Genomic DNA, 44636 nt, shown 5'->3' with positions numbered 1-44636 from the left:
CCTCGGAGTCGGTTTCGTCCTCGGGGTCGGTCTCGTCCTCGGAGTCAGTTTCGTCGTCGTCCGAAGGCGCTTCAGGGTCGTCCGAACAGCCGGCGATACCGATTATCCCGGCCGCACCCACGACGCTAACGAACTTCCGGCGGTTGAACTCTTTTTGTACCATAGATCGAACCCGTCGTCCCCTCAATGCTCCGTACCCATTGTTAGAAGTCAGATAGGCGAATATCGAGGAATTACCGCGTATCTGCGCCGCAGAAGCCGACGAAACTGCGCGAGACGACGGTCGAAACGGTCTCTCCTCCGCGAACGACCGGTACGCGTTCGGGGAACAGCGAGTATCTCCAGCGTATCGAGGGCCGACCATCGGTATGGTGAACGAATCCGGCGAAACCGGATCCGAACCGCTCAGACCCGACGCGCGCTTCGCGTCTTGCGGATCGAGCGGCGGTGAGCCGTCCTTACCTCGAAGAGGCAGCCGACGCGATCGTCGCCGTTGACGGTGCGGCTCCTCGCAGCGATCCCGCAGCGACCACACCTCGATTTCTGCGTACACCCACTCCGCTCTCACCCGTTCAGTCGTCGTCGGCCGCGGCGGCCCGGTTCCGGATATCGATGCGCCCCTCGATCTCGGGGTCGATCCCGTGTTCGCGGGCATAGGCGGCGAGCACCTCGTACTGGATGTCGGCCTCGTCGATCCGGTGCCGCTGTGCGAGCGTCGGGAACTCGTGTTCGGAGTGGAGCAGATACTCCGAGACCGCGACGGTGTACCGCGCCTCGGGGTCGATGGGGTCGCCGCCGACGGCCGCCTCCAAAATCAGTTCCGCGTCGGCGTCCCAGACGACCTCGGCGTTCGAGACGTGCCCGTGCCACCAGTCGTCCTCGCCGAAGTCGACGTCGGGCGCGGCCATCTCGCGGAGCACGTCGTGGAGCTCCGCGCCGGTGACCGAGGCGAGCGCCACCGGCTCCTCGAACGGGATCAGGCTGATAAGGTCGGCCTTCGTCACCGCGTCCGCCCACGGATCGCCCTGCCGGAGCCCGCCGGCGTTCGAGAGCCCCACGTCGGCGTCGAGCGCCCACCGGAACGCGTCCGCGACGAAGTTGCCGACGCGGCACTCCCCGCCGTGGACGACGTCGCCCGTGCGCTCGATGGGCTCGTCGACGACGTCGACGGTCTCGCCGAGGTCGGCCGCGGCCATGCGCTCCGCGAGCGCGTCCGCCAGCCCCGGCGCGGGGTCGGCCCCGTCGGGCTCGTGGAGCGTCGCCGCGGGGACCGGCGAGTCCAGGTCCACTTCGACGACCGTCTCGCCGTTGACGCCGGGACGGACGACTCGCGTGTCGGCGACGACCGCGTTGCGTCGGCTGTGGACGTGTCCGCCGAGGATCGCGTCGACGTCGAGCGCCCGGGCGAGGTCGTCGTCGCCCGCGCCGAGATGGGAGAGGACGACGGCGTGGTCCAGCGCGGTGGGGCCGTCGGCGTCCGCGTCGTCTCCCCTCCCGCGCTCCGCGACCGCGGCCCGCATCTCCGCGAGCGCGTCGCGAGCCGCTTCGAGGGGGTCCTCGAAGTCGAGGTCCGCGGCCATCGGGTTCAGCGAGTCGGTGGCTGGGTCGGTGACGCCGACGAACCCGACCGTGGCCCCGTCGACCTCGCGGGTCGCCCACGGGACGACCCCCTCGTCGCGGCCGAAGGGCTCGCCCGCCTCGTCGCGGACGTTCGCGGAGACGAACGTCGCGGGCGCGTCGGCGACGAGGTCGCGGAGCGCGTCCGGCCCGTAGTCGAACTCGTGGTTGCCGAACGTGTCGAGGGCGGTGTCGGTCGCGGCGTAGAAGTCGATGACCTGCCGGCCGCCCGCGACCAGCGAGAGGACGCCCGGCGCGGTCGTGTCGCCGGTGGCGACGACCGCGGCGTCGGGGCCCGAGAGCGCCCGGATCCGGCCGGCGAGTCGGGCCGCCCGCTCGGGCGCGTCGAAGACGTTCTCGATGTCGGAGTAGTGGACGAGACGGACCATTCGATACGCGGAGGGACGGGGGAGCGACGCTTAAAAATCGCGGAGTGTCCCGGCGCACGAGGCGCGAGGCCCCCCGAGTTCGCGGGGGCGGTTCCCGCCACTCTCGGCCCGTGACCCCCGCTCGCACACGCGGAGGACATTGAAAGCGCTTTTATGGACGTCCGGACTACGTCGGGTCACAGCCTCTGTGGGGTTGATGATGTGCCGTTCCGTTAGGGACCGACCACGGGACGGGCACGCGAGCCCGCACGGGGGATAGGTGAACAACACATGCCCGTTTACGTAGACTACGAAACCCCAGCCGACCTCGCCGAGCGATCGCTCGAAGCGCTCGAGGTCGCCCGAGACACCGGTACCGTGAAGAAAGGAACCAACGAGACCACCAAGGCCGTCGAGCGCGGCAACGCCGACCTCGTCATCGTCGCCGAGGACGTCTCCCCCGAGGAGATCGTGATGCACCTCCCCGAACTCGCCGAGGAGAAGGGGATCCCGGTCGTCTTCGTCGACACCCAGGACGAGGTCGGTCAGGCCGCCGGCCTCGAGGTCGGCTCGGCCGCCGCCGCCGTCGTGGACGCTGGCGACGCCGAGGACGACGTCGAGGACATCGGCGAGAAGGTCGCGGAGCTCCGATAACCACCCATGAGCGCAGAAGAGGGCACCGGCGACTCGACCACCGCAGAGGTGATCGAGGTCGTCGGCAAGACCGGGATGCACGGCGAGGCCATGCAGGTCAAGTGCCGCATCCAGGAGGGATCGAACCAGGGCCGGATCATCACCCGGAACGTCCTGGGTCCGGTCCGCATGGGCGACGTGCTCCAGCTCCGGGAGACGCAGCGCGACGCCGACTCCATCGGAGGGCGATAACCGATGGTCGAGACACGCACCTGCGACTACACCGGCGAGGAGATCGAGCCCGGCACGGGCACGATGTACGTGAAGAAGGACGGAACCGTCCTCCACTTCGTCGACTCGAAGGCGGAGAAGAACTACTTCCTCGGCCGCGAGGCACGCGACCTCGAGTGGACCGAGGAAGGGCGCAACGCGGGTGGCGAGTAGATGAGCCACCACGACGAGCGCACCTTCGTGATGGTGAAGCCCGACGGCGTCCAGCGCGGTCTCATCGGCGAGATCGTCTCCCGCTTCGAGGAGCGCGGCCTGAAGCTCGTCGGCGGGAAGTTCATGCAGATCGACGAGGCGCTGGCCCACGAACACTACGGCGAGCACGAGGACAAGCCGTTCTTCGACGGCCTCGTCGAGTTCATCACCTCCGGTCCCGTCTTCGCGATGGTGTGGGAGGGCGCGGACGCGACCCGACAGGTCCGCGCGATGGTCGGCGAAACTGACCCCGCCGAGTCCGCCCCGGGAACGATCCGCGGCGACTTCGGCCTCGACCTCGGCCAGAACGTGATCCACGCGTCGGACCACGAGGACGAGGGCGCGAACGCCCGCGAGATCGACCTGTTCTTCGACGAGGACGAGCTCGTCGACTACGACCTCGACACCGCCGCCTGGGTGTACGAGGACGAACAGCACTGACCGTCGCGGCTTTTCCGTTTAACCGCCCTCGAGCGCTCACGACGAGCGCCGAGCGGTCGCGCCGTCGACACACCGCGTTTCCGGTGAATATTCGTCACCGATCCGACGTTGTCGTGCGGTTCTCGTGTCAGCGAAGTATATAAACGACCGCGTCCGCACCGCCGCCGCTCTCACAGGGTGTCCCATCTACAACGCGACTGAGCGGTCCGACGCTCCGCCGCCACTCAGCCGTCCAGCGCCACGACGCGGCCGTCGTCGGTGACGACGAGCACCTCGTCGGTCTCATCGCCGGTCGCGTCCGCGAACAGCGGCCCCGCGTACACCACGGCCTCGCCCGCGTCGCCGCGGGCGATCGCCTCGCCGTTAGCGTTCAACGCGAGCACGCCGCCCTCGCGGTTCACCGCGACCGGCCCGGGACCGGCGTCTCCGCTCACGTTGCCGATTCCCGGTGCGTTCACGCGGGTCTCGCCTCCGTACTGCTGTTTCCAGACGACCTCACCGTCGAGGAGGTCGACCGCCCAGACGCTGCCGACGCCGCCGACGTACACCCGGCCGGCGTCGGCGTCACCGACGTCGACGGGGCGGTCCTGAAGGCCGACGTCGTACCGACCGGAGCCGTCCGCGAGTTCGATCGTCTCCAGCGTGCCACTCGATCCGCCGAGCGCGAGGATCGGCCCGTCGCGAGTGTCGACCGCGTTCCAGCTCAGCGGCGTGACGGAGGGGGTCGTCGTCCAGCGCGTCTCCCCCTCGCCGTCGATCAGGCGGACGGTTCCCTCCTCGCCGGCGGTGACGACCGCGAGCCCTCGGGGCGTGCCGTTCGCCTCTTCCGCGTCGTCCGTCCCTCCGTCGTCCGAGTCGTCCTCGAAGTCGGCGATCAACGGGCGGCGGTCGACGGGCTCGCCGAGTGCCGTCTCGAACGCGGCGTCTCCGTCGGCGTCGACGGCGCGGACGTTCCCGTCGGTGGTGACCGCTGCGACCTCGGCGCGTCCGTCGTCGGTGAGGTCGCCGATCGCGGGTCGGATCCCGCCCGGGCCGTCGAGGTCAGCGGTGAACCGCGTCGAGCCGTCCGCCGCGTCGAGCACGACGAGCGTCCCCGACTCGGTCGTGAACGCGACCACCTCGTCCCCGTCGAGCGTCCCCGAGACGAGGCCGCTCACGTCGGTGGCCTCGTCGTCGCTCGCGTTTCCGGACCCGTCGTCGCTCCCGTCATCGCCGCCGCTCGCGTCGCCCGTGGCGACAGACGAGAGCGGCGCGCGCCACTCGACATCGTCGCCGACGGCGGTCGCGCGGATGACGCGTTCGCCGTCCTCGACCGTCGACTGCACGACGAGCGGGTCGCCGTCCGCGGTGGCGACGACCGCGCCGCTCCCGTCGTCGCCGTCGACGGGGTCCGTCTCCCACACGATCTCGGAGTCGGCCGCGCCGTCGTCGATGCCGACGAACGCGAAGAGGGCGACCCCGACGCCGGTCGCGCCGCCGGCGAGGAGGATCAGGGTCGCGAACAGTACGCGGCGGTCCATTGCCCGCCCGTTCGGGCGTCCCGGTGATACGGCTGTCGGATGCGGCGCGCGGGCACGGCGCGAGGGGCCTACAACAGCGTCGCGACACGGTCGGCGCGGTCCGCACCGACGAGCTCCCGGAGCGCGTCCGGGTCGCGCTCGCCGTTCGCGTTCACGAGGTAGACGGCGCCGTCGCGGTCGCCGTACGCGCCGTGGAAGTCGTAGACGAACCCGTACACGTCGGCGTCGGCGCCGCTCCCGGTCTCGCTGGCGATCGCGACCTGCGCATGGACGTTGCGCTCCACGAGTCGGTTTCGGAGGCTCGCGTCGTCGTCGGCCGCGGCGTCCGCGAGCTCCGCGAGGCCCGCCTCGACGACCGGGACGAGCTCCTCCACGTCGGCCCTGACGCCCGGTTCGTCGGGATACGTCCCCGTGCGGGCCGCGTCCAGAGCGGCGCCGACCGCGCCGCAGCCGGTGTGGCCGACGACCGCGAGCACCTCCGTGTCGGTGTGGCCGAGCGGGTAGGCGACGCTCCCCGAGAGCACACGCTCGTCGGCGACGACGTCGCTCACGCGGTTCCCGATGTTGCCCGCGGTGAAGAGGAACCCCGGCCGGTCGACGGCCCACATGCCCTCCTGCGAGACGCGCGAGTCCGAACAGCAGACGGAGACTACGGGCGGGCGCTGCCCGTCGCGCTGGTCGGCCAGCGCGGCGGCGGCAGGAGACGCGACGTGATCGTCGTTGCGGTCGAGCAGTTCGGTGAGGAGGCGGCGGCTCATGCGTCGACTTCTGCGCGCACGAGACAAAGAGGGACCGGGCGAGTGTCGTCTAGAGGGACCGGGCGAGTGTCGTCTCGACCGAAGCGCGACCGGGAGCCCCGACCGCCGAGGATCAGATCACGAGTCTGACGGCCAGAAACAGGAACCCGATCACGAAGGCGGCGAGCAGCGCGATCGTCGCTACCACGACGGCCGGGGCGAGCGCCTCCTCGTTCTCGTCGAGGACGACGCTTTCCATGTCTCTCATACGGGATCGGTCGTCGGCGCGCGGCTTGAACGCTTCGCTCGCGTCCGGAGACGGGACGCGTCCGCCAACACGTCACCCGCCGGCGGAGAGAGGGTTCCGTACCGCTTCAACGGGAGATCCGAGTGGCGGAGCGGCGGTGGGTTCATCGATCGCAGGTGCGTGGGGTGTCGCGCCAACGACTCGCACGGGAAACGCGCACACGCGTCTCCCATCACTTATACCGACGAACGCACTACGGCCTGTATGAGCGAAGAATCCGGGCGTCGGAACCTCCGAATGCCCTCGGACGACGAAGTGTTCGCCGTGGTGACCGAGCACCTGGGCGGGAACCACGTCCGCCTGCGCTGTGTCGACGGTAAGACGCGACTGGGCCGGATCCCCGGCCGCATGAAGTACCGAACGTGGATCAGCGAGGGCGACGTCGTGCTCGCGGAGCCGTGGGACTGGCAGGACGAGAAGGCGAACGTCGAGTGGCGTTACACCGACGAGGACGCGGACCAGCTGCGGCGGGAAGGCCACATCCAGTAGTCGTTTCGACGCGGTGCGCGGCGCCGATCTCCGAACCCTCCACACCCCCAGCAGCGCGCTCGGTTCGGTGACGACGAAGCGGCTCGACGCCACCGACTCGTCCCGGAAACCGTTTGAACGTCGGGAACCATCGCACAGGTATGCGCGAAGTGACCCTCCGGATCCGACACCACGGGGGGCCGGAGTCGGACGTGAGCGTCCGCCATCCCGACGTGACGTTTCGGTCGGTCTCGTCGATGACCGGGAACGGGAGCGAGTGGAAGCGGATCATGGAGCTCCGCGGGCCGACCGAGGAGATCGAGTCGTTCGTCGAGGAGTTCCGCGCGGCCGACGCCGTCGTGGAGGCGGAGCCGCTGTCGCCGATCAGCGGCAACCACGTGTACGTCGCGGTCGTGGTCGACGGCGACGGCTGGGAGGGGATCAGAGGGCGGCTCTCGGAGTTGGGGATCCACTACCGGATGGGCACGACCATCTCCGGCGGGATCGAGCGCTGGACGGTGTACCTCGAAGCCGCCGACGACCTCGCGGCCGTGATCCGAGAGCTGGAGCGGGGCGGCAACGAGGTGGAGCTCGCGCGAAACGTGGAGCTCTCGTCGATCGAGCGTCCGCCGGGACTACCGGCGTCTGGCATCCTCGACGGGCTCACCCCGCGACAGCGGGAGGTGCTGGCGACGGCCATCGCGGTCGGGTACTACGACCACGGGAGCGGGGTCGGCGTCGAGGACGTCGCCGACGAACTGGGGCTCGGGACCACGACCGTGTGGGAGCATCTCTCGCGGTCAGAGTCGGCCGTGATGAACGCCATCTTCGACCGCTTCTGGGGACGGACCGGGCGGGGGCCTGGCGAGGGGGACCGGCCGGCGGCAGAAGGCTGAGCGTTCGGTTCTCTCTCCTCCGAGGACGCGAACAACGCTTTTGTAGCTACGGCGTCCAGCGACGGGTATGACCCAGGGAACGGTGTCCGTTCCGGACGAGCAGTACGAGCGGCTGGCGGCGCTCGCGGCCGCGCGGGGAGTGACGCCCGAGGCCCAGCTGGCCAGCCTCATCGACGACGCCTACGAGGGACTCGACAGCGACCCGCCCGAGACGCTCCCGCTCGGAGTCAGCGATCCGGACGTCGAGGACTGAGCGGACGGCAGCTCCCCGGGCCGAGTCGGGGCCGGGTTCACCCGTCACCATCGCTCCTCGTCGGCGCGCGTTCGTCGGCGCGCGTTCGTCGGCGCTCCTCGTCACCTGCGCGCGTTCGTCGACGTCTCAGGCCGCGTCCGCCTTCGTCGCCTCGACCTCGACGTCGTCGGGGGCGACGCCGATCCGGGCGAACTGCGTGCGGACGTGCTCCTCGGCCGCGTCGAGCGCGGCCGACTTGGTGTCGAACCCGCGCGGCATCGGCTCCTCGAAGGCGACCCGGATCTCCTCGCCGTCGACGGTGAGCGCCGAACCGCCGCTCTCGACCTGATAGAAGGAGTCGCACACCCAGACGTAGGGGGCGTCCTCGTCCGGCGCGCCCTTGTACGTCGGCGGCTCCTCGCCGCGCTCGAACACCGTCCCGGTGAGGTCGGTGCCCCCGCCGCTGCCGCGGACCAGTATCATACCGTCGATAGGGGCCCGAGGCTGAAAAGGGACCCGCGGCGCGGACGGCGGTCGACCGCAGGCGGCCCGTCGACGAGGGGAAACGCTTTCGGGGTGGCGGTCGGTGGTGCGTCCATGACGCTGGAGGACTTCACCGATTTCACCGACGACGAGGGCGACGGCGAGGGAGACGCCGCCGACGCGCCCGCCGACGTCGATGCCGCCGACTCGCCGGCAGCCGGCGACGCAGAGGGCCGCGACGGCGGGCCGTCCGCGGACGACGCGAACGGTGCTGGCGCCGACGGCCACGGGGCGGCCGCCGACGGATTCTCCGAGTTCGCCGTGGAGCCGACCGGCGAGGACGTCGGCCTCGGCGTCGTCTCCGTCTCGCAGGGGCTCCGGGTCGCCGAGGAGGCCGACGAAACGACGCTGAAGGCGTTCGTCACGACCGGGAACCGCGAGTCGGTCCGGCTCGGGAAGTACCTCCTGATCCCGTACCCGGACGGCGAGCGGCTGTTCTGCCGGATCGTCGGGCTGGAGTACGCCCAGGAGTTCCGGTCCGACGACGCCACCGAGATCCACGCGCGCCGGCAGATGCGCCGCGACGACTTCGCCGAGCGCGACTACAAGTTTATGGCCGAACTGGAGCCGATGTCGGTCGTGTACGGCGCCGGCAACGACATGAGACGGCGGATGACCGACCGGGTGCCGAAGCCCGGCGCGGTCGTCGAGGAGGCCTCCGACGACGCCGAGATCAAGACGGGCCTGAAGATCCCCGAGGACGGCGTCTTCCTCGGTCACCTCTCGGTCGGCGGCGAGAAGGTGCGGACGGCCGCGCGGCCGCCGACCGTCGACTACCGGGTGAAAGACGACTACGCCGACGGCGACCCGCTCGCGTTCCGACACACGCTCGTCGCCGGCGGGACCGGGTCGGGGAAGACCCACGCCTCGAAGAACGTCCTCCGGCAGTACCTCGATTCGGACCGCACCTACCCCACCGGCGACGGCCGGGAGTCGCGGATGGCGGTCGTCCAGTTCGACCCCCAGGACGAGTACGCGCAGATGCACGACGACAACCCCGACCTCGACGCCGACTTCGCCCGCCGACTGGACCGGGAGGGGATCGCCCACGGCGGCCACGACGACACCGTCGCGCTGGTGCCGCGGGTCGCGAACGCGACGTACCCGGGCGAGGGCCACCGCGCCGAGCGCGTGGAGTTCACCATCCCCTTCTCGCTCGCGCGGGACATGCCGTGGCTCGTGGCCGGCTCCGGGCTCAACGACAACCAGTACCCCGCGCTGCTTACGCTCATCAACCGGTTCTTCCGCGACTACGGAGACTCGGGGACGTACGACCAGTTCCTCTCGTTCCTCGACGACCCGGCGCTCAAAGAGGAGTACGACGAGAACGGACGGATCCACGAGGCGACGTTCGACGCCGTCAAACGGCGGGTCCGCGGGGTTCCCGGCGGCGTGTTCGACCAGGACGCGAAGCCCATCACGGAGCTCGACCACACCCTCGTCCGGCCCGGGGGGCTCTCCGTGATCCCGACGTACCACCTGCCGACCTCCCGGCAGAAGGAGATCGTCGTGCTCGCGGTCGCGGGACTGCTCGTCGACGACAAGCTCTCGAACGACCCCGACAGCGACCGGATCGAGGAGACGCCCCTCCTCATCGGGATGGACGAGGCGCACAACTTCCTCGCCGACGCCGACAACGTGCAGGCGCGGAAGGTCGTCCAGAAGTTCACGGAGGCCGCGAAGCAGGGCCGCAAGGAGCGGCTCGGTCTCTTCCTGATCACGCAGGACCCCCAGGACGTCGCGGAGTCGGTGTTCAAGCAAGTGAACACGAAGGTCGTCTTGAACCTCGGCGACGAGGACGCGATCTCCAGCGTGAACATCCCCTCGAACCTCGCCGGCAAGGTCCCGTACATGGAGAAGGGACAGATGGTGGTCTACTCGCCGGACAACTCGGAGCCGGTCGAGCTGATCGGGCTCCCGAAGTGCGTGACGCGCCACGGCGACTGAGCGACGGCTCGCAGCGTGAAGGCGGCTCGCGGCGCAAAGACGGCTCACAGCGCGAAGGCGGCTCGCAACGCGAACCGCCTTTCCACGCGGTCGGAGTCGCCGACTGGGTTTTTCAGGACGGGACGAGAAGCGCGGATATGACCAAACGGATACTGGTTGCGATCGACGGCTCTGAGGAGGCGACGGAGGCGCTGTGGTTCGCGGCCACGGAGTGGCCGGACGCCGAGCTGACGGCGCTCCACGTGATCAACCCGGCCGACTCGACGACCGGCGCGGAGGGGGGATTCCCCGGCGCGGTCGACCAGTGGTACGACAGCGCGAAGGAGCGCGGTGAGCGTATCCTCCGCGACGCGATCGAGGCGGTGGACCGCGACGTCGACACCAGACTGGAGGTGGGCCGGCCGACCGCGGCGATCCTCGCGGTCGCGGGCGGCGAGGCCGCCGTGGGTGACGAGGAGGGGGCGGAGGGGACCGGAGAGCCGTTCGACCACGTCGTGCTCGCGAGCCGCGGCCGGACCGGGCTCTCTCGGATCCTGCTCGGCAGCGTCGCCGAGGGGGTCGTCCGTCGCGCCGACGTGCCGGTGACGGTCGTGCGCTAACGGGAATCGAGAGCGCGGACGGACCGGCCGGCCCCGCCGCCCTCACTCCTCGGCGCGCTCGGCCTCGACGACCTCGCCGACGACGGTCCAGCCACCGTCCTCCGGTCCCGACCGACCCAGCAGCACCGACTCGTGGTCCTCGGAGGTGATAAGCCGGAACTCGGCGTCGCGGTCGCCGTCGGTGCGGACTCCCTCGCCGCGGAACTCCCGCTGGAAGAACTCGGTCGAGGAGAACGCGAAGACGCCGGTCTCGCCGGTGTCGAGCGTGAGCCGGACCGGCCGCGGCTGGACGTTGTGGATCCGCTTCGCGATCGGGTGGAGATCGGGCATATCGGAACGTCCGTGAGAGTCGGAAATAAAGGCGCCGTCCGCACGGTGTGCCTCGTTGGCGTCGGTCGCGCAGTCTGTACCGGGTGAGCGGCATCGTCGACCGTGCCTCCCCGGTGAACCCACCGTACGAGGTTAAGCCGTCTCGGCGCGTTGATACGTGGGATAAGCCATGATATCAGCGTCGCTCACCTACCTGCGCGACGGCGACGACGCCGTCGTAACCGTCCTGATCGGCGGACTGCTCCTGCTCGCGAGTCCGCTCGTCGTCCCGTCGATCCTCGTGCTCGGCTACGTCTCTCGCGTCCTCCGGCGGACGGCCGACGGCGACGACGCGCCCCCAGCGTTCGACGGGTGGAGTGGTCTCCTGACCGAGGGGCTGAAGGGATTCGTCGTCACGCTCGTCTACTCGCTGGTTCCGCTCGCGGTGTTCGCGGTCGCGGCGGTCTTCGGCGTGGGCGCGGCCGTGGTCGGATCGGGCGGGGGCAGCGGGAGCCTTCTCGGCGGCCTCCTCGGCGGGGCGTTCGCGTTGGTGCTCGCGCTCGCCGCGCTCGCGGTCTCGCTGGCCGGCCTCTACGTGACGCCCGCGGCGCTGGCCGCCGTCGCCGACTCCGGTCGGATCGGCGACGGGTTCGCGATCGGGACGCTCTGGACCGTGGTCGCGAAGCGGGCGTACGCGACCGGCTGGCTCACCGCCGCCGCGGTCGTCCTCGCCGGCGCGCTGGCCGTCGGCGTGCTCTCCGTGGTGCCGGTTCTGGGGACGATCGCGGGTGTGTTCGTGCAGTTCTACGCGCTCGTGGCCGCGGCCGCCGTCGTCGGCTGGACGTGGACCGACGTGCGACCCGTCGCGCCCGATCCGCCGGACTCCGAGATCGCGGAGCGGCCCGCCGTCTAGGCGGGTTAAACGTACCGAACAGACCGCACGCGGCAAAAAGACCGGAAAAGAAAACCGCGTTACGCGTCGAGGACGTCGTCGTAGTCGCCCGCGTCGACGCGGTCGTCGAACGTCCGGGCGTCCTCGCCCTCGATGGTGACGCCGAGGGAGGCGCAGGTGCCGCCGACCTCCTTGGCGGCGTTCTTCACGTCGTACGAGAGCAGGTCGCTCGACTTCTGCTCTGCGACCTTCTTCACCTGCTCGACCGACATGTCCGCGACGAAGTCCTTCTGGGGCTCGCCGGAGCCCGTCTCGAACCCGGCCTCGTCTTTGATCAGTTCGGCCGTCGGCGGCACGCCGACCTCGATCGTGAACGAGCCGTCGTCCTCGTACTCGACGGTGACGGGAACCTCCATCCCGTCGAACGCGGCGGTCTCGTCGTTGATCTGCGCGACGACGTCCTGTACGTCCACCGGCGTCGGCCCGAGCTCGGGGCCGAGCGGCGGGCCCGGGTTGGCCTGCCCGCCGGGGACGAGCGCTTCGATAGTTCCAGCCATGTCCGTACGAACCCGGTGGCGACTTTTAACGGTTGTTCTTTCGGGCAGCGGAAGCCAGCGGTTCGCACACGGACGGTGACGGCCCCACCGCGAGTCCGTGCCGACCTACGACTCCGCTCCGGTCGCGTCGCCCGCGGCGGCCCCCGAGTCGCCGTCGGTTCGCCCCGGGAGGAACGTCCCGGTCTCCCGGCGGACGCCGACGAGCAGCGCGACGCCGGCGGCGAGGGGGACGACCGCGCAGGCGGCGTAGATGGGAGCGAACCCGACCGCGTCTATCAGCGGCAGCGACACCATGGGCCCGAGGCCGCCGCCGACGTCGCCGAGGACGTTGTTCGTCCCGGAGGCGCGTCCCATCCGCTCGTCGGGGGTGAGGTCCGCGAGCAGCGCCATCATCGGACCGCTCGTGCCGCCCTGGCCGGCGCCGATGAACACGCAGGCGAGCGCGAGGTCGACGACGGACCCCGCCCGGGCGAGCAGCAGGAACCCGACGAACGAGACGACGAGGAACGTCAGGAGGATCGGCGTCCGCGAGTCCCGGGTGTCCGATATCCGGCCGCCGACGAGCATGAAGACGGACGCCGAGAGGACGGTGCCGGCCATGAGCAGCCCGGAGGTGCCCTGCGGGTCGAGTCCCAGGAGCGAGAGGTCGTTCTCGCCGAGGAACAACACGAGCGTGGAGAACAGCGCGCCGATGTACGCGAACAGCAGCCCGAAGTTGACCAGCCCGACCGTCACGGCGGGGAGCGCCGTGTCGACGTCCCACGGCTTGATCGAGTCGCCCGCGCGCTCGCCGGTGACGTGGGTCTCGGGGACGTACCGGTGGGCCACGACGCTGGCGGTGAGCGCGAACGCGGCGGCGACGACGAAGGCGGCGGCGTTGCCGGCGAGCGAGGAGACGACGCCGCCGAGCACGAGTCCGGCCGGGAATCCCATCGTGATCCCGCCGCGGACGACGCCCATGTTCGTCCCGCGCGAGCCGCTGTCCGAGAGGTCGGCGGCGATGGTGTAGGCGGTCGCGAACACCGCGGCGGAACCGAGCCCCCAGAGCACCCGCGCGAGGAGGAACCACGTCTCGGGCGCGACGGCGGCCGCGATCGGCGTGAACCACCAGTCCGGTCCGACGACGAGCGGGCCGACCGCGAACCGCGGCAGCGACGCCGCGAGGGGACGGAGCGACTCGGCCGGCGGGGTCGCGAGGGCGACGACGTACCCCAGCGTGGCGATCCCCTCGATCAACAGCCCGTACACGAACGGCTTGCGCGTTCCGTACCTGTCGACGAGCGCGCCCGCGGGGGCGTTCGCGACGAGCCGCACCCACCGGTTCGCCGAGAGGATGACGCCGACCATGAACGCCGAGATCCCGAGCACCGCGCCGAGGTTCGGGAGGATCGGGAAGACGACGCCGCCGCCGAACCCGACGAAGAAGGTGCTGGCGATCACCGCGAGCAGCACAGTCGGGGGACGGTCGAAGCCGAACCGCCCCATCTCAGGGGCCCCGCCGGGACGTCCCGTCTCCTCCCCGTCGCACCGGCGCCGCGGTCATTCGGTCTCGTCCCCCCGGCGCATCGCCGCGATGCCGTCCGCCAGCGAGGGGACGGCCACGCCCTCCGCGAGCAGCGGCTCGACGATGCGCTGGAGCGTCGCCTCGGCGACCCGCCGGGTGTACGTCGGCTCGGGAAGGTCGTCGACGGTCGCCGCGTCGTCTCCGTCTGTCCCAGCCGCCCCGCCGGTGAGGGTGATCTGTCGGGTCCGCGCGCCGTCGAGCGTGGCGACGACGAGCGCCGCCGTCTCCTCGACGTCGACCTCGCGGAACGTCCCCTCCTCGATTCCCGATTCGAGGATGTCGGCGACGGTGCCGCGGAGCAGGCGGTCGCTCCTGACCAGCTGTTCGCGGATGCGCTCGTTGAACGGGCCCTGCGTCCGGAGTTCGAGGAGGGCGATGTGGAACGCCTCGCGGTCGACGGCGTCGGCCTCGAAGACGAACCAGCCGACGAACCCCGCGAGCCGCTCGGCCGGGGGGTCGTCGGCGTGGGCCCGGATCCGCTCCTCGGAGTCGGTGATGACGTGGTCGAGGAACGCGACGAAGAGGTCCTCTTTCGTGTCGTAGTGGTAGTGTAGCAGCGACTTGCTCTTCGAGCACTCGTCCGCGATGTCCTGCATCGTCACGTCGGCGTAGCCGTGGGCGCGGAGCGCGCGGTAGACTCCGTCCATGATCTCCTCGGCCGCGCCCGGCTGATCACTCATTGACTGACCAGTCAGTCAGCTTGAAGTAAATCCCTGTCGATCGGGGTTCGAACGGCCGGTTCACCGCGGAGCGGCGACGACCGTCCCCGTCGGGCTGACGGTCGCGTCGCTCGGGAGGCAGAGCGGTCGAAAAGCCGATACTCCCTCGCGAACGTCGTCGTCAGCGGTTACAGACGGGTGACGTTCGTCGCGCGCGGACCCTTGTCCGCCTCCTCGATGTCGAACTCGACTTCCTGACCCTCCTCCAGGTCCGGGCCGCCGACGTCCTCCATGTGGAAGAACACGTCCTCGTCCGCGTCGTCAGTCTCGATGAATCCGTAGCCGCCGGTGTCGTTGAAGAAATCAACCTTCCCTTTCGCCATTGCATCAGTACGAGCGAGAGGAGTACATAAAAGGCTTCCGCGAGCGGGACCGGCGTGCCAAGACGGGGCACACCCGGACACGGCGGGGATCCGTCGGGGTCGATCCCGCCGTGTTAGTAACTACTATACGACCCCGGTGGAAAGCGATGTGTATGAGTCAGTCGTACAATCGAGGCCTCATCGAGGACTTCAGCCGCTGGCGGGAGTTCGAGGCGGGGATGTGGGCCTGGATCTTCCACAAGTTCACCGGATGGGTACTCGTCGGGTACCTGTTCACCCACATCGCCGTGTTGAGCACCGGAATCCCGGCAGCAGGGGCGGGCGAAGCGGCGATAATGGCCGGCGAGGACGTGTACACCCAGACGATCGTCAGCCTGGAGAGCCTGCTTCTCGTCCGCATCCTGGAGGTCGGGCTGCTCGCGGTGGCCGTCTTCCACATGCTCAACGGAACCCGACTCCTCCTCGTCGACCTCGGCGTCGGCCTGGAGGCGCAGGACAAGAGCTTCTACGCGTCGCTACTCCTGACCGGAGCGATCACCGTCGCGTCCGTTCCGACGTTCATCGCGGGGGCGTTCTGAGATGGCCGAGCGCTACTCCTCGTTCGAGTCCGGCGGTCGGATGTGGCTGCTCCAGCGCGTCACGGCGGCGTTCCTGCTCGTCGTGCTGGCGTTCCACTTCTTCCTGCTCCACTTCGTCCACCACGCCGACGAGGTGTCGTTCCTCGCGAGCTCGGCGCGCATGGAGCAGCTGAGCTACTACTCGCTGATGATCCTGTTCCTGCTGACGGCGACGTTCCACGGCGTCAACGGCGTGTACAACGCCCTCATCAACCAGGGGCTGACCGGCACCAAACGCGCCGTCGTCAAGTGGACACTCGTCGCCGCGAGCGTCGTCCTGATCGTCCAGGGCGTCCGAACCGCGAACGCGTGGGCGGGAATCGGACTCTACTGAGCCGACCATGAGCACACAGATACCCAAACAGACCGAGGAATCGAGCGAAACCGAGAGCGAGGCCGACGTCCCGTCGAGAGGGGACGAGCGGCGGGCCGAGAAGCGTCGTCGCGCCGAGGAAGCGCGACGCCAGCGGGAGGCCGAAGCGGCGGAGAAGGCGGCGGCCGACGAGGACACGATCGAGCTGAAGGTGTTCCGCTACGACCCCGAGGTCGAGGGGAAACAGGAGCCCCGGTTCGACACGTTCCACGTCCCGTTCACGAAGGGGATGACCGTCCTCGACGCGCTGATGTACTCGCGGGACAACTACGACTCCTCGCTCACGTTCCGCCACTCCTGCCGGCAGGCGATCTGCGGGTCCGACGCGATGTTCGTCAACGGCGGCCAGAAGCTCGCGTGTAAGACCCAGATCTCGGAGCTCGACGAGCCGATCCGCGTCGAGCCGCTCCCGCACGCCGAGGTGACGAAGGACCTCGTCGTCGACTTGGAGCACTTCTACGACCAGATGGAGGCCGTCGAGCCGTACTTCCAGACGAACGACCTGCCGGACGGCGAGCTGGAGGAACAGCGCCAGTCGCGGGAGAACCGCGAGAAGGTGAAGATGTCGACCCGGTGTATCTGGTGTAGCGCGTGCATGTCCTCGTGTAACATCGCCGCGGGCGACAACGAGTACCTGGGGCCCGCCGCGATCAACAAGGCGTACCGGTTCGCGATGGACGAGCGCGAGGGCGAGGAGATCAAACAGAAGCGGCTGGAGATCATCGAACAGGAGCACGGCGTCTGGCGGTGTCAGACGCAGTTCTCCTGTACCGAGGTGTGCCCGAAGGACATCCCCCTCACCGAGCACATCCAGGAGCTGAAACGCGAGGCGGTAAAGAGCAACCTGAAGTTCTGGTGAGCACGGGAGACACCCTCAAGGGACTCCGGAAACAACGACATATCATACCTACAATGCACGAACACGACGTCATCGTTGTCGGCGCCGGGGGGGCGGGACTCCGGGCGGCGATCGCGGCACAGGAAGCGGGGGCCGACGTGGCCATCGTCTCGAAGCTCCACCCGGTCCGCTCGCACACGGGCGCGGCCGAGGGAGGAATCAACGCGGCGCTGCGGGACGCCGACTCCTGGGAGGACCACGCGTACGACACCATGAAGGGGTCGGACTACCTCGGCGACGCGCCGGCGGTCGAGGCCCTCTGTCAGGAGAGTCCGGAGGAGGTGATCCGCCTGGAACACTGGGGGATGCCGTTCTCCCGCGAGGACGACGGCCGCGTCTCACAGCGCCCGTTCGGGGGGCTGTCGTTCCCGCGCACCACCTACGCCGGCGCCGAGACCGGCCACCAGATGCTCCACACGATGTACGAGCAGGTGGTCAAACGAGGAATCACGGTGTACGACGAGTGGCACGTGATGGACCTCGCCGTCACCGACGAGGACGACCCGGCCGACCGCACCTGCCACGGGGTCGTGGCGTACGACATCCAGAGCGGCGAGGTCAGCGGCTTCCGCGCCGAGAACGGCGTCATCCTCGCGACCGGGGGGATGGGCCAGGTGTTCGATCACACTACGAACGCGGTCGCGAACACCGGCGACGGCGTCGCGATGGCGTACCGCGCTGGCGTCCCGATGGAGGACATGGAGTTCATCCAGTTCCACCCGACGACGCTGCCGTCGACCGGCGTCCTGATCTCCGAGGGGGTCCGCGGCGAGGGGGGCATCCTCTACAACCGCAAGGGCGAGCGCTTTATGTTCGAGCACGGCTACGCGAACAACGACGGCGAGCTCGCCTCCCGAGACGTGGTCTCGCGCGCCGAGCTGACCGAGGTCAACGAGGGGCGCGGCATCGAGGACGAGTACGTCCACCTCGACATGCGGCACCTGGGTGAAGAGCGCATCCTCGACCGGCTGGAGAACATCCTCCACCTCGCGGAGGACTTCGAGGGCGCCGACGGGCTCACGGAGCCGATGCCGGTCAAGCCGGGTCAGCACTACGCGATGGGCGGCATCGAGACGAACGAGTTCGGCGAGACCGCCATCGACGGCCTGTACGCCGCGGGCGAGTGCGCCTGCGCGTCGGTCCACGGTGCGAACCGCCTCGGCGGAAACGCGCTCCCCGAACTCATCGTCTTCGGCAAGCGCGCCGGGCGTCACGCGGCCGGCGAGGACCTGGGCGAAGCCGAGATCCCGACCGGCAAGCGGGGCGAGTGGGAGCCCGCTGAGTACGAGTTCGAGGTCGAGGTCGGCGAGGTCGGCGGGCAAGGCCCCGCCGCGGCCGACGGCGGCGCGGTGGCGACGGACCCCGACGGCGTGCTCGAAGCGGAAGTCGAGCGCGCCAAGGCCCGCGTCGACGAGCTCCTCTCGCGGAAGGGTCGCAACCACGCGGAGATCCGCTCGCAGGTCCAGGAGACGATGACCGCCAACGTCAACGTGTTCCGCGAGGAGGGCGGCCTGAAGGAGGCGCTCGTCGACCTCCGCGAGGCGCGCGAGGCGTACAAGGACGTCGCCGTCTCGGACCCATCCCGGACGTTCAACACCGACCTCATTCACACGATGGAGACGCGGAACATCCTCGACATCGCCGAGGCGCTCACGATGGGCGCGCTCGCGCGGCGGGAGTTCCGCGGCGCCCACTGGCGCAAGGAGCGCCAGGAGCGCGACGACGAGAACTGGCTGAAACACACGCTCGTCTCGTGGAACGACGGCGAGCCCGAGCTCTGGTACAAGCCGACGATCCTCGAGGGCGAGACCAAGACGTACGAGCCCAAGACGCGCTCGTACTGAGCCGTCGAAACGGACACGATCGTTCCGGATTCTTCACGGTCTCTTATCCGTCGTCGGTCGAAAACGGCTGCGCGTTCGGCGGTCGTCTCGGACGACAGTCTGCGAGGAACGGGCGCGTTACGCGCGCACCGTCGAGAGAATCCCCACTTCCACCGCATTCGACGATCGTTGAATAGGGGATTTATTATCGTCGAAAACGACGGGTCGAACAAGATGATACACACAGAGACCGCACGCGCCTCGGCGCCGGCGCTGCCGCCGGAGCTGCAGTCTCCCCGCGCGAAGCTCGTGTACCTGTACCTGACCACGACCGGCGACGCCACCGTCTCCGAGATGGGCGACTCGCTCGGGATGAAGAAGATCTCGCTGTACAGCATTCTGAAGACCCTCAAGCGCGAGGGGATGGTCGACTCCGACGGCGACACGTACGCGCTGAACTGACCTCGCGACCCGGTCGACGCGATCGGTCCGTCTTCTGATCGTCTCACCCCGTCAGCGGAGCGTTTAGGGACCTGCGGGCCGCAGAACGGGCGTGGACGCGAACCAACAGGAGTTCCGAAACCCGTTCGGAATGGACGAGGCGTGCGAGAACTGTCCCGAGCTGTGCGCCGCCCGCGAGCGCGTCGTCCACGGCTACGGCGACGTCGGCGCGGAGTTTCTCGTCGTCGGGACCCGACCGACCGCGGCCGCCGAGGAAAACGGTGTCCCCTTCACCGGTGCCGGGGCTGGCGAGCGGGTCCAGTCGATCTTCGCCGACCTCGGATTCGTCCGGTCGTCGCCGGACGCGGCGGAGCCCGACGTGCAGAACGTCTTCTTCACGAACCTGACGCGCTGTCGCCACCCCGAACGCGAGCCGACCGACCGCGAGGTCGACACCTGCGAGCCGTTCCTCAACGCCGAGATCCGGATGATAAACCCGCAGATACTCGTTCCCGTCGGAGAGCGACCCCTCCGAGAGCTGGCGATCGAGTACACGACGCGGCGACCCGACTCCTTCGACGTCGAGGCCGAACACGCGACGACGATCCGGGGCCGGGGCTTCGAGCTGGTCCCAATGATGGAGCCGGACGCGATGACGGAGGCGGACGTGGACGCGTTCCGCGAGCACGTGCGAGAGAACGTGTTGGGTCGTGACTATCGCCAGACGAAGGGCCGACAGAGTCGCTGACGACGGCGGGACGACAGCGGGCCGTCGGTCCGCGAGACGACCGTCGGACCGACCTCAGTCGCCGAGGTCGACGTCGTCGAGTATCCCCTCGGTGGCGTCGGCGCTGTCGGCGCCGAACGCGCAGTCGATGAGGATGTGTCCGCCGAGCGTCGACGGCGAGATGACCTGGTCGGCGCCGGCGCGCCGGAGCTTGTCGACGTTCTCACGCTGCGTCGCCGCCGCCACGATCCGGACGTCGGGGTTGAGCTGACGAGCGGTGAGGATCGCGAGCGCGTCGCGCGCGTCGTCCTCGGTCGCGACGACGACCGCACGGGCGCCAGCGAGGTTCACCCGCTCGAGCGGCTCGACGTCGCTCGGGTCCGCGGTGAGCACCGGGACCTCGCGCTCGGCGAGCCGCCTGGCGGCCGTCTCGTCGGTCGTCACGACGGCGTACTCGACGCCGTCGCGGGCGCCGAGCTCTTCGAGAATCGGTTCCGTCAGGTCCCCGTAGCCGAGCACGAGGACGTGGTCGTCGAGGAGGTCTATCTGGTTGTCTGTCATCTTTCCGAGCGCCTTGGAGAGCTGCGCCTCGATGGCCGGCGTGATCAGGACCCCGAGGGCCACCGCGAAGGCGGCGACGTTCATCACGAGCGAGGAGACGACGAACAGCTGGGAGATGTCGGCGGCCGGGCCGACTCGGGGAGTCACGTCTCCGTACCCCACCGTGGAGGCGGTGACCACGGTGAAATAGAAGGCGTCGACGATCGTCTCCACCCCGTCGAACTGGTCGCGGAGCGCGTACGTGCCGACCGTCCCGTACGAGACGGCGGTCACGAGCGCGGCGGTCGCCGCGAGCTGCGTCGGCGACGGCGAGAACGTCCGGTCGAATCGCCCGCGGTTGAAGACGAGCGCGGGGACCGACAGGACCGACAGCGCCACCAGCGGGAAGGAGAGGACCGACGCCTGCATCAGCCCCTGGACGGCGGTCAGCGGCAGCAGGATCGCCGTGGAGTACCAGCCGACGCGGTACCCGTTCTTCAGCGCGAAGCCGCTGCCGAGCATCGAGAACCCGGTGATCGTTCCCGTGAACCCGACCGTCTGCCGGACGACGTCGGGGACGTAGGGGGCGAGCGGCCCGTCGACGCCGAGACCGCCGATCTGAGCCAGGCCGGCGAGGATCGACAGGACCGCGACCGCGAAGGTCAGGGCGACGGACGCCCGCACGGTCACCCAGTCACGGGTCAGCTCCATATCAGGCCGTCGCCGACGCCGGACTTAAACCCCGCGAGCGCGGGCCGGCGTCGAGTGCCGACGCGCCGATACACGTTTAAGTTCACTCCCACGCGTGTGAGGCGTATATGGCACTGCCCGTCGAGATCGTCTTCGGAATCTACCTCGGGATCATCACGGGGATCGTCCCCGCGCTGGTCTCCGGTGTCCTCGGATTCGTGTTCAAGTACGTCACCGGGGTGACGATCCCGGGGCTCGGGGTGGTCGTCCTCGCGCTCGCGCTCGCCGGCATCAACGGCGGCCTGCTCGCGCTCAACGACGAGACGATCCGGTCCTCCGAGCGCGCGCCGGCGGTTCTCACGGCGATCATCGTCATCCTGATGCTCTCGCTGTACGCGCACTCACAAGGTGACACGCTCGGCGCCAGCGTACCGAAGCGGCTCTCACTCCAGCAGCTCCGCGATCGGACCCTCTCGACCGACGTCGTCGAACTGGTCGGCGGACGGGGACGGGTCACCGTCGAGGTCGCGGGAGAGGTGAACGACATGGAGGGATACCCGCCGCTGCCGGCCGAGACGCGCCGCGCGGTCCTCGAGGGCGAGTGGCGGTTCCCCGCCGACCTCCCGCTCGTCGAGCTGGAGGACCGATTCGCCGAGCGGCTCCGGACCGAACTCGACCTTGCGGACGTCTCCGTCCGGATCGACGAGCAGGCCCGCGCGACGGTGGCCGCCGCTCCGCCGACGGGCGCGCTCTCCAAGCGGGTCCCGCAAGGGAAGCGCGCGGTGTCCGTTCCGGCACTCGTTCCGACCGGGATCGCGAGGGGAGACGTGGTTCGGGTGATCGCGTCCGGGCTCGCCGTCGACGGGACCGTTCTCGCCGCCCGGACGAGCGGAAAGCCGGAGCCGGGCGCGGGGGCGTCGAACGGCGCGACCGGCCCGGGTGGCGGCGATCTCCCCGACGCCGAGCGACATGACGGCGACCCTCGAACCGACGGCGACTCTCGGACCGACGGCGGGACGGCGAAGTCGGGTGAGAGCTCGCGGCCGGACGGCGGAGAGCCGGCGCCGCCGCCGGCGGCCGTCGCGGCCGGAGCGCCGACGACGACCGGCGGGGAGGGCCGAGTGACCGTTGCCGTCGACCGGTCGGAGGCGACCGCGCTCCTGCGGGCGGGCCGGGGGCGGGTGGTAGTGCTCTCCCGCGGCACGCGCAGGGAGTACGAGGTCACGTCGCTGCTCCGCCGCGCCGGCAAGCGGTTCCGGAAGGTGTCCGTCGTGGCCGGCGGCCCGCTCGACGGCCACACCATCGGTGAGGTCGGCGTCCGGGAGACGTACGACGTCGCCGTCCTCGCGGCGCGACACGAGTCGTGGACGATCGCCCCGAGCGGCTCTCAGTACCTCTCCGCCGAGGACGACCTGTTCGTCGTGGGGAACCGCGACGCGCTCGACCGGTTCGCGGAGGCCGCCCGATGACCGCGGCGGCCGCGGGAGTCGCGACGACCGCGGCGATCGGGGCGTCCGAGGCCACCGTGGCGGCCGCCGCGTCACCCGTCGCCGTCGGCTTCGCCCGCCCGCGGCAGGCCGCCGTCACGCTCGTCACCTTCGCCGCGCTCGCGTTTCTGCTCGCGGTCGCGGCGGCGCTGGCGTACCGGTGGTACTTCCGCACCGAGATCCCGGAGGGAGTGACCGTGCTGCTCGGCGTCTCCGTCGTCGCGCTGTACCTCAACACGACCTCGCTGGGAGCGATCGCCGTCGGCGACAGCCCGAGCCTGCTCGAGCCGGAGAGCGTCCTCTTCAACGTCGTCTCGCTCGGCGTCGCGGCGGTCGTCTCGCCGGTCGGTCAACACGTCGGCGATCGGCTCGCGGTCGAGGTGTTCGCGCTCTCGGGCGCCAGACAGCTGGAAGGGGAACTGAGCGACGTCGTCCGAGCGGTCGGGCGGTTCACGTCGGTCACGCTCCCGCCGGCCGCGGAGATACGGGACATCGAGACGTACGACCCCGTTTCGCCGGAGAAGAAGGCCGAGATCGCCGAGAAGACGCTGCTTTTCGGCCGAAAACTCTCCGGCGAACAGCTCCGAGAACGACTCGTCACGCGGGTGAAAAGCGACTACGGCGTCGGCTACGTCGACGTCGACGTCACCGACGATGGGGAGCTCGACTACTTCGCGGTGGGCTCCCGCGCGGCGGGGATCGGGCCGACGCTCGCGCCCGGATCGGCCGCCGTCGCCGTGACTGCCGATCCGCCGAACAACGCCACCGCGGGCGACATGATCCAGCTGTGGCGGACCGACTCCGATCCGAAACGCGTGGCGACCGGCGAGCTTCGCGGCGTCGCCGGTGACGCCGCGACCGTCGTGCTCGACGAGTCCGACGCCGAGCGGCTCGTCGAGGAGGAGGCGTACCGCATCGTGACGCTCCCGGCGGAGCCGCAGGCGGACCGGGAGTTCGCCTCCCTGCTCCGGACCGCCGACGAGACGATGGCGGCGGTGACGGTCGGGGCGGGCAGCGACCTCGACGGGAGCAGGGTCGGGGACGTGTCGGTCGTCGTCGCCGCAGTGCGCCGGTCGGACGGACCCGTCCTGCCGATCCCCCCGAGCGCGTACGCGTTCGACGCTGGCGACCTCGTGTATCTCGTCGGGCGCCCCGACGCGATTCGCCGGTTCGAGGCGGACGCGGCGGCGGACGGCGCCGGAGCGGACGGCGCTGCGACCGAAGTCGATGACGGCGACGACCCGGCCGAGCCCGACACCGCCGTCGAGGCGGCCGGCGGCGACGGCGACGAGCGCGAGGGGACGCAACGCTCTTGAGGCGTCCGCGCGGGTGAACGCGTATGGAGTGGAAGCTGTTCGCGGACCTCGCTGAGATCGCCGGCGACCGGACCGTCGGCGTGGACGCAGCCCCGGGCGACACGGTCGGCGACGCGCTCGACGCCCTGCTCGACGCGCACCCCGCCCTCCGGGACCGAGTGCTCGACGACGGCGCGGTGGCCGACCACATCAACGTCCTCCGGAACGGCCGGAGCGTTCGCCACGACGAGGGGTTAGAGACCCCACTGGAGGCGGGCGACGAGCTGGCGCTGTTCCCGCCGGTGAGCGGCGGCTCGCTCGACCGGTAGATCGGTCGTTTCAAACGGTCGCCCGACGCAGTACACGGCATGAGCGACGGCGACGAGCCCGGAGAGAGAGACGACGACGGAGGAGCGGACGAGCACGGGGACGCGGCGGCCGACGGCGACCGCGAGGAGTTCCACGAGGACCCGGTCGGACACGCGCGCGCCACGGCCGGCATGACCGTCGGCGAGCTGGTCGAGGAATACGGCGACGCCGGCATCGGCGCGGCCGCGGTCAACGAGGCGGGCGACGTGCTGGCGGAGATGTTCGCGAACGACGACTGCACCGTCTTCTGCTCGCTGGCGGGCGCGATGGTGCCCGCGGGGATGCGCCGGATCGTCTCGGAGCTGATCCGCGACGGGTACGTCGACGCGCTCGTTACCACGGGGGCGAACCTCACGCACGACGCGATCGAGGCGATCGGGGGGAAACACCACCACGGTCGGACGCACGACCCCGAGAAGAGCCTCCGCGAACACGACGAGGGGCTCCGCGAGGAGGGCGTCGACCGCATCTACAACGTCTACCTCCCCCAGGAGCACTTCGCGGCGTTCGAGGGACACCTCCGCGAGGAGGTGTTCCCGGAGTTGGTGGGAGGAGCCTCCGTCTCAATCGCCGACCTCACGCGCGAGCTCGGTCGCGCGAACGCCGCGGTCAACGAGCGCGACGACGTGGCCGAGGACCCCGGCGTCGCCGCCGCGGCCTACGAGTGCGACGTCCCGATCTACTGTCCCGCGGTCCAGGACTCCGTGCTCGGGCTCCAGGCGTGGATGTACGCGCAGACGGCCGACTTCACGCTCGACGCCCTCGACGACATGACCGACCTGACCGACCTCGCGTTCGAGGCCGACGACGCCGGCTGCCTGCTCGTCGGCGGCGGCGTCCCGAAGAACTTCACCCTCCAGACGATGCTCGTCACCCCCCGCGCGTACGACTACGCGGTCCAGATCACGATGGACCCGGAGGCGACCGGCGGGCTCTCCGGCGCGACCCTAGAGGAGGCCCGGTCGTGGGGGAAACTGGAGACGGACGCGCGCAACGCCTCCGTCTACGGCGACGCGACCGTCATGCTGCCGATGCTGATCGCCGCCGCCCGCGAGCGCGTGGAATAGTCGCCCAGACCGATCGACCTGCCGCATGCAGAGAGTTCGTTCGGCACGGGAGTGTACCCGCGGTGCGTATCACCGACCGGGTCAGTCCAGATGCCGGCTGGCCGCCCGGCACACCTTTGACGCTCGGTCGCCCGGCATACCTTTGACGCTCGGTCGCCCGGCATACCTTTGACGCTCGGTCGCCCGGCATACCTTTGACGCTCGGCCGGATAGGGGATGGTAGCGCCACCGTCAAGTTTGGCATGATGCCACCTATCACCCGTCAGTGCCCCGCGTGCGGAACCCGAGACTGGAGCCGCCGCTTCGCAGTCGTCGTCACCGATACCGGCCGTCGGTTAGTCGAATGCCCCTCATGCAACCACCGGTTCAGACCGGTCGACAACCCGTACCTCAACTGACCCGGCGGCCGAATTGTTCCCGGTCCGTCCCCGCCTACATCCCCCGATCGGTAACCGACGCGGACGCGTCAGTCGCCCCGTGCCTCCAGTCCGACGGCCTCGGCGAGCAGCGCGTGCGACTCCAGCGCGTCGCCGTGGTCGGGGACCGTGTGCTGGATCATCACCTCGTCGACGCCCACGCGTTCGGCGAGCTGGCCCAGGATTCCGGCGATCGTCTCGGGGCTCCCGGAGACCGACTGCGGCCACTCGTCGGCGTCGAGCGTCGCGGGCGTCGGCTCCGGGACCCCGCCGAGCTCGTCGATCGCCTCCTCGACGGTCGGCGTCGAGTCCCCGAGATCGCCGCGTCGCATCCGCCTGAACGTCGCCTCCGCGGGTGCGCGACGGCGGGCCGCGGCCCGGTCGGTCTCCGCCGCGACCGCGTTGACCGCGACCATCCCCATCGGCTCGTCGGGGCCGCCGGGGAGGACGCCGGAGTCGAACGCCTCGCGGTAGGCCGCGAACGCGCGCTCCGCGAATCCGAGGCGGATGAACCCGGCGAAGCAGTAGCGGAGCCCGAGCGTTCCCGCGATCTCGCCGCTCGACGGGCTCGACCCGAGCACCCACGGGACCGGGGGACCGTCCCCGGAGCGCGGGACGCCGAGCTCGGCGTACTCGTGGCCCTCGGGGTAGTCGTCGTAGAGGTGGCTCACGAGCGCGCGGATCCGCGCTTCGTGGTCCTCGTTCGGGTTCTCGACGCGGCGGCTCGTCCCGAGCGCGCGGTCGGCCGCCGCCGGCCCGTTCGCTCGGCCCACGCCGACGTCGACGCGGCCCGGCGCGAGCCCGTCGAGGACCCCGAACGACTCGGCCACCTTGAACGGGCTGTAGTGGTTGAGCAGGACGGCGCCGGAGCCGAGTCGGATCGCGTCGGTCGCCGCCGCGAGGCGGCCGAGGAGCACCTCCGGGGTCGTGCCCGCGAGCCGATCGGTCCGGCCGTGGTGCTCGGCGACCCAGAACCGAGAGTAGCCGAGCCGCTCCGCCTGCTCGACGGCGGCGACCGTGTTCGCGAAGGCGTCTGCCGCGGTCCCGTCCGCGGGGACCGGAGAGAGGTCGACGACGGAGAGGTCCATGCCCGGCCTCGACGACGCCCGTTAGTAAGGGTTCGGCCGTCGGCGGGATCGTGGGGGTTCGGCCGTCGGCGGGACCGTGGGGGTTCGACCGGCGGCGCGATTGCGGGAGATCGGCTGACGGCGCGATTGCGGAGGTCGATCGACGCGGTCGCGGACGCGGGAGAAGCGGTCGCTGCGAGGTCGAGAGAACGAGCCGATCGAAAAGACGCCGCCGTCAGTTGTCGCCGGCCTTCGACTGCCAGGCGTAGTCGCGGCGCTTCGCGGAGCTCCCGAAGCCGCAGGAGGCGCAGCGCTCCTTCTTGACGTGGTATGACTTCTCGCCGCAGCGGCGGCACTTCACGTGAACCGTCTTGTTCTTTTTCCCTTGAGAGGGCGTTCCGGAGCCGGTCATGCTTTGATGGTGACGACGTTATCGCCGCGTATAATCGTTGTGTCTTCGATCGCGACGGCGAACTCCCCGTCCAGCTCGTCGTCGACGCGGTCGTCGACCCCGTCCTCTGGCTCGATGACGACGTTCATGTGTTGGTCGTAGCCGGACAGGACGCCGTAGTAGGTCGTCCCGTCTTTGAGATGCACCGTCACAGGCTCCTCCAGCGACGCTTCGAGCACGTCGAGGGGTCGTCCACTCATTGTTCGTAACGCCGCCCGTCGCACTATTAAAAATACCGGGAAGAGCGGGTCCGTGCCGGGGGTATCCCGCTCTGTGTCGGGGCGTTTCTCTCTCTCCGCTTTCTCGCGTCACCCGCCCGATCGCGGTGGCGGCCGAACCCCGGTGTTTTTACGTTGCGCAACTGTAGCCCCAGATACCACACTCCCGCGGGACACGGTGAGTCGACGTCGACTCGGCCGTAGCGGGGCCTCAATGACGCGCGGTAGGACGTAGCGCTGACGGCTCCTTGCGGGGTTTCAGTGAGGAGCGCCGATCACGGCGTTCAACACGACACATCATGGAAATCGAAATTGCGACACTCGGCGGTTACGAAGAGGTCGGTCGACAGATGACGGCAGTCCGAGCGGGCGAGGACATCGTCATCTTCGACATGGGCCTGAACCTCAGTAAGGTCCTCATCCACGACAACGTGGAGACCGAGAGCATGCACAGCCTCGACCTGATCGACATGGGCGCGATCCCGGACGACCGCGTCATGAGCGAGCTGGAGGGCGACGTCCAGGCGATCGTCCCCACGCACGGCCACCTCGACCACATCGCGGGCATCCCGAAGCTGGCCCACCGGTACGACGCGCCCGTCGTCGGTTCCCCGTACACGATCGAGCTGGTGAAACAGCAGATCGCCGACGAGGGGAAGTTCCAGGTCGACAACGACCTCGTGAAGATGGAGGCGGGCGGGACGATGCGGATCGGCGACTCCGAGCAGGTCGAGATGGAGTTCGTCAACGTCACCCACTCGATCATCGACGCGATCAACCCGGTCCTCCACACGCCCGAGGGCGCGATCGTCTACGGGCTCGACAAGCGACTGGACCACACGCCCGTCATCGGCGACCCTATCGACATGGACCGGTTCCACGAGATCGGCCGTCAGGACGAGGGGGTCCTCTGTTACATCGAGGACTGCACGAACGCCGGCCGGAAGGGCCGAACCCCCTCCGAGTCGTACGCGAAAAAGCACGTCCACGACACGCTGACCTCGATGGAGGACTACACCGGCGGGATCGTCGCCACGACGTTCTCCTCCCACATCGCCCGCGTGAAGACGCTCGTCGAGTACGCCCGCGAGATCGGCCGCCAGCCGGTCCTGCTCGGCCGCTCGATGGAGAAGTACTCCGGCACGGCCGAGCGGCTCGACTTCGTCGACTTCCAGGGCGACGTCGGCATGTACGGCCACCGGAAGTCGGTCGACCGCGCGTTCAAGCGCATCATGAAGGAGGGGAAGGGGAACTTCCTCCCCATCGTGACGGGTCACCAGGGCGAGCCGCGCGCGATGCTCACCCGCATGGGCCGCGGCGAGACCCCCTACGAACTGGACGACGGCGACAAGATCGTCTTCAGCGCGAGCGTCATCCCGGAGCCGACCAACGAGGGGCAGCGCTACCAGTCCGAACAGCTCCTCCGGATGCAGGGCGCCCGCATCTACGACGACATCCACGTCTCCGGCCACCTCCGCGAGGAGGGCCACTACCAGATGCTCGACGCGCTCCAGCCGCAGCACCTGATCCCGGCCCACCAGACCTTGGAGGGCCGCTCACCGTACGTGAACCTCGCGAAGTCCCAGGGGTACAATCTCGGCCGTGACGTCCACGTCACGCAGAACGGCAACGTCATCCAGCTCGTCGAATGACGAGCGAGACGAAGGAGGCGCGGGTGCTGGACGCCATCCGCGAGCGGCGTGAGCTGGTCAACGCCGCTATCGACGAGGAGCTGCCGGTACAGCACCCGGAGCGTCTCTACGAGGCGACGCGATACATCCTCGAAGCGGGCGGGAAGCGGCTCCGACCGACGGTGGCGACGCTCGCCGCCGAGGCCGTTACCGGGAGCGACCCGATGAGCGTGGACTTCCGCGAGTTCGCGGCCCTCGACGGCACCGAGGTGGACGTGATGCGCGCGGCGGTCGCCATCGAGGTCATCCAGTCGTTCACCCTGATCCACGACGACATCATGGACGAGGACGACCTCCGACGGGGCGTCCCCGCCGTCCACGAGCAGTACGACACGTCGACGGCGATCCTGGCCGGCGACACCCTCTACTCGAAGGCGTTCGAGTTCATGACGGAGACGGGCGCGGACCCGGCGAACGGGTTGGAGGCAATGCGACTGCTCGCGTCCACCTGCACCGAGATCTGCGAGGGGCAGGCGCTCGACGTCTCCTTCGAGGAGCGCGACGACATCCGGCCGGAGGAGTACCTGGAGATGGTCGAGCTGAAGACCGCGGTCCTGTACGGCGCGTCGGCCGCAACGCCGGCCGTCCTGCTCGGCGCGGACGACGAGATCGTCGACGCGCTGTACCAGTACGGGATCGACTCGGGACGGGCGTTCCAGATCCAAGACGACGTGCTCGACCTGACGGTTCCCTCCGAGGAGCTGGGCAAGCAGCGCGGCTCCGACCTCGTCGAGGGGAAGGAGACGCTGATCACCCTCCACGCGCGCCAGCAGGGCGTCGACGTCGACGGCCTCGTCGACGCCGACACACCGGCCGATGTCACGGAGTCGGCCATCGAGGACGCGGTGACCGCCCTGGAGGAGACCGGCTCCATCGCGTACGCCCGAGAGACGGCCGAAGATCTCACCGAGCGGTCGAAAGAGCACCTCGAGGTGCTCCCCGAGGGGGGCTCCCGGAGCCTCCTCGAGGACCTCGCGGACTACCTGATCGTCCGCGGCTACTGAGCGGGCCGGAACCGACGACCCGACGGCGGGCGCGGGACTTGCAGCCGCCCGGCGGCCGCGATCCGGCGCAGCCGGCCGCAACGGACACCGCTTTATTCCCCGTCACCGTTGCTCCGTCCGTGTCCCGGTACCGAGACGTCGTCCTGTTCTTCACGCTCGCGTTCCTGTGGGGCGGCTCCTTCGTTGCCATCGAGGTCGGCCTCGACTACTACCCGCCCGTGCTGTACGCCGCCTACCGGTTCGACCTGGCGGCGTTGGTGTTGGTCTCGTACGTCCTGCTGACCGAGACGGGGCCGCTCCCGCGTACTCGCGGCGACCTCGCCGCGATCGTCTTCAGCGGCGGGCTGTCCGTCGCCGCCAACAACTCGCTGCTGTTCGTCGGCCAGCAGTACACGACCAGCGGCATCGCCTCGATCACCTACAGCCTCGTCCCCATCGCGACCGCGGCGGTCGCGGCCGTCTGGATCGGGGGGTCCGACCTCGACGCGCGCGGCGCGCTCGGCGTGGTACTGGCGTTCGTCGGCGTCGGGCTCGTCGCCCAGCCGGACCCAGCGAACCTCGCCGGCGGCGTCACGATCGGGGTCGGGCTCATCTCGGTCGGCGTGCTCGCGGTTGCGGTCGGCAGCGTCGGCCTCCGCACCGTGGAGACGACGTTCTCCAGCGTCGCGCTCACCGGGTGGGCGATGCTGTGCGGCGGCCTGTTGATCCACGGGCTCAGCGTCGGACTGGGCGAGACCCAACGGCTCCCGGTCGCGGAGCTTCCGGCGATCGGCTCGTTGCTGTTCCTCGGGGTGTTGTCGTCGGCGGTCGCGTACACGATCTACTTCACGCTGCTCGACCGGCTGGGCGCGTTCGAGATCAACCTCGTCTCCTACGTCGTCCCGGTGGTCGCCACCGTCGCCGGGGCGGTGCTGCTCTCCGAGCCCGTGACGGCGCTGACGGTCGCGGGCTTCCTCGTCATCGTCGTCGGGTTCGCGCTGTTGAAGCGGCACGCGATCGCCGACGAGGTGCCGCGGCTCCTCTCTCGGGTCGGCGGACTGTTCTGAAGCCGAACGGCCGCGGCGGCCGTCTCAGCCGTCCAGCGCGGTGATGTCTTCGAGGATCTCGACCGCGTGGTCCTCCGGCGAGACGCCTTCGTACGCGAGGACGACGGTCCCCTCGTCGTCGAGCACGTACGTGTTCCGGAACACGCCGTCGAAGGTGTTGCCGAACATCTGCTTTTCCCCGTAGGAGTCGTACGCGCTCGCGATCTCGCCGTCGGGGTCCGAGAGCAGCGTGAACGGGAGGTCGTACTTCTCGGCGAACGGGTCGAGGTCCTCGGCTGGGTCGTCGCTGATCCCCACGACCGCGACGTCGGCGTCCTCGAAGGCCTCCCATTCGTCGCGGAACCCGCACGCCTCGGTGGTACACCCCGGCGTGTCCGCGCGAGGGTAGAAGTAGACGACCGTGTACCGCGCGTCGGCGGGGTCGACGGTGACGGTTTCGCCGCGCTGGTCGGACAGCGTAATCTGCGGTGCGGAGTCGCCCGGTTCGAGCATACCGTCCGTCGTTCCGGCCGCGTCTTAGGCCGTTCGGTCCGATCGGCCAGTCCTCCCGAGTGGCTCGAAGACCGCCGCGAGGAGCTCGAAGGCGCTCTTCCGAAACTATCGGTCTCGACGCCACAGAGCCCCCCTCGACGGGGACTATCGCGGCTCGACGTAGAGCGTGTTCTCTCGCGCGTCTACGTCCGCGTTCGACAGCTCCTCGACGTCGAAGGGCCGTGCTTCCCGCCGACACTGCTCGTACACGGTCACTGCCCAGTCGCGAGCTTCGGGGGAGCTCGTGTCGATCACGGCTTCGAGCTGGGCAGTGTCGGGGTCGTGCCCACAGATGCCGATGCGGTCATCCATGATATTGAGTCCGCACCTGGAGTCGTCCGGAAGGTCGTCGTGGAGGAACACGGTACAGTTGTCACACGCGAACGCTCGGGCGATCAGATCCGGGTCCCATTCGACGATCGCCCGCAGGATCGGAAGCGAGTAGAGATACTCCATCTCCATCCCTTCGATCACGCGTCGGCAAAACACGTCGAGGTTACCCGACTTGTAAATAGTCGTCCCGAGCCCTCGTATCGATTCGGTCGATTCGAGGAGGTGAGTGACCCGCTCGACGGGCCTGTACGGGTAGTCCGGGCCTGGATACGCCACGACGGCGTCTTCGAACTGTTCGACCGAAAACCCCTCCATCTCTCGCGGGAGCCACTGCCAGACCTCGCGGAGCGTTTCACTCGTGTGCATCCCATCGCGGAGTTCGAGGAACCGCTCAGTCACGAACTCGCCCAACGCCGTGAGCTCGTAGCACCGTCCGTCGCACGCGATCCACGACCGGTCCTCGAAGTCGCGGATGACACGTCCGATCGTTGGGTCCGATGCTCCTGTCACCGCCCGCAGATCGCACCGGTCGTAGCGCGCTTCGGAGAGCGCCTCCAGTGTCGCGACGCGGTGTTCTGACCGTGCCAGAAACTCGATCGCCTGAGTCGCGGAATCCATGATAGATATCCACACACATACTACAAAATCCTTCGCGCCGCGAAATAGCGGTCGGAGAAGATAGGTTTGCCCTCAGGAGTTGTAGACCCGGTGTTCGTCCGTCGGTCGACGTCTCGCGATACCGTGGTCTCCGGTGGCGACGACGAGCGAGCTCGCCGTCGGTTCGGCCTCCCGTTCCGGCATGTGCACCTCGACCGGTCGATCAGGGTTGGGGCACGCGGCCTCCGTCACGAGCACCAAACCTGGCGATGACGCCGTTGTTCGTCCCCTCATGCACCCTCGCTCAGCTTGTCCGCCACGTGGTCGAGGACGGCGGCGTGCTCGTCCTGTGGACTGAACATGACGAACTCGGAGTCGTCTCCCGCTCGGACCGTGTGGCCCGGCGGCCAGTAGAAGAGCTCGCCGGTTTCCACCACCTCTTCGCTTCCGTCCGCATAGCTGGCTGTGAGCGCGCCTGTCAGGACGTACCCCCAGTGGGGACACTGACAGAGGTCGTTCTCCAACCCCGCCAAGAGCGGCGTGAGGTCTGTCCCGGCGCCGAGGCTGAAGTATTCGCCACTGAACTCGCCGTAACCGCTCGTGTCGCCGAAGTTCATCTGCTGCCGGGCGACGGCGGCGGGCGTGCCGATTTTAACTGGTACGTCTCGTTTGTCTTGTTTCATCTCGTTCACCTGTCGCTAGGAGGCGGTTTCGCCACCACGTCTCAACTCGGCCACAACGGCTATCACGGTCTGTGTGGCCGCCGATGTCCCGCTGACTGGACGGTGCGTGTGCTTGGGCCTCCTAGTGCTGTGATCGTTGGCCCCGAGCGAAGAGTAGTTACCTAGCGAAGATGTTCACCCAGTGAATATCTTCGGGGACACGCGGCGGCGCTCCGAGCACGGACGTACCGCAACGGTGGATCCCGTTCAGACGCCGGACGGACCGATCCGCTCGGTTCGGACCGAGGAATGGCCCCGAGACAGCGGTCCAGGGCCGTTCTGGAGCGACGGTTCACAGCTCGCGCTCCGCATTCTGCACGTCGGTCGAGTCAGGGACGAAGCGTCTCGACGGCTGTCCGGTTGCTTTTTATCAGTTACCCGCATTCTCACGGTATCGATGGAGTGGCAGCCGACGCCGTACACGGCCCCGCTGCTCGTCGCGTCGGTCGCGTCCGCCCTTTTCGTCGTGTACGCGACGGCGAACCGGACGCGTGGCGACCCGCCGCTCGTCCGCGGCTTCGTCGGCGTCGCCCTCGGCAGCGGCGTGTGGTCGCTGGCGTACGCGGCCCAACTGTCGGCCGTCACGCTCGGCGCGACCCTCTTTTGGAACCGGATCGTGTGGGTCGGGATCGCCGTCCTCGCGGTCGCGTGGCCGACGTTCGTGCTCGCGTACGTCGGCCGAACCGCGTGGCTCCGCCCGCCGCGGCTCCTCCTCCTGTCTCTCGTCCCGACGACCGTCGTCGTGGGGGTTCTCGGTCTCGGCGCCGACCCGCTCATGTATCGCTCCCCCTCGCTGGTCGACGCCGGCGGCTACCTCGTGATGGAGTACAGTCCGACGCCGGCGATCGTGGGGTTCGTGGCGTACTCGCACGGGGTGAACCTCCTCACGTTCGTCTTGCTCGGCCACGCCGCGGCCACCCGTGAGGGCGTGCTCCGACGACAGGCCGGGCTCCTGCTCGCCGCCGGCGCGGCGCCGACGATCGTCGGAATCGCGGGGATCTGGGGGGCGTTCGGCCCGACGTTCGTCGACTACACGCCGGTGACGTTCGCCGCCACGGCCGGAGTGGTCGGCTGGGTCGTGTTCCGACACCGACTCCTCGACCTCTCCCCTATCGCTCGCGACGCGGTGTTCGCGAACCTCTCTGACGGGGTCGTCGTCGTCGACGCGACGGGGCGAATTGCCGACCTGAACGGCCCGGCGCGCCGCCTCTTTCCGGACGCCGCGGTCGGGCGACGCGTCGAGGCGACCTTCGAGCGTGTCCCCGTGGTCGTCGAGGCGGCGAGGGGGGATCGGGCGGACGACGAGATCCGCGTAACTCTCGACACCGAAGCCGGTGCGCGGTTCCTGACAGTGTCCGTCCACGACGTCGACGGCGGCGCGAGCGGTCGACGAGTCGGTTCCGGCGCGCGCCGAGTCGGTTCCGGAGCGCGCCGAGGCGGTCCCGGCGCGCGGCAGAACGGCTCTGGGAACTGCCACTCCGGATCAGCGGGCGGCACCGTCCTCCTCTTTCGGGACGTGACCGAGCGGGAGACGCTCCAGCGCCGGCATCGGACGCTCATCGAGAAGTCACCGAACGTCGTCGCGGTCTGCGGCACGGACGGGCTGCTCCGGTACGTGAGCCCCTCGGTGGAGCGGCTGCTCGGCCACGCGCCCGAAGCGATCGAGGGACGACCGGTCCTCGACTTGGTCCACCCGGACGACCGGCTGGACGCACAGCGCGCGTTCGAGCGAGCCTTCGAGACGGGCGAGCCGCAGCGGCTCGACCACCGGACGACCCACGCCGACGGGAACTGGCGCCGGTTCGAGACGACCGTCGAGCGGCTCTTCGACGACAACCGAGAGGTCGTGATCACCGCCACCGACGTGACCGAGAGCCGCCGGTACGAACAGCGGCTCCAGGTGCTCAACCGCGTTCTCAGACACGACCTGAAGAACGACACGAACGTGATCGGCGGCTACGCCGGCCTCCTCCGCGACCACGTCGACGCCGAAGGCGACGAGTACCTGGACGTCATCGACCGGAAGGTGGAGACGCTGACGCACCTCAGCGACCAGGCGCGGGAGATCGACGTCGCGCTTCACAGCGAGGGCGGACGGACGGCGATCGACCTCGCGCGCCTCGTCGGTCGACTGGGCGAGTCGCTCGCGTCGTCGTACCCCCACGCGACGGTGACGGTCTCGACTCCCGACGTCGCGGTCGTCTCGGCCGACGAGCTGTTGGAGTCGGCGGTCCGGAACGTGCTGGAGAACGCGGTCGTCCACAACGACCGAGAGCGCCCGACCGTTGAGGCGACCGTGACAGCAGACGACGGCGGGTATCGGCTCGATGTCGCCGACGACGGGCCGGGGATCCCGCCGGTCGAGCGGACCGTGTTCTCCGAGGCGCGCGAGACCGCGCTCGAACACGCGAGCGGCCTCGGGCTCTGGCTCGTCCACTGGATCGTCACGGAGTCGGGCGGAGAGATCGAGATCGAGACGCGCGAGCCGAACGGGACGCTGGTGACGATGTGGCTCCCGACCGCCACGTCGGGGGACGCGGCCGGCACCGCAGACGCGGTTCTCGACCCGGAGGACGCGTCCGCGGGCGGCGCGGTGGACTGACCCTCGTCGTCGCTCCGCAACCTCTTTGCGGCCGCTGACCGAACCGACGGCCATGAGCCACGGACCCCTGGACGAGGACGCGGTCGAGAGCTACCGCGAGGCGGGCGCGGTGCTGGTGGAAGCGACGAACGAGGCTCGAGAGATGGTCGAGCCGGGACGGACCCACCTCGAGGTCGCGGAGTGGACGGAGGACTTCATCCGCGAGCGGGGGGCCGGGCTCGCGTTCCCGGTCAACATCAGCGTCGACCCGGAGGCGTCGCACGCGACGCCGGCCCGCGGCGACGAGACGGAGTTCGGCGAGGAGATGGTGTGTCTCGACGTCGGCGTCCACGTCGACGGCTACATCGCCGACGCGGCCGTGACGGTCGACCACACGGGCACTCCGGAGCTCGTCGAGGCCGCCGAGATGGCGCTGGAGGCGGCGGTCGACGAGGCGGGCCCGGGCGTCGAGGTCGGCGTCGTCGGCGGGGCGATCGAGGACGTGATCCGCGGCTACGGCTACACCCCGGTCCTGAACCTCTCCGGACACGGCGTCGAGCGCTACGACGCCCACACCGGACCCACGATCCCGAACCGGGGGGTCGACCGCTCCGTCGAGCTGGAGCCGGGACAGGCGGTCGCGATCGAGCCGTTCGCCACCGACGGCCGCGGGAAGGTCGGCGAGGGGACCGAAGAGCAGATCTTCGAGCGACAGGGGTCGGGAAGCGTGCGCGACCGGCGCGCGAGACAGGCCTTAGAGGAGATCGAGGCGTTCGACGACCTCCCGTTCGCCGCGCGGTGGCTGGAGGGCGACCGCGTCGAGATGGCGCTGCGCCGGCTGAAACAGGCGAACGCGATCAAGGGGTACCCCGTCCTGAAGGAGGCCGACGACGCCCTCGTAAGCCAGGCGGAGCACACGCTCCTGATCACGGACGACGGCGTCGAGGTGACGACCGCTGGGATCCACGGCTTCGACGGCTGATGGACCGGATCTACGCCCCGTGGCGGATCGAGTGGGTCGAGCGCGAGTCGGACCCGATCGAGGGCTGCCCGTTCTGCGTGCTTCCCGAGCGCGAGGACGCCCGCGAGGCGCGCGTGGTCGCCCGCAGCGACCGAAACTACGTCCTGTTGAACAACGCGCCGTACAACCCGGGTCACGCGATGGTGATCCCCTTCGAGCACCACGAGGACCCCACCGACCTCGACGACGCGACACTGCTCGACCACGCTCGCTTGGAGACGGCGACGCTGGCGGCGTTGCGCCGCGACGTCGACCCCGACGGCGTGAACACGGGGCAGAACCTCGGCGGAACCGCCGCCGGCGGCTCGATCGACCACCTTCACACCCACGTCGTCCCGCGGTGGGACGGAGACACGAACTTCATGCCGGTGACGGGCGACACGAAGGTGATCGTCGAGGCGATCGACCGCACGTACGGACACCTCCACGCCGGCTTCGCCGCCGGCGACGACGTCGTCGACCCGGGCGACGCCGAGGCCGGAGACCCGGTGCGGCTGTCGTTCGGCGTCTGAGTCCCGTCAGTAGACAAGCTCTCCGGAGATGAACTTCCGGGTGCGGTCGTCCGACGGGTCCTCGAAGATCGCCTCCGTCGGGCCGATCTCCGTGATCCCGTCGTCGAGCAGCACCGCGACGCGGTCGGCGACGCGCTCCGCCTGGTGCATGTCGTGCGTCGCCACGACGACGCCGATGCCGCGGTTCCGGGCCTCCTCAATCGCCGCCTCGATGACGGCGGTGTTTCGCGGATCCAGGTCGGAGGTGGGCTCGTCCAGCAGCAGGACGTCCGGGTCGTACGCCAGCGCGCGGGCGAACGACACGCGCTGGGCCTCGCCGCCCGAGAGCGAGTCGGCGTGCTGGTTCGCCTCGTCCGTGAGCCCGACGACCTCGAGCGCCTCGCGAACCGCGTCGGGGGTGTCGGCAAGCCCCAGCGCCGCGGCGATCCGGTCGCTCCACGGGCTCCGAACCCGGATCCCGTACTCGACGTTGCGAGCGACCGAGGCGTCGAAGAGGCTCGCCGCCTGGAACACCATCCCGACCCGCCGACGCAGGGCGAGGCGGTCTGACTCCTCGGCGGCCCACGCGTCCGTGCCGCCGAGCGCGACGGTTCCCGTGTCCGGTTCGAGCGAGAGCGCGAGCGTCCGGAGCAGCGTCGTCTTGCCGACGCCGGAGGGGCCGATGACGCCGAGGACCTCGCCGGCTCCGACCTCGACGGAGAGGTCCTCGAACACCCGCTCGCCGTCGAACGACTGCGAGACGCCGGTCGCTCGGAGCATCATCGCGTCACCCCGCCGTCGCCGAAGTGAACGACGACCGCGTTGACGAGTAACACCAGCGCGACCAGCACTGCCCCGAGCACCAACGCTGTCTCGTACTGCCCCTGACGCGCCTCCAGTTGGATGGCGGTGGTCAGCGTTCGCGTCTTCGAGATCCCCTCGGAGCTCGTGATGTTGCCGCCGACGATGAGCACGGACCCGACCTCGCTTATCGCGCGGCCGAACCCGGCCAGGACCGCGGTGGCGATCCCGTAGCGCGCCTCCTTCAGGACGACCAGGGCCGCGTCGAGACGTGTGCCGCCGAGCGCGCGCGCGGCGTCGCGGACGCCGTCGTCCACGCCGTCGACGGCCGCGAGGCTGATGGCCGTGATCGGCGGCGTCGCGAGCACGAACTGGGACACGATCATCGCCTCTCTGGTGAAGACGAGGTCCAGCGGGCCGAGCGGCCCCTGATTGGAGACCGCGAACAGCACGAGCAGCCCGACGACGACGCTGGGAAAGCCCATTCCTGTGTTGACGACCGACTTCAGGAACCCCTTGCCCCGGAAGTCGGCGAAGCCGATCGCGACCGCGACCGGCACGCTGAACAGCGTGCTCAGCGCCACGGCGACGAGGCTCACGTACAGCGAGACGTAGATGATACTGGAGACGTAGCCGTCCCTGAACGAGACGTCGAGGAGGAGCGGCAGGTCGCCGACGAGCGGGCTCCCGAGGGCGACCGAGTCGCCGACGGCGGCGGACAGCAGCTGTGCGACTGGTTCGATCGGCACGCTCACTCGTCCGACGAGTCGCCACTCCAACCTTCCGGAACGTACTGCTGGAAGTTGGGGTCCTCGGCGACCGCCTCGGGGAAGAACAGCTGCTCGCCGTTCACCTCGTACTCGGAGATCGCGTCCTGCACGCCGGGACTCGTGATCCAGCCGATGTAGGCCATCGCGAGGTCGTAGTTGGCGTTGTCGTGCTCGCCGGGGTTGACCGCCATGATCCCGTAGGGGTTCGCGAGGGCTTCCGGGCCGTCCTCGATGGGGCCCTGCACGAGGATCGCGAGGTCCACTTCCGAGCGCTGTGCGATGAACGTCCCGCGGTCGGAGAGCGTGTAGGCGCCCTGCTGGGTGGCGTTGTTCAGCGCCTCGCCCATCCCGGTGCCGGTCTCCTGGTACCAGTCGCCGGAGGGGTCCGCGTCGGCCGACTCCCAGAGGTCGAGCTCCTTGGTGTGGGTTCCCGAGCCGTCCCCGCGCGAGACGAACGACGCCTCCGCGTCGGCGATGGCGGCCAGCGCCTCGGTCGCCGAGTCCGCCCCCTCGATCCCCGCCGGATCGTCCTCGGGACCGACGATCACGAAGTCGTTGAACATCAGGTCGCGACGGTTGATCCCGTACCCCTCGCGCAGGAACTCGTCTTCGAGCCCGCGGGCGTGGACCATCACCACGTCCGCGTCGCCGTTGCGGGCCGACTCCAGGGCGGCGCCGGTCCCCTGTGCGACCGCGTCGACGGTCACGCCGTACATGTCCTCGAACCCCGGGTGGACTTCGTCGAGCAGCCCCGTGTCGTAGGTGCTCGTCGTCGTCGTGAGGGTGAGCTCCTCGCCGGCGACGCCCGGGCGGTCGTCGTCACTCCCGCTCGATTGGCCCGATCCGCCCCCGATCGCCGAACACACGGCGGTGCTCGCGACTGCCCCGGCGCCCATCGCTGCGACGAACCGACGGCGATGTATCGACATGGACACACCGAAGGACTGATCTCAGATATATCTTCTGCACGGCACGTAACCGGAATCGGTTGTTATCTCCGATGACGTCAGCCGTTTCGGTCGCACCTCCGGTTACGTCGTTCGTCGGCGACGTGCGAACGCGCCCCGAGGGAAAGCGCCAACACGCTCCGGGGCGAGCATGAGGTATGGACGACCCCGGGGATCGCGAGGCCCGACCGACGGCGGAGGGCGGGACGGGAGGGGACGAGGAGCGTGGCGGGGCAGCGGGCCGCGGCCGAGCCGCGCTCGTCGAGGGAGACACCGAGTTCGACGCGCGCGACGCCGCGCTCCTGCGTGCGGTCCACGAGGCGGGGTCGGTCGCGGGCGCGGCCTCGGCGCTCGGTCGCTCGCGCGCCCGCGCGCTCTCGCGGATCGAGACCCTGGAGGACGCGTTCGACCTGCTCGTCGAGCGACGACGCGGCGGCTCGGGGGGCGGCGGCAGCCGGCTGACGGCGGCGGGCCGCGACCTCCTCGACCGGTACGACCGGCTCCAGGCCGTGCTGGCCGCGACCGCGAGCGTCCCGGAGACGGTGCTGGACGGCACGGTCGCGCGGGTCGACGGCGAACTGGCCGACGTCGACACCGCGGTCGGACGGCTGCGCGGGCTCCACGGAGGGACGGACGGCGCGGGCGGCGCGGACGGCGTTCGGGGCGGCGTCGCGGTCGGCGACCGGGTGCAGGTGCGGATCGGCGCCGACGCGGTGACGGTTCACACGGGCGACGAGCGGGTCGACCCGGACGCGACGAGCGCGCGGAACCGCTTGCGCGGTACGGTGGCCGAGATCGACGCGGGCGAGACGGTCTCGACGGTGCGGGTCGCGGTCGAGGGGGTGACGTTCCGGGTGCTGATCACGGCCGAGAGCGCGCAGCGAATGGACCTGGCCGTCGGCGACGACGTGTCGATCCGCTGGAAGGCGACCGCGACGCGACTGGTGGGACACGCGACGGGCTCCGCTGCGTGAGTCGCCGAGAAGCGGTCGACCGGACCGCGGCGCTCGTCACTTCCCCCAGAAGGGGTCCCGCTTCCGCTTGGTCTCCAGGTACGCCGCGAGCGCCTCGCGCTCGTCGGCCGTGATCTCCTCTTTCAGCTCCTGTTCGAGGATCTTCGCGTGCTTCTCGGGCACCTCGATCCAGAGCGTGTCGCCCTCCTCGATGCCGCGCCCGACCGTGGGGCCGTCGATGGCGACGCTCACGCGCTCGCCGGCGCGCGCCTCGTCGACGTCGTCGCCCTGCTTTTGAATGCCCGAGAGCTGGCCGACGCGCTCGAACTCGTTGCCCTCGAAGACGCCGACGTTGCGGTTGTTCTGGACGGTCCCGGAGATTACCTCGACGCCGACGACCGCGGGGTCGTTCTGTCGGAACGTGTGGTCCGGGAGGATCCGGAACCGCGCGGGGCGGACGACCTTGTCGAGCACCGTCTCCTGCTGGGCGCGCCGCTTCTCCTCGACGTACGTCTCGTAGTCCTCGATCAGCTGGTAGATGACGTCGTTGGTGAACAGCTTCACGTCTGCGCTCTCCAGCTCCGTCTCCGCGTTCGCAAGGAGGTCGACGTTGAACCCCAGTATCGCCTTGTGTTCGTCCTGGTTCGCGGTCTCCGCGACGGCGATGTCGCGCGGCGCGATGTCGCCGACCTCGGCGCGCAGGATCGGCACCTCCGCCTCGCGGAGCGCGTTCGCCATCGCCTCCAGCGAGCCGAGCGTGTCGGCCTTGACGACGACGCCGTTCTCGGCGGTCTCGACCTCGATCTCCGCGAGCTCGGCTTTCACCTCTCCGATGACCTCCTCGACGGGACGGTCGCGGACCACCCGGACCGGCGCGCCGGCCATCGCCCGGTCGAGGTCGGGCGCGGCGATCTTCACCCCGGCCGCGGCGCCGACCTCCGCCACCTTCTCGAACTGCTTTTCGGTGCGGATCTCCTCGAGCGGCCGGGGCTGGAGCAGCGCCCGTATCTCGGTGACGATCGGCTCGTCCTGTCCGCCGACGACGATCGTGTCGCCGTTGCGGACCACGCCGTCGTACACCACCGTGTCGATGGTGGCGCCGAAGCCGCGCTCGTCTTTCACTTCCAGCACCGTCCCCTCGCCGGGCCCCCGCACGTCGATCGCCATCTCCTCTTTCATGAACCGCTGAGAGAGACCCATCAGGACCGTGAGCAGGTCGGGGACGCCCTCGCCCGTGAGCGCCGACAGCGGGACGACGCCGATGTTCTTCTGGAAGTCCTGCACGCGCCAGTACAGGTCCGCGGAGAAGCCGGCGTCCGAGAGCTGCCCGATGATCTCGTAGAGGTTCTCGTTGAGCATGGACTCGGCGCGCTCCGACTGCGCCGCCAGGCTCTGCTGGATCGGCTGGCCCTCCTGCGGGTTCCACCCCGGCGTCGTGTCCACCTTGTTGGCGGCGACGACGAACGGCGTCCCCGTGCGCCGGAGGATGTCTATCGCCTCCTCCGTCTGCGGTTGGAACCCGTCGTTGACGTCGACGACGAGGACCGCGATGTCGGCGAGCGCGCCCCCGCGGGCGCGCAGCGTCGAGAAGGAGTGGTGCCCGGGCGTGTCGATGAACAGGAGCCCTGGAAGGTCGAAGTCGGACGGGTCGATGAGCTCGCCCGCCATCCCGGAGATGGTGTCGAGCGGGATGTCCGTCGCGCCGATGTGTTGGGTGATCGCGCCGGCCTCGCCCTCGCTGACGGCGGAGCCGCGGATCGTGTCGAGCAGGCTCGTCTTGCCGTGATCGACGTGGCCCAGCACGGCGACGATCGGCGTCCGAAGGGTGTCCGCGTTTGTGTGGTCGGTCATAAGTGATCGCCCCGAGAACGTCGTTGGTACCCGTTCCGCCCGGGCGTCAGTTAAGCCTTTCAAATCGCGTCCGTCGTCCGTCGGACGCCCCCGTGGCGTTTAAGACCGTTGCCACGGACGGTGCGAACATGGTAGACATCCTCGCGGAGAACCTCTCCGGGAAGGCGGTGATGAGCTCGGACGGCACCGAACTCGGCGACCTGTACAACATCACGATGGACCTGAAGTCGGGAGAGCTCAACGACCTGCTCGTCAGCCCGCACGAGCACCTCAGCCCCGAGCGGTCCGGCTTCGACGTCGACGATCGGGGACGGCTCAAGGTACCGGTCGCGAACGTGCAGGCGGTGAAAGACTACATCGTCGTCGCTCGCTGATGGAAGTCCTCGACACATCGGCGTTCATCCACGAGTACACCACCGACGACGACGTCGTCTCGGTGCCCGAGGTGCACGAGGAGCTCACCGGCGAGGGGGCGCTCCGCTTCGACGCGATGGAGGGGGCGGGGATGACGATCCACGTCCCGGCCCCGGAGGTGGTCGACAACGTGCGGCGCGCCGCCCGGGGGTCGGGCGACGACGCCGAGCTGTCCGACACCGACACCCGCCTGATCGCGACCGCGCTGGAGCTGAGCGCGACGCTCGTCACCGACGACTACGCGATGCAGAACGTCGCCGAGCGGCTCGACCTGGGCGTCGAGCCCATCGCCAGGGACGGGATCTCCGAGGAGCGCGAGTGGCGCTTCCAGTGTGTCGGCTGCAACCGCACCTTCGACGAGAACAGGGAGCGGTGCCCGATCTGCGGCAGCGACCTGACGCGGAAGAACCCGGCGTGATCGGCCTCTCCCGACCGGTCCGGCGTGGATCTCCTGCCGATCCGACGTGACACTCGATCGCACGCAACCGATCGATTGAACAGGCGCCGCGCCGACCCTCCGGCGTGAACGTCTTCGAGAACCTCTCGGCCGACGCGCTCCGAGCCGGGCGGGCGGACGCGCTCGACGACGCGGCCGCGACGGCGCTGGCCGCCCATCCGCTCGACGGCGTCGAGACCGAGTACCCACACTACCAGGGGATCGTGGAGGGTCCGGAGTCGCCGCCGCGTCCCTCGGAGCGACACCCCGTGTTCTACGGCTGTTACGACTGGCACTCGGCGGTCCACAGCCACTGGGCGCTCGCGCGGTCGCTCCGGCTCGTCCCGGACCACCCGGACGAGGCGGCGATCACGGAGAGCGTCGACGACCGGCTGACGCCAGCGAACATCGCGAGCGAGGTCGAGTACCTCAACGAGAACCCCGGCTTCGAGGAGCCGTACGGCCGGTCGTGGCTGCTGCGACTGGCCGCCGAGCTCCACCTGTGGAACGACCCGCGCGCCGACGCGTGGCGCGAGACGCTCCGACCGCTGGAGGAGGACGTCCGCCGGGGACTCCGCGAGTCGTTCCTCGCGATCGACCGTCCGCACCGCGTCGGCACCCACGGCAACACCGCGTTCGCGCTCGCTGGCGTCCTCGATTACGCGCGGGTCGTCGGCGACGCCGGCCTCGAACGCGAGGCCGAGGCGACGGCGCGTCGGCTCTACGCGGACGACACCGCCGCCGTCGTCGGTGCGGAGCCCGTCGGCTGGGACTTCGTCTCGCCCGCCCTGACGGAGGCGGACCTCCTTCGGC

The 44636-nt window shown here is 69.6% G+C and carries 51 protein-coding genes; 30 read left to right on the top strand and 21 right to left on the bottom strand.

All coding sequences use genetic code 11. From position 1 onward, the window contains the following. Window positions 1–572: 572 nt before the first annotated feature. On the bottom strand, window positions 573–2006 hold the full coding sequence (locus U4E84_RS08010) for a 5'-nucleotidase C-terminal domain-containing protein (protein WP_322531576.1): 1434 nt from the start codon (window positions 2004–2006) through the stop codon (window positions 573–575). 270 nt (window positions 2007–2276) lie between these two features. Between U4E84_RS08010 and rpl7ae the strand changes: the two genes are divergently transcribed. From rpl7ae to ndk, 4 genes are read left to right on the top strand one after another with little or no spacing between them, the layout of a single operon-like run. Next, window positions 2277–2639 carry a 50S ribosomal protein L7Ae gene (gene rpl7ae, locus U4E84_RS08005; RefSeq protein ID WP_322531575.1) on the top strand — a complete coding sequence of 121 codons (363 nt, stop codon included), beginning with the start codon at window positions 2277–2279 and terminating at the stop codon, window positions 2637–2639. Between the two features lie 6 nt (window positions 2640–2645). After that, complete coding sequence (locus U4E84_RS08000) at window positions 2646–2870, top strand: 30S ribosomal protein S28e (protein ID WP_004046478.1); 225 nt, start codon at window positions 2646–2648, stop codon at window positions 2868–2870. A 3-nt stretch (window positions 2871–2873) separates the two neighbouring features. Then, a complete protein-coding gene (locus U4E84_RS07995) occupies window positions 2874–3062 on the top strand; it encodes a 50S ribosomal protein L24e (protein WP_322531574.1) in 189 nt (62 codons plus the stop codon). Next, window positions 3063–3542, top strand: a complete 480-nt coding sequence (gene ndk / locus U4E84_RS07990; RefSeq protein WP_322531573.1) for a nucleoside-diphosphate kinase — start codon at window positions 3063–3065, stop codon at window positions 3540–3542. Window positions 3543–3766: 224 nt separating this feature from the next. Here ndk and U4E84_RS07985 read toward each other — a convergent pair whose 3' ends face one another. From U4E84_RS07985 to U4E84_RS07975, 3 genes are all read right to left on the bottom strand, one after another. Beyond that, window positions 3767–5062, bottom strand: coding sequence for a PQQ-binding-like beta-propeller repeat protein (locus U4E84_RS07985; protein ID WP_322531572.1), 1296 nt, complete (start codon window positions 5060–5062; stop codon window positions 3767–3769). A 68-nt stretch (window positions 5063–5130) separates the two neighbouring features. After that, window positions 5131–5820: a carbonic anhydrase gene (locus U4E84_RS07980; protein ID WP_322531571.1), complete on the bottom strand. Its 690-nt coding sequence runs from the start codon at window positions 5818–5820 to the stop codon at window positions 5131–5133. 112 nt (window positions 5821–5932) lie between these two features. Continuing rightward, on the bottom strand, window positions 5933–6067 hold the full coding sequence (locus tag U4E84_RS07975) for a hypothetical protein (protein WP_322531570.1): 135 nt from the start codon (window positions 6065–6067) through the stop codon (window positions 5933–5935). Window positions 6068–6310: 243 nt separating this feature from the next. Between U4E84_RS07975 and eif1A the strand changes: the two genes are divergently transcribed. The 3 genes from eif1A to U4E84_RS07960 all read left to right on the top strand — a co-directional run bounded on the left by eif1A (window position 6311) and on the right by U4E84_RS07960 (window position 7723). After that, a complete protein-coding gene (gene eif1A / locus U4E84_RS07970; protein WP_322531569.1) occupies window positions 6311–6595 on the top strand; it encodes a translation initiation factor eIF-1A in 285 nt (94 codons plus the stop codon). Window positions 6596–6735: 140 nt separating this feature from the next. Continuing rightward, on the top strand, window positions 6736–7470 hold the full coding sequence (locus U4E84_RS07965) for a helix-turn-helix domain-containing protein (protein ID WP_322531568.1): 735 nt from the start codon (window positions 6736–6738) through the stop codon (window positions 7468–7470). A 67-nt stretch (window positions 7471–7537) separates the two neighbouring features. After that, window positions 7538–7723: a hypothetical protein gene (locus tag U4E84_RS07960; RefSeq protein ID WP_322531567.1), complete on the top strand. Its 186-nt coding sequence runs from the start codon at window positions 7538–7540 to the stop codon at window positions 7721–7723. A 126-nt stretch (window positions 7724–7849) separates the two neighbouring features. On the opposite strand, the gene U4E84_RS07955 is transcribed toward U4E84_RS07960, so the two are convergent. After that, a complete protein-coding gene (locus tag U4E84_RS07955) occupies window positions 7850–8185 on the bottom strand; it encodes a hypothetical protein (protein WP_322531566.1) in 336 nt (111 codons plus the stop codon). A 114-nt stretch (window positions 8186–8299) separates the two neighbouring features. On the opposite strand from U4E84_RS07955, the gene U4E84_RS07950 reads away from it, so the two are divergent. Together U4E84_RS07950 and U4E84_RS07945 are read left to right on the top strand one after the other, a co-directional pair. After that, complete coding sequence (locus tag U4E84_RS07950) at window positions 8300–10192, top strand: ATP-binding protein (protein WP_322531565.1); 1893 nt, start codon at window positions 8300–8302, stop codon at window positions 10190–10192. A 137-nt stretch (window positions 10193–10329) separates the two neighbouring features. Further along, window positions 10330–10791, top strand: a complete 462-nt coding sequence (locus U4E84_RS07945; RefSeq protein ID WP_322531564.1) for a universal stress protein — start codon at window positions 10330–10332, stop codon at window positions 10789–10791. A 42-nt stretch (window positions 10792–10833) separates the two neighbouring features. Here the strand turns inward: U4E84_RS07945 and U4E84_RS07940 are convergent, their stop codons facing one another. Continuing rightward, on the bottom strand, window positions 10834–11121 hold the full coding sequence (locus tag U4E84_RS07940) for a transcriptional regulator (RefSeq protein ID WP_322531563.1): 288 nt from the start codon (window positions 11119–11121) through the stop codon (window positions 10834–10836). A 169-nt stretch (window positions 11122–11290) separates the two neighbouring features. Here U4E84_RS07940 and U4E84_RS07935 point away from each other — a divergent pair, with 169 nt between their 5' ends. Next, entirely contained in the window at window positions 11291–12013 is a 723-nt protein-coding gene (locus U4E84_RS07935; RefSeq protein WP_322531562.1) for a DUF4013 domain-containing protein, read from the top strand. Between the two features lie 59 nt (window positions 12014–12072). Here the strand turns inward: U4E84_RS07935 and U4E84_RS07930 are convergent, their stop codons facing one another. The 4 genes from U4E84_RS07930 to U4E84_RS07915 all read right to left on the bottom strand — a co-directional run bounded on the left by U4E84_RS07930 (window position 12073) and on the right by U4E84_RS07915 (window position 15155). After that, window positions 12073–12549 carry a 50S ribosomal protein L11 gene (locus U4E84_RS07930; protein ID WP_322531561.1) on the bottom strand — a complete coding sequence of 159 codons (477 nt, stop codon included), beginning with the start codon at window positions 12547–12549 and terminating at the stop codon, window positions 12073–12075. Between the two features lie 105 nt (window positions 12550–12654). Next, complete coding sequence (locus tag U4E84_RS07925) at window positions 12655–14034, bottom strand: MFS transporter (RefSeq protein ID WP_322531560.1); 1380 nt, start codon at window positions 14032–14034, stop codon at window positions 12655–12657. A gap of 54 nt (window positions 14035–14088) precedes the next feature. Beyond that, a complete protein-coding gene (locus U4E84_RS07920; RefSeq protein ID WP_322531559.1) occupies window positions 14089–14793 on the bottom strand; it encodes a TetR/AcrR family transcriptional regulator in 705 nt (234 codons plus the stop codon). Between the two features lie 167 nt (window positions 14794–14960). Next, window positions 14961–15155 carry a cold-shock protein gene (locus U4E84_RS07915; RefSeq protein WP_092566404.1) on the bottom strand — a complete coding sequence of 65 codons (195 nt, stop codon included), beginning with the start codon at window positions 15153–15155 and terminating at the stop codon, window positions 14961–14963. A gap of 152 nt (window positions 15156–15307) precedes the next feature. Between U4E84_RS07915 and sdhC the strand changes: the two genes are divergently transcribed. The 6 genes from sdhC to U4E84_RS07885 all read left to right on the top strand — a co-directional run bounded on the left by sdhC (window position 15308) and on the right by U4E84_RS07885 (window position 20055). Then, complete coding sequence (sdhC, locus tag U4E84_RS07910; protein ID WP_322531558.1) at window positions 15308–15733, top strand: succinate dehydrogenase, cytochrome b556 subunit; 426 nt, start codon at window positions 15308–15310, stop codon at window positions 15731–15733. A 1-nt stretch (window position 15734) separates the two neighbouring features. Next, window positions 15735–16106, top strand: coding sequence for a succinate dehydrogenase (locus U4E84_RS07905; RefSeq protein ID WP_322531557.1), 372 nt, complete (start codon window positions 15735–15737; stop codon window positions 16104–16106). Window positions 16107–16113: 7 nt separating this feature from the next. Beyond that, window positions 16114–17004, top strand: a complete 891-nt coding sequence (locus U4E84_RS07900) for a succinate dehydrogenase/fumarate reductase iron-sulfur subunit (protein ID WP_322531556.1) — start codon at window positions 16114–16116, stop codon at window positions 17002–17004. A gap of 53 nt (window positions 17005–17057) precedes the next feature. After that, complete coding sequence (locus U4E84_RS07895) at window positions 17058–18887, top strand: FAD-binding protein (protein WP_322531555.1); 1830 nt, start codon at window positions 17058–17060, stop codon at window positions 18885–18887. A gap of 213 nt (window positions 18888–19100) precedes the next feature. After that, window positions 19101–19328 carry a TrmB family transcriptional regulator gene (locus tag U4E84_RS07890; protein WP_322531554.1) on the top strand — a complete coding sequence of 76 codons (228 nt, stop codon included), beginning with the start codon at window positions 19101–19103 and terminating at the stop codon, window positions 19326–19328. Window positions 19329–19419: 91 nt separating this feature from the next. Then, window positions 19420–20055, top strand: a complete 636-nt coding sequence (locus tag U4E84_RS07885) for a uracil-DNA glycosylase (RefSeq protein ID WP_322531553.1) — start codon at window positions 19420–19422, stop codon at window positions 20053–20055. Window positions 20056–20109: 54 nt separating this feature from the next. On the opposite strand, the gene U4E84_RS07880 is transcribed toward U4E84_RS07885, so the two are convergent. Beyond that, window positions 20110–21285, bottom strand: a complete 1176-nt coding sequence (locus U4E84_RS07880) for an NAD-binding protein (RefSeq protein ID WP_322531552.1) — start codon at window positions 21283–21285, stop codon at window positions 20110–20112. Between the two features lie 107 nt (window positions 21286–21392). Here U4E84_RS07880 and U4E84_RS07875 point away from each other — a divergent pair, with 107 nt between their 5' ends. Genes U4E84_RS07875 through U4E84_RS07860 form a run of 4 tightly spaced genes read left to right on the top strand, consistent with a single transcriptional unit; the run spans window position 21393 to window position 25482 of the window. Continuing rightward, window positions 21393–22733, top strand: coding sequence for a TrkA C-terminal domain-containing protein (locus U4E84_RS07875; RefSeq protein ID WP_322531551.1), 1341 nt, complete (start codon window positions 21393–21395; stop codon window positions 22731–22733). Continuing rightward, window positions 22730–24067, top strand: a complete 1338-nt coding sequence (locus U4E84_RS07870) for a potassium transporter TrkA (protein WP_322531550.1) — start codon at window positions 22730–22732, stop codon at window positions 24065–24067. Before U4E84_RS07875 ends, U4E84_RS07870 begins: the two co-directional genes overlap by 4 nt. A gap of 23 nt (window positions 24068–24090) precedes the next feature. Next, window positions 24091–24375, top strand: a complete 285-nt coding sequence (locus U4E84_RS07865) for a ubiquitin-like small modifier protein 1 (protein ID WP_322531549.1) — start codon at window positions 24091–24093, stop codon at window positions 24373–24375. Window positions 24376–24414: 39 nt separating this feature from the next. Beyond that, the gene (locus tag U4E84_RS07860; RefSeq protein ID WP_322531548.1) at window positions 24415–25482 is read left to right on the top strand and encodes a deoxyhypusine synthase; all 1068 of its coding nucleotides are present in this window, start codon (window positions 24415–24417) and stop codon (window positions 25480–25482) included. Between the two features lie 466 nt (window positions 25483–25948). Here U4E84_RS07860 and U4E84_RS07855 read toward each other — a convergent pair whose 3' ends face one another. The 3 genes from U4E84_RS07855 to U4E84_RS07845 form a co-directional block, all read right to left on the bottom strand. After that, window positions 25949–26986: an MsnO8 family LLM class oxidoreductase gene (locus tag U4E84_RS07855; RefSeq protein WP_322531547.1), complete on the bottom strand. Its 1038-nt coding sequence runs from the start codon at window positions 26984–26986 to the stop codon at window positions 25949–25951. A gap of 214 nt (window positions 26987–27200) precedes the next feature. Further along, complete coding sequence (locus U4E84_RS07850; RefSeq protein ID WP_322531546.1) at window positions 27201–27377, bottom strand: 50S ribosomal protein L37e; 177 nt, start codon at window positions 27375–27377, stop codon at window positions 27201–27203. Then, window positions 27374–27616: an LSM domain-containing protein gene (locus U4E84_RS07845; RefSeq protein WP_322531545.1), complete on the bottom strand. Its 243-nt coding sequence runs from the start codon at window positions 27614–27616 to the stop codon at window positions 27374–27376. Before U4E84_RS07845 ends, U4E84_RS07850 begins: the two co-directional genes overlap by 4 nt. Window positions 27617–27933: 317 nt before the next feature. On the opposite strand from U4E84_RS07845, the gene U4E84_RS07840 reads away from it, so the two are divergent. From U4E84_RS07840 to U4E84_RS07830, 3 genes are all read left to right on the top strand, one after another. Further along, window positions 27934–29286, top strand: a complete 1353-nt coding sequence (locus tag U4E84_RS07840; protein WP_322531544.1) for a ribonuclease J — start codon at window positions 27934–27936, stop codon at window positions 29284–29286. Then, the gene (locus U4E84_RS07835; RefSeq protein WP_322531543.1) at window positions 29283–30329 is read left to right on the top strand and encodes a geranylfarnesyl diphosphate synthase; all 1047 of its coding nucleotides are present in this window, start codon (window positions 29283–29285) and stop codon (window positions 30327–30329) included. Before U4E84_RS07840 ends, U4E84_RS07835 begins: the two co-directional genes overlap by 4 nt. 119 nt (window positions 30330–30448) lie before the next feature. Then, window positions 30449–31375: an EamA family transporter gene (locus U4E84_RS07830; protein WP_322531542.1), complete on the top strand. Its 927-nt coding sequence runs from the start codon at window positions 30449–30451 to the stop codon at window positions 31373–31375. 24 nt (window positions 31376–31399) lie between these two features. Here U4E84_RS07830 and bcp read toward each other — a convergent pair whose 3' ends face one another. From bcp to U4E84_RS07815, 3 genes are all read right to left on the bottom strand, one after another. After that, window positions 31400–31867 carry a thioredoxin-dependent thiol peroxidase gene (gene bcp / locus U4E84_RS07825; protein ID WP_322531541.1) on the bottom strand — a complete coding sequence of 156 codons (468 nt, stop codon included), beginning with the start codon at window positions 31865–31867 and terminating at the stop codon, window positions 31400–31402. 144 nt (window positions 31868–32011) lie between these two features. After that, window positions 32012–32857 (bottom strand): transcriptional regulator, encoded by an 846-nt coding sequence (locus tag U4E84_RS07820; RefSeq protein WP_322531540.1) that lies wholly within the window; start codon window positions 32855–32857, stop codon window positions 32012–32014. Window positions 32858–33126: 269 nt separating this feature from the next. Then, a complete protein-coding gene (locus tag U4E84_RS07815) occupies window positions 33127–33519 on the bottom strand; it encodes a cupin domain-containing protein (protein WP_322531539.1) in 393 nt (130 codons plus the stop codon). A 436-nt stretch (window positions 33520–33955) separates the two neighbouring features. On the opposite strand from U4E84_RS07815, the gene U4E84_RS07810 reads away from it, so the two are divergent. From U4E84_RS07810 to U4E84_RS07800, 3 genes are read left to right on the top strand one after another with little or no spacing between them, the layout of a single operon-like run. Next, complete coding sequence (locus U4E84_RS07810) at window positions 33956–36160, top strand: histidine kinase N-terminal 7TM domain-containing protein (RefSeq protein ID WP_322531538.1); 2205 nt, start codon at window positions 33956–33958, stop codon at window positions 36158–36160. Between the two features lie 52 nt (window positions 36161–36212). Further along, entirely contained in the window at window positions 36213–37121 is a 909-nt protein-coding gene (gene map, locus U4E84_RS07805; RefSeq protein WP_322531537.1) for a type II methionyl aminopeptidase, read from the top strand. Continuing rightward, window positions 37121–37672, top strand: coding sequence for an HIT domain-containing protein (locus U4E84_RS07800; RefSeq protein WP_322531536.1), 552 nt, complete (start codon window positions 37121–37123; stop codon window positions 37670–37672). Before map ends, U4E84_RS07800 begins: the two co-directional genes overlap by 1 nt. A gap of 6 nt (window positions 37673–37678) precedes the next feature. On the opposite strand, the gene U4E84_RS07795 is transcribed toward U4E84_RS07800, so the two are convergent. The 3 genes from U4E84_RS07795 to U4E84_RS07785 form a co-directional block, all read right to left on the bottom strand. Next, window positions 37679–38431, bottom strand: a complete 753-nt coding sequence (locus U4E84_RS07795) for a phosphate ABC transporter ATP-binding protein (protein ID WP_322531578.1) — start codon at window positions 38429–38431, stop codon at window positions 37679–37681. After that, window positions 38431–39120 carry an ABC transporter permease gene (locus U4E84_RS07790; protein ID WP_322531577.1) on the bottom strand — a complete coding sequence of 230 codons (690 nt, stop codon included), beginning with the start codon at window positions 39118–39120 and terminating at the stop codon, window positions 38431–38433. Before U4E84_RS07790 ends, U4E84_RS07795 begins: the two co-directional genes overlap by 1 nt. A gap of 83 nt (window positions 39121–39203) precedes the next feature. Next, window positions 39204–40151 (bottom strand): substrate-binding domain-containing protein, encoded by a 948-nt coding sequence (locus U4E84_RS07785; RefSeq protein ID WP_322531535.1) that lies wholly within the window; start codon window positions 40149–40151, stop codon window positions 39204–39206. A 176-nt stretch (window positions 40152–40327) separates the two neighbouring features. Between U4E84_RS07785 and U4E84_RS07780 the strand changes: the two genes are divergently transcribed. Next, a complete protein-coding gene (locus tag U4E84_RS07780) occupies window positions 40328–41143 on the top strand; it encodes a TOBE domain-containing protein (RefSeq protein ID WP_322531534.1) in 816 nt (271 codons plus the stop codon). A gap of 36 nt (window positions 41144–41179) precedes the next feature. On the opposite strand, the gene infB is transcribed toward U4E84_RS07780, so the two are convergent. Further along, a complete protein-coding gene (gene infB, locus U4E84_RS07775; protein ID WP_322531533.1) occupies window positions 41180–42973 on the bottom strand; it encodes a translation initiation factor IF-2 in 1794 nt (597 codons plus the stop codon). A gap of 128 nt (window positions 42974–43101) precedes the next feature. On the opposite strand from infB, the gene U4E84_RS07770 reads away from it, so the two are divergent. The 3 genes from U4E84_RS07770 to U4E84_RS07760 form a co-directional block, all read left to right on the top strand. After that, window positions 43102–43347, top strand: a complete 246-nt coding sequence (locus tag U4E84_RS07770) for a PRC-barrel domain-containing protein (protein WP_322531532.1) — start codon at window positions 43102–43104, stop codon at window positions 43345–43347. Further along, on the top strand, window positions 43347–43805 hold the full coding sequence (locus tag U4E84_RS07765) for an NOB1 family endonuclease (protein ID WP_322531531.1): 459 nt from the start codon (window positions 43347–43349) through the stop codon (window positions 43803–43805). The genes U4E84_RS07770 and U4E84_RS07765 overlap by 1 nt, the downstream gene beginning before the upstream one ends. Window positions 43806–43909: 104 nt before the next feature. Further along, the coding region (locus U4E84_RS07760; RefSeq protein ID WP_322531530.1) for a DUF2891 family protein at window positions 43910–44636 on the top strand (727 nt) is incomplete at its 3' end.

It is taken from the genome of Halorubrum sp. AD140, from assembly GCF_034497445.1.
In the GTDB taxonomy this organism is placed as follows: Archaea; Halobacteriota; Halobacteria; order Halobacteriales; family Haloferacaceae; genus Halorubrum.
This window is presented reverse-complemented; position numbering and strand designations above follow the sequence as displayed.

Coding starts and splice junctions, on each gene's coding strand:
- U4E84_RS08010 (WP_322531576.1), bottom strand. CDS start 2,006: ATGGTCCGTCTCGTCCACTACTCCGACATCGAGAACGTCTTCGACGCG.
- rpl7ae (WP_322531575.1), top strand. CDS start 2,277: ATGCCCGTTTACGTAGACTACGAAACCCCAGCCGACCTCGCCGAGCGA.
- U4E84_RS08000 (WP_004046478.1), top strand. CDS start 2,646: ATGAGCGCAGAAGAGGGCACCGGCGACTCGACCACCGCAGAGGTGATC.
- U4E84_RS07995 (WP_322531574.1), top strand. CDS start 2,874: ATGGTCGAGACACGCACCTGCGACTACACCGGCGAGGAGATCGAGCCC.
- ndk (WP_322531573.1), top strand. CDS start 3,063: ATGAGCCACCACGACGAGCGCACCTTCGTGATGGTGAAGCCCGACGGC.
- U4E84_RS07985 (WP_322531572.1), bottom strand. CDS start 5,062: ATGGACCGCCGCGTACTGTTCGCGACCCTGATCCTCCTCGCCGGCGGC.
- U4E84_RS07980 (WP_322531571.1), bottom strand. CDS start 5,820: ATGAGCCGCCGCCTCCTCACCGAACTGCTCGACCGCAACGACGATCAC.
- U4E84_RS07975 (WP_322531570.1), bottom strand. CDS start 6,067: ATGAGAGACATGGAAAGCGTCGTCCTCGACGAGAACGAGGAGGCGCTC.
- eif1A (WP_322531569.1), top strand. CDS start 6,311: ATGAGCGAAGAATCCGGGCGTCGGAACCTCCGAATGCCCTCGGACGAC.
- U4E84_RS07965 (WP_322531568.1), top strand. CDS start 6,736: ATGCGCGAAGTGACCCTCCGGATCCGACACCACGGGGGGCCGGAGTCG.
- U4E84_RS07960 (WP_322531567.1), top strand. CDS start 7,538: ATGACCCAGGGAACGGTGTCCGTTCCGGACGAGCAGTACGAGCGGCTG.
- U4E84_RS07955 (WP_322531566.1), bottom strand. CDS start 8,185: ATGATACTGGTCCGCGGCAGCGGCGGGGGCACCGACCTCACCGGGACG.
- U4E84_RS07950 (WP_322531565.1), top strand. CDS start 8,300: ATGACGCTGGAGGACTTCACCGATTTCACCGACGACGAGGGCGACGGC.
- U4E84_RS07945 (WP_322531564.1), top strand. CDS start 10,330: ATGACCAAACGGATACTGGTTGCGATCGACGGCTCTGAGGAGGCGACG.
- U4E84_RS07940 (WP_322531563.1), bottom strand. CDS start 11,121: ATGCCCGATCTCCACCCGATCGCGAAGCGGATCCACAACGTCCAGCCG.
- U4E84_RS07935 (WP_322531562.1), top strand. CDS start 11,291: ATGATATCAGCGTCGCTCACCTACCTGCGCGACGGCGACGACGCCGTC.
- U4E84_RS07930 (WP_322531561.1), bottom strand. CDS start 12,549: ATGGCTGGAACTATCGAAGCGCTCGTCCCCGGCGGGCAGGCCAACCCG.
- U4E84_RS07925 (WP_322531560.1), bottom strand. CDS start 14,034: ATGGGGCGGTTCGGCTTCGACCGTCCCCCGACTGTGCTGCTCGCGGTG.
- U4E84_RS07920 (WP_322531559.1), bottom strand. CDS start 14,793: ATGAGTGATCAGCCGGGCGCGGCCGAGGAGATCATGGACGGAGTCTAC.
- U4E84_RS07915 (WP_092566404.1), bottom strand. CDS start 15,155: ATGGCGAAAGGGAAGGTTGATTTCTTCAACGACACCGGCGGCTACGGA.
- sdhC (WP_322531558.1), top strand. CDS start 15,308: ATGAGTCAGTCGTACAATCGAGGCCTCATCGAGGACTTCAGCCGCTGG.
- U4E84_RS07905 (WP_322531557.1), top strand. CDS start 15,735: ATGGCCGAGCGCTACTCCTCGTTCGAGTCCGGCGGTCGGATGTGGCTG.
- U4E84_RS07900 (WP_322531556.1), top strand. CDS start 16,114: ATGAGCACACAGATACCCAAACAGACCGAGGAATCGAGCGAAACCGAG.
- U4E84_RS07895 (WP_322531555.1), top strand. CDS start 17,058: ATGCACGAACACGACGTCATCGTTGTCGGCGCCGGGGGGGCGGGACTC.
- U4E84_RS07890 (WP_322531554.1), top strand. CDS start 19,101: ATGATACACACAGAGACCGCACGCGCCTCGGCGCCGGCGCTGCCGCCG.
- U4E84_RS07880 (WP_322531552.1), bottom strand. CDS start 21,285: ATGGAGCTGACCCGTGACTGGGTGACCGTGCGGGCGTCCGTCGCCCTG.
- U4E84_RS07875 (WP_322531551.1), top strand. CDS start 21,393: ATGGCACTGCCCGTCGAGATCGTCTTCGGAATCTACCTCGGGATCATC.
- U4E84_RS07870 (WP_322531550.1), top strand. CDS start 22,730: ATGACCGCGGCGGCCGCGGGAGTCGCGACGACCGCGGCGATCGGGGCG.
- U4E84_RS07865 (WP_322531549.1), top strand. CDS start 24,091: ATGGAGTGGAAGCTGTTCGCGGACCTCGCTGAGATCGCCGGCGACCGG.
- U4E84_RS07860 (WP_322531548.1), top strand. CDS start 24,415: ATGAGCGACGGCGACGAGCCCGGAGAGAGAGACGACGACGGAGGAGCG.
- U4E84_RS07855 (WP_322531547.1), bottom strand. CDS start 26,986: ATGGACCTCTCCGTCGTCGACCTCTCTCCGGTCCCCGCGGACGGGACC.
- U4E84_RS07850 (WP_322531546.1), bottom strand. CDS start 27,377: ATGACCGGCTCCGGAACGCCCTCTCAAGGGAAAAAGAACAAGACGGTT.
- U4E84_RS07845 (WP_322531545.1), bottom strand. CDS start 27,616: ATGAGTGGACGACCCCTCGACGTGCTCGAAGCGTCGCTGGAGGAGCCT.
- U4E84_RS07840 (WP_322531544.1), top strand. CDS start 27,934: ATGGAAATCGAAATTGCGACACTCGGCGGTTACGAAGAGGTCGGTCGA.
- U4E84_RS07835 (WP_322531543.1), top strand. CDS start 29,283: ATGACGAGCGAGACGAAGGAGGCGCGGGTGCTGGACGCCATCCGCGAG.
- bcp (WP_322531541.1), bottom strand. CDS start 31,867: ATGCTCGAACCGGGCGACTCCGCACCGCAGATTACGCTGTCCGACCAG.
- U4E84_RS07820 (WP_322531540.1), bottom strand. CDS start 32,857: ATGGATTCCGCGACTCAGGCGATCGAGTTTCTGGCACGGTCAGAACAC.
- U4E84_RS07815 (WP_322531539.1), bottom strand. CDS start 33,519: ATGAAACAAGACAAACGAGACGTACCAGTTAAAATCGGCACGCCCGCC.
- U4E84_RS07810 (WP_322531538.1), top strand. CDS start 33,956: ATGGAGTGGCAGCCGACGCCGTACACGGCCCCGCTGCTCGTCGCGTCG.
- map (WP_322531537.1), top strand. CDS start 36,213: ATGAGCCACGGACCCCTGGACGAGGACGCGGTCGAGAGCTACCGCGAG.
- U4E84_RS07800 (WP_322531536.1), top strand. CDS start 37,121: ATGGACCGGATCTACGCCCCGTGGCGGATCGAGTGGGTCGAGCGCGAG.
- U4E84_RS07795 (WP_322531578.1), bottom strand. CDS start 38,431: ATGCTCCGAGCGACCGGCGTCTCGCAGTCGTTCGACGGCGAGCGGGTG.
- U4E84_RS07785 (WP_322531535.1), bottom strand. CDS start 40,151: ATGTCGATACATCGCCGTCGGTTCGTCGCAGCGATGGGCGCCGGGGCA.
- U4E84_RS07780 (WP_322531534.1), top strand. CDS start 40,328: ATGGACGACCCCGGGGATCGCGAGGCCCGACCGACGGCGGAGGGCGGG.
- infB (WP_322531533.1), bottom strand. CDS start 42,973: ATGACCGACCACACAAACGCGGACACCCTTCGGACGCCGATCGTCGCC.
- U4E84_RS07770 (WP_322531532.1), top strand. CDS start 43,102: ATGGTAGACATCCTCGCGGAGAACCTCTCCGGGAAGGCGGTGATGAGC.
- U4E84_RS07765 (WP_322531531.1), top strand. CDS start 43,347: ATGGAAGTCCTCGACACATCGGCGTTCATCCACGAGTACACCACCGAC.